The sequence below is a fragment of the Coxiella endosymbiont of Ornithodoros amblus genome (assembly GCF_019425495.1).
Taxonomy (GTDB): Bacteria; Pseudomonadota; Gammaproteobacteria; order Coxiellales; family Coxiellaceae; genus Coxiella.
This window is the reverse complement of the sequence record NZ_VFIV01000001.1, coordinates 57672-115342: the sequence shown is the minus strand read 5'-3', so window position 1 is coordinate 115342 and position 57671 is coordinate 57672. Positions and strand designations below refer to the sequence as shown.

The window sequence follows — 57671 nt, the reverse complement described above, 5'->3', positions numbered from 1 at the left end:
GACTCGAAAAACCAAAGCCTAGCTCTTTAATTAAGTAAAATTGAAGCACGACAAATAAAATAAAAAATTGTAGATTTAATGAAAATCCAAATCCTGCTAAAAGACAAACCCATACGATCAAAAAAGGAGGCAGCGATAAATCTTTGTGTTATGCTTGCGTGCCGATAGCTAATAAATAAGACATAATTAATACCATTAAAAAAGGATCGCGATGACTAAATTCAGAGACTGGTAAAATCAGGTAAACCACGGCAAGCGCCAGAAGTAGCATTCCGTGCATCAGCCGATCTTTAGTACCAAACAGTCGATCCGTGAACGAAAAACAAGTAAGAGGCGAAAGGAAGGATATTAAAAATAGATAAACATGAAGCTTAAAATAAGATTATCTTGAAATCAATACTGTATTATTAATAGCGGAGAAAGTAATAAATTAAGAAATTATAAGAGGACAACGTCTAAAAATCTTGGCTGTATGTGCCTTCCTTTAAAAGTCGTTCTGCGGCGAGTAAATGCCAGCCTACATCTCGACTCATGAAAATGTGTCATTGAATGATGGCAGAAAGAAAGCGTAAACACAGCCAAAACAATGAGACAAAAACAGCGTTTTCTGCCTGAAAATGCTCGGCTTTTATGACAACCTCAGTGCTAACGGAAATCGGCTTAGAGAATCGCTTAACGTGAGTTAATACTTTATGGATGGGTTTTTCATAACCCGATAAAGGATGATCGCGATAATATTCGTTAGTAGGGACCCGGTGGCAATCAGCCACTAGGAATGCGCAGGAGCAATGGTGAACTAATAATCCCCAATGATAAAAGCCATTACCAAAAATTGTAATAAATAAAAAGCTTAAGAAGCTTTGCCTAAAAGCTGCATCAGTCGTGTTGGCAGAAAGCGTGTAAGTGTATTTTTTTCGAGGATTAAACCGGCTAATAGTAACGGTACCGCTAGTGGCATACCCAGTTGGCTAACAGCATGCCTAATGGCGTATGGAAACCAAAGGTAAAGCGCCCTCCCTCTATTTTTAAATAAAAGCATTTGAATAAGAATAATGTTGAAGAATTCCACGTAGATTCTTGCTGGTAGTGGTAGGTGTTGTAACCAATGCCAGCACGAGAGGTTTAGCGCAAGCAACATCCCAAGAATAAATTCAAAAAGTCGGTCTAAAAAAGTATAAAACCAAAACAAATTCCAATCACCTAAAAAGTGGTGCCAACCGAGTCTTGCCGCGAGAGAAAATAATAATAAGCTAGTTACATATCCGATTATTATGCTTAACCACTGTATTTTTTGATGAAAGAAGATAAACAGTAGTGAAGCCGAAATATAAAAAGTAAATTCCGTAGCGAGAGATCAAGCTTTGGAAATGCCCGTAAAAAGAGAATTAGTAAAATAACCCTTGAGAAACGTGAGTTAAAGAAACCACTTTTTCCGAGGGTGAGAAAAGAATTGTGGATGCGCTTGCCTTAAATGAAAAACAACCAGCAGCAGCGCCGTTGCTAATAAGATTAATAAAAAACAGACAGGATAAATTCGCGCGAAACGCCGCCACAGAAGACGCCAACACCAGTGGAAGGAAGGGTTTAATGACGGTAACAATTAAATTATAAGCTAAGCGATTAAAAATCTGCTGAGCACATAGAATAGGCTGACGTCGATATAACCCTGCGAGAATATTCACTGTAAAAAGGGGCTAGTCTTTAATTTGAAAATGCAAAAAAACATCAAATGCCGCTAATGCTTGAAGTCCGATTAGCGGCTAAATGAGGTTACGGTTCACGGTAAAAGACGAGGGTTCAGGTAAGAGGGTTATTGCCCTCAGAGTACGTGTAGCTGCCGACAAAGGGAAAATTAGTTTTCCAAAACCCCTCACAGAGTTCATTGCGCCACCTGCGCAAGCTGTACCAAAGGTTTTAGCCGTTGCAGTGGTTAAAGTAGAAGGGTTTCCTTGAAAGTTAGATTTGTTCTTGCTGGTGCTAGCGCATTGGAGTATCACAATGTTATTACATTTAGGTTCATCAGAGGCGATGTCAAAAGTGAAGTTGGTTAACCTTGTATCAAGGTCACAGGCCTTTCCCACAGGAGAAAGCTCCCGTACAAGTACCGCAAGTGGTCGTACCATTGTATCCCATTACTCAATCCAAATGGGCAGTTCCTGCGTCTGGATAGTCAGTCGTTTCAATAGAATCGTAAGTGTTAATATACCAAAGAAAACGACAATGCAATCAAGAAAAAGTCAGCTAGTAATTTTTCATAAAAACTTACATATATTCAAATTGTTAAAAACATAAGCCCATATGTAGCGAAGCGGAATACGGAGGAACGATGCCAATTTCCGTATTTCTCTACGCTCTATACGGCGGGCCACCCCTCCTCCTAATTTTCAGGGGAGTAGCCCCGCCAATAAGCCAAAAACCTTAAGAAAAGATTAAATTATGTGCAACCTTAGCCACGTTTTTGGCGGTGTTCCCACGATCTAATCGGGGCCGTAGGCGGCCTAACTTTCCAATAATCGATCGACGATAATCGTGATTATTCAGCAATTGGAAAACTTCATCGGCGATAGCTTGAGGGGTAGCGTCCTGCTGCAACAATTCAACAGCAACAGGTTCTGGGGAGACTAAATTGCAAAGTCCGATAAAAGACAAACGGATTAATTTTTCCCCAAACCAAAAAGTCAGTGGGGCTACTTTATAAATTACAACCAACGGAACTTGCTGCAAAGCAATTTCTAACGTCACCGTTCCTGAAGCTGCAACGGCCGCATGAGTGATGGCTAATACGTGAGAAATATCGTTCTGGATCACCTTTATCTCAGGCGATAAAAAGGGACGAATTTTATTAAGCTCTAAATTCAATGCGAGAGGTAAGATAAACTGCACAGTGGAGATTTGCGCCTGAATGAATTTAGCGGCCTGAACCATGATGGGGAGCAGCTTATTAATTTCTTGCTTTCGGCTGCCAGGAAATAAAGCTACAATGGGCTTATAAGGATCGAGATTAAATTGCTTGCAAATTTCATTTCTGGGTAGCGATGGAGTTGGCACATTCGCCAAGGGGTGTCCCACAAAACTGACGGGAACATTTTCCTTTCGATATAGTTTTTCTTCAAAATCAAATAATACGGCCATATGATCGACGTATTTTTTAATTTTTTTAATCCGCCCATAACGCCAAGCCCAAATTTGAGGACTGACATAATAAAGCACTTTAATTTCCGCTTTTTTCGCTTGTTTTGCCATATATAAATTAAAGCCGGGGTAATCAATAAAAATCACCAAATCAGGTGGTGTTTTTTTAAAATACCTTTTCAAGGTTTGCATCGCGTGGCGAATATCCCTGAATTGCCCCAATATTTCAAGTAAACCGACCACTGCTAATTTTTCTGCATTAATAAAAACTTCAACGCCCGCTTCACGCATACACTTGCCGCCCATGCCCGCGAGTTTTAGGTTGGATTCAAGAGATTTTAATGATTGAGCCAGATGAGCGCCCAGTAAATCTCCCGAAGGTTCACCGGCGATGAGCAGAACGGATTTACTCGACATTTTCAGCACTGAGGGATGAAATCGGAAATTGTTCATTGGTACGTCGAACGATTAACGAAATCTCAAGCGCAGTGGCCAGGGCGCGTTTACCTTCTTCTCCGGAAATGACGGGAGGCTTGTTATGGATGATCGAATTTAGAAAAGCCGAAATTTGATCCATCAAGGCATCCCCTTTATGGAATCGCTCCACTTGGCGGGTGATTTCAGGAATGCCTGGAAACATCTCATGCGTTCCTTTACGATGAATAGCCATTTTTTTGTGATCGAGATCGATAGCGACATAATTGTCATGTTGAAAAATACGCAACTTACGCTCTATTTTCAGACTCACCCGGCTTGCTGTCACGTTAGCCACACAACCGTTTGTGAATTCAATACGCGCATTAGCGATATCAACGTATGGCGAGAGAACAGAAGCACCGCTCGCGGAAATATTCTGGATATCCGATTTCACAATGGATTGAATAATATCGATATCGTGAATCATTAAATCGAGCACGACATTAACGTCAGCACCGCGGAGCCGAAAGGGCGCCAGACGCAATGATTCAATAAAGCGCGGATTAGAGATAAGCGGCTCAACGGCCTTAACTGCGCTGTTAAAACGTTCCAAGTGACCGATTTGCAAAATCACACAGTTTTTTTTAGCAGCTGCAATAAGATCATCCGCTTCTTCCAGCGTCGTTGCGATGGGTTTTTCAAGCAGGACGTGGATGCCATTATCCAAAAAAAACCGCGCCACGGCGTGATGTAAGGGGGTAGGAACAGCAATACTAACCGCGTCAACTAGGCCAATTAGAGATTGATAGTTAATTACGGCCTCCGCATTCAATTCTTTAGCCTTTGCGTAACAGCGTTCGTGATGAATATCACAAACCGCCATCAGCTTAGATTGGGACAGCGCGGAATATTTCTCTGCATGATAGCTGCCCAAATAGCCTACGCCAACCACAGCGGTTCTAATTTTTTCCATTGTGTTTTCCACACCCTCTTATACTTTAGGATAAATCGTAATGGTGGCATTTTTTGTTCAGGGAATCAATACGAAAGCCTTGGCGACGCGCCCTGTCAATATTGACTATTTTGACGATAATAACTACGGTTCACATTATTTAGAGAATGAAAAATTATAACCTTGAGGAAAGCCTTAGCATTTTTAAGCATTAGATAATGATCGACGAATTATTTATGCACGAAGCTTTATTTTTAGCCAAAAAAGCTAATGAAAATAACGAAGTGCCAATAGGCGCGGTTTTGGTAAAAGAGAATGAAATCGTTGGCCACGGCTTTAACGAGCCTATTGCTCTAAACGATCCGACTGCCCACGCCGAAATTCTAGCCCTTCGCAATGCCGCCAAACAAGTCGGCAATTATCGTTTGGTAGAGGCTACGCTCTACGTCACCCTAGAACCCTGCGCCATGTGCGTAGGCGCCATGATCCAAGCTCGCATCAAACGCCTCGTCTTCGGCGCATTCAATCCCCGCGCCGGCGCAGTCGAAAGCGTTTTCCCATTACTGAACAAACCGCGCCTGAATCACCGTATTATGTGGACGGGCGGTGTGATAGCAGAGGCCTGCGCAGAACCGCTGAAGGCTTTTTTTCGGGCCCGACGCTAGAAAATTGATCCTTATAAGGTAAAAAAGACGAATTATATATGTACCCTCTAATGGCGGCAGTCTCGCGAAAAACATAATGAAATCATTGTTTGTCCTATCCCGGAGGTGTTAATGGAATCGCCCGATATTTTGAATAAAAGTTGACCTTTAAAGGCTAGAGCGAAGGCGGTGCACATCTAGTGCTTCATCAATATTAATTTTAGGATAAAGCAATTACTGATGCGTCATTCAATGGCTAAAATCACAGGATTTGTAGAATAGGTGAGTTTATCCAAAGATTAATTAACCTTTTAAAAAATCTTATACTATTTAAGAATTCCTTAATAAAATTTTTGGTAGACTGTGAGAAATTAAAAGGAACTTTGATAGCCATTGTTCACCAGCCTTCCCCTCTAGTTCGCTATAGGCACTTTTAATTCGATGATTTTCATCGAAATATGTTGATGGGATTTATTGTAGTAAATTTCCAATACCGGTGTTGGGCAATCCTTGTTTGGCATTTGTTAGGCTGTGTAAATCCGGATATACTATCATTCGTTTAGAAATAAGAATACCCAATTCCTCCTCGGTGGAGGGTGTTGTTGTAATCGTATCATTGCCACAAGTGGTAAAGACCAAAAAACTTAAAGCCTGTCATCCTGCGAAGTCGGGAACGACGAAGCTTAAAAAAATTAAGCTATGCTTTAAAAAGCGCTAGTAATTAAGGGGGACGTATGACATTTTTTGTTTCAGCCGGTAAAGGTATTGATGATTTTAATGTGATTATCGAAATATCCACCAACGGGGGAGAGGTTAAGTACGAATACAATAAAGAATTGGGATTTTTGACGGTGGATCGGTTTATGCCGACATCAATGCGTTATCCGTGTAATTACGGATTTGTGCCAAGTACGTTAGCGCAAGATGGGGATCCGTTAGATGTTTTAGTCCTAACGCCTGTGCCAGTTCAGCCGGGAGTGCTAGTGCGTGTTCGAGCGGTGGGAATGATGAAAATGGAAGATGAAGCTGGAGAAGATAGCAAGGTTTTAGGCGTACCCGTTGTTAAAGCTTGCCGAGCTTATGAAGCTATTCAGTCCTTAAAAGATATTTCCCCCTTATCACTAGACGCCATTTCTCACTTTTTTGAACGTTATAAAGATTTAGAGCTAAATAAATGGACTAAAGTGAAAGGTTGGGAAGATAAAGAGGCCGCGAAAAAAGAATTTGAGGAGAGTATTGTTCGTTTTAAAAGAAATAAGAAGTAGCCCGTATGAGCAAAGCGAAATGCGGGAGCAATACGTGCATTTCCCTGTATTTCGCTTTTCTCATGCGGGCTATGCCGCGAGAATCAAAATTAACTCCTTGATGAGGATATATGACTGATATTCACTTGCTTTTTTTTGAAAAAGCGATACCGCAAAATGCGATCCGACCGTCGTTAAATAAAACCTACCGAATGGATCAGACTACATGCGTTAAACACCTTCTGAAAACAATCGCTTTTACTCCCCGGTTGGAAGCAGCTGTTAGTCGTTTGGCCAAAGAGCTGGTAACGGCGGTGCGGGAACAAGAGAGTGAAAAGGGCGGTATCGAAGGTTTCATGATGCAATACGATTTATCTACTGAAGAAGGTATTTTATTAATGTGCTTAGCAGAAGCTTTGCTGCGCGTCCCGGATAAAGAAACCGAGAACCTTTTAATTCGGGATAAATTAACGAGCGCAAAATGGAATAAATACGTAGGCGCTAGCGAATCTTCGTTTGTGAATTTCGTGATATGGGGACTTGCATTATCGGGAAAAATTTTAAAGACAGGAAAAAATGGACAATTCAAGAATGTTTGGCGTAATCTCGTTCGCAGAAGTGGTGAACCGGTCATCCGAAAAGCAGTTCGTGAAGCGATGAAATTAATGAGTGAACATTTTGTTTTGGGAAGGACCATTGAAGAAGCTGTCAAACGTTCACAAAGCGCTATAAAAGAAGGCTTTCGTCATTCTTACGACATGTTAGGTGAAGTGGCGTGCACCCAAGAGGACGCCGATCGTTATTATGATTCCTATCATCGTGCTATTAGTGTTTTAGGAAAAAGTCATTCCACGAAATCCATTCATGAGGTGCCGGGCATTTCCGTTAAATTATCTGCTTTATACCCTCGGTACGATTTTAGAAAACGAGAATTAGCAGTGCCTTTTTTGATTGAGCGTGTAAAAGAATTGGCATTGCATGCCAAAGAACAAAAAATCGGTATGACCATTGACGCGGAAGAAGCGGATCGCTTAGATATTTCTCTCGATATTTTTGAAGCACTTTTTACAGATGAAGCGTTTAAAAATTGGCAAGGGTTAGGGATTGCTGTGCAAGCTTATCAAAAACGAGCCTTTTATTTAATCGATTGGTTAATTGATTTAGCCCAACGAAAAAAACGTCGCATTCCTGTTCGTTTAGTAAAAGGAGCTTATTGGGATAGCGAAATAAAATTAGCGCAAATGGAAGGACTCAGTGGCTACCCAGTTTTTACCCGGAAAGTAAATACAGATATTTCTTACATTGCGTGCGCTCAAAAAATATTAATCGCGCAAGACGCCATTTATCCGCAATTTGCAACGCACAATGCGTATTCCGTTGCGGTAATATTAAATCTTATGGATAACCGTTACGATAATTACGAATTTGAATTTCAGCAATTGCAGGGTATGGGTAAAGCGCTCCATCATTACATTGTTACTAAACTTAAATTACCGTGCCGAGTTTACGCACCTGTCGGCCATCACGAAGATTTATTGCCTTATTTAGTCCGACGATTACTTGAAAATGGTGCGAACAGTTCGTTTGTTAATCGCATTGCTAACAAAACCGTGCCCGTTGATCAGCTTATTGAAAGTCCAGTCAAGAAAATCGAAACCTTTGCTGATATTCACAATCCGAAAATTCCTTTACCTAAACGTATTTTTAAAACGCGGATTAATTCAAGTGGCATTGATTTAAGTAATTTTGCTGAATTAATGCCTTTAAATGAGGAAATTCGTCATGCTTTGGAAAAAGAATGGGAGGCAGCGCCGTTTTTACAGGAGATCAAAGATGGTAAACCTGTTTTTGATCCAACGGATAATCGTCGCCAAATTGGGGTAATTGAACTTGCGAATGAATCCGATGTAGAGAAAGCGATACAAGCGGGTCATTTAGCATTCCCAAACTGGGATCAAAAAGGGATTTCTGAACGGGTGACTATTTTAAGAAAAATGGCCGATTTATTAGAAAAACATAAAGCGGAATTAATGGCAGTGGTGGTTCGCGAAGGTGGAAGGACACTGCAAAATGCACTTTCAGAAGTTCGAGAAGCGACAGATTTTTGTCGTTACTATGCTGAGCAGGCGGAACAGCATTTAAGTGATAAGATTTTGCTGGGCTACACGGGTGAAAGTAATACCCTGCGGATGAATGGACGTGGAATTATTTTGTGTATCAGCCCTTGGAATTTTCCCATTGCTATTTTTACAGGCCAAATTGCCGCCGCTTTAGTGACTGGCAATGCTGTTATCGCAAAACCCTCGGGACAGACGCCTTTAGCTGGCGCGCTGGTGACGCGGTTGTTTCATGAGGCGGGTGTGCCAAAAGAGATTTTGCAGTTAATGCCGGGTTTGGGCAAAACCGTGGGTCAGGCGCTTATCGAGGATACCAAAATCAGTGGCGTGATATTCACGGGTTCAGATGCTACCGCGCGGCATATTCAAAAAACATTGGCCGCCCGCCCGGGCCCGATCGTGCCCTTTGTAGCAGAAACCTCCGGTATTAATGCCATGATCGCAGATTCGACCGCTTTACCCGAGCAGTTAGTTAATGACGTCATTGTTTCTGCCTTTGATAGTGCTGGACAGCGCTGTTCAGCACTTCGAATTTTGTATATTCAAGAAGATATTGCGGATGATGTTATTAGGATGCTAAAGGGCGCAATGGCCGAAATTAAAGTGGGCGACCCCCTGTTCCTATCCACGGATGTCGGTCCTGTTATTGATGCTAACGCGCAAAAAACGCTGCAAAAGCACCAAGCATTGATGCAAAAAGAAGCGAAATTAATTTATAAAGTGGGTTTGCCTCAGGAAACCGATTTTGGGACTTTCGTTGCGCCACAAGCCTACGAATTGCCTAATTTGGGACTGATTACTGAGGAAGTATTTGGACCTATTTTGCATGTTATTCGTTATAAGCGAGAAAATTTGACTAAAGTTATCGAAGAAATCAACGGGCTGGGTTACGGTTTAACCTTTGGCATCCAAAGCCGCATAGATGAAACAGTCGATTATATCCAGCAGCGTATTAACGCAGGAAATATTTACGTTAATCGGAATACGGTTGGCGCCATGGTAGGGATGCAACCTTTTGGGGGTAGTTGGTTGTCTGGTACAGGCCCAAAAGCGGGTGGTCCTCATTATCTTCCCCGTTTTTGCATAGAAAGCACACTGACTATCAACACGACAGCAGCCGGCGGAAATGCTTTGCTTATGGCGATGGAGGATTAGCAGAAAGATGAATCCTCAACCTTTCCTTGTTAAGATGGACGTCATTAAACTTAATAATTCAGGAGATCTCTGAATGGAACGATTGATTTTATCTTCTTAATTGTGGGCTTGCTTTTGGGACGACGGCGCACGCGGCTACTCCCTTAAAAAAACAGAACAAGATAAATTGAGCTATTCAATGGGTGTTATAACTGGAAAAGCTTTCAAAAAGAATGACATAAAGATCGACCCTCAAACGTTTTCGATAGGGTTAAGCAATGCTTATTTAGGCAAAGAAACCCAGATGACTGAAGCCGAAATGCGTCAAACCTTGTATCAATTCCAAAAACAATACATGCAAAAAATGCAACAGAAAATGAAACAAACAGCTCAACAGAATGCCGAAAAAAGCAGCGCTTTTTTAGCGGCTAATAAAAATAAACTGGGTGTGAAAACCTTACTGAATGGTCTGCAATACAAAGTCTTGCAAGCGGGTCAGGGACAAATCCCTACCCTGAACGATGAAGTCACTATTATATATAAATATTAAAGATCGTTTGATAAATGGGACTGTGTTTGACAGCTCCTATAAATATAAACGCGGGCAACCGGCGATGATCCCCTTAAAGGGGTTATTAAAGGTTGGCAAGAAGCATTAACTCGTATGAAGCCAAGGGGGGTCAGGCAATATGGGAAATTTACGTACCGCCCGCCGCAATTGGCTTATGGTGAACAAGGCGCGCCGGGCGTTATTGAGCCAAATGAAGTTTTAATTTTTAAAGTAAATTTAATTGCTGTAAAAAAGAAATAAAAATCTAGCAGCCTGTCTAGAGCGAAGCGGAATACGAGATCGCAATATTATTCTCCGTATTCCGCTTCGCTCTAGACAGGCTATTCCTATTTTTGTTAAAACACGATGTTTTGGAACACTTATGCTATTTTTTCAAGGCTCTCACGTTTATACTACCTTTCGACAGCAACAAATTCTTTCCCGTCTGAAACAAAAGCAAAATACAGTTCAATCCGTTGAAGCGACCTACGGTTATTTTGTTGATGCTGAAAAACCCTTAAGTCGCGTTGATCAAGAATGTCTAGAACACTTATTGCCGAAAGCTTATTTTTCCGATTATCCAGAGTCTCCTGAAAATTTTTCAGCTTGGGTGACGCCTCGGTTGGGCACGATCTCACTGTGGTCATCTAAAGCAACTGATATCGCTCATAATTGCGAAATTCCAATCAACCGAATTGAGCGCGGTATTTACTTTATTATTGAGGGCGTTACCAAACGCGATAAAAAAGCCATTGAGAAAGTTTCTTCTGAATTATACGATCCTTTGACGGAATCGCTTTTATTCGATGCGGAAGATTTAGCTCAATTATTTCAACATCCCACACCAAAAACTTTCAATGACATTCTAGTATTGGAAAAAGGAGAAGCGGCATTAAAAGAAGCCGATCAGAATTTGGGTCTCGCGTTAAGCGAGCATGACATCCATTATTTATTACGTGCTTTTCAGCAATTAAATCGTAATCCCACTGAAATCGAATTAATGATGTTTGCTCAAGTTAATTCTGAACATTGCCGGCACAAAATTTTTAACGCTCAGTGGATCATCGATGGAAAAGAAAAAAAAGAATCTTTATTTGACATGATTCGCTATACTTATAAAACTCATCCTGAAAAGATATTAGTCGCGTACAAAGATAATGCCGCTGTGATAAAGGGCTTTAACTGCGAATCCTTTTTTATTAATCCCAGCAATTATTCGTATCAAAAACAAAAAAGGTGCCTCCACACCGTTCTAAAAGTAGAAACACATAATCACCCCACCGCCATCTCACCTTTCGCAGGAGCTGCTACTGGTAGTGGCGGAGAAATTCGTGATGAAGCGGCCACTGGGCGTGGCGCTCAAAGCCTAGCGGGTTTAGCCGGTTTTTCGGTTTCTCATCTAAGAATTCCTGATTTTTTACAACCGTGGGAAGAAGAGTACTCAAAAAAATCCCTTCACTCGGACTCCAAGCCAAAAACATTGGCGTCGGCATTGGACATTATGCTCGAAGGACCAATTGGGGCTGCATCGTTTAATAATGAATTTGGACGCCCGAATATTTATGGTTATTTTCGAACGTTAGAGCATTTATCTTATAAAAATTTGAAATGGGGTTATCGCAAACCCATCATGATAGCGGGTGGCATCGGACATATTCGCGAGTCTCAAATTGAAAAACAACCTTTTACGGGAGGGGCTTTGTTGATCGTGTTGGGAGGCCCTGCGATGGCCATAGGTTTAGGTGGCGGTTCTGCCTCATCTCGTACAAGTGGAGAATCAACAGAGGCATTGGATTTTGCCTCCGTTCAACGGGCCAATCCTGAAATGCAGCGTCGAGCGCAAGAGGTTATCAACGCCTGTTTATCTCTAGACGATGATAATCCCATTTTGAGTATTCACGACGTCGGTGCCGGCGGATTATCCAACGCCTTTCCCGAATTGGTTCATGCGACGGAATGTGGGGGTGAATTTGAATTGCGTCATATCCCGAATGCGGAACCAGGGATGAGTCCTCTAGAAATATGGTGTAACGAAGCCCAAGAACGTTTTGTATTAGCCATCAAGCCTGAATCTTTGAAAGTTTTTAGTGGTATTGCTGAGCGAGAGCGCTGTCCTTTTGCAGTAGTAGGGTGGGCGAAAGAGGAAAAAAAATTAATCCTCAACGATGCATATTTTCATAATCGCCCTATCGAACTCCCACTTTCTTTTTTGTTTGAGGACATGCCGCCGATGAAGTGTGAAGATAAACTTGTTTTTTCGGGGGAAGCGGTGTGGAATATTTCAAAAATTAATTGGGCTGATGCGGTCAAACGCGTTTTGCAGTACCCGTGTGTTGCAGACAAAAGTTTTTTGATCACGATTGGTGATCGAACTGTTGGAGGCATGGTAGCGCGTGATCAAATGGTGGGGCCTTGGCAAATACCAGTTGCTGATGTTGCTGTCACTACTCACAGTTTTACGAGTTACGAAGGACAAGCATTGGCGATGGGGGAACGTTCGCCCATCGCGATTATCCATCCTGCTGCTTCTGCTCGAATGGCAGTAGGAGAAGCGATTACTAATATTGCAGCCGCCTCGATTAAAGCTATTTCAGATATTGTTTTATCGGCTAACTGGATGGCCGCCCCCGATCAACCGGGGGAAGGCGCGGGTTTATATGAGGCTGTGCAAACCGTGGCAAAAGAATTATGCCCCGCTTTAGGCATTTGTATTCCAGTAGGGAAAGATTCTTTGTCCATGCGGACCTCATTGGAAAAAGAAATTGTCACTGCGCCCTTATCATTAATTATTACTGCTACCGCGCCGGTTAGCGATGTCCGCCATGTGCTAACACCACAACTGCAAACAGATATTGGTGAAACAAGATTGTTATTAATCAGCTTAAGGCAAGGCGCTAATTTTCTTGGCGGCTCTTGTTTGGCCCAGACGCATAATTTATTAGGAAAACAACCACCGGATGTCGATGATCCTCTATTATTGCGCGGTTTTTTTGAAGCGATCCAATCACTCAACCAAAAAAATTTATTACTTGCTTATCACGATCGTTCCGATGGTGGATTATTAGCAACGCTTTGCGAAATGGCTTTTGCCGCTCATGTTGGCATAACTATAAAATTGGATTCTTTAGGTGATGACGCTTTAGCCAGTGTTTTTAATGAGGAATTGGGCGCGGTGATACAGGTTAAAGAACAAGATATCGATATCGTTTTTGAAATTTTAAAATCGCATAAATTACAAGCCCACAGCCATGTTATTGGTAAATTAAATCAATGGGATGAAATTATTTTTAATTTCCGGGGTCGAACGCTTTACCAAGAAACTCGCACAACCTTGCAACGATGGTGGAGCGAAACGAGCTATCGTTTGCAATCCCTTCGTGACAATCCCAAGTGTGCCAAACAACAATATGATGGTTTGCTAGATAAAAAAGACTCTGGATTATTTACAAAAATAACTTTTGATAATAACGAAGATATTACACTTCCTTCTTATATTAATATTAATAGCGGTAAACGACCGCGCGTTGCAATTTTACGAGAACAAGGCACGAATGGTCATCGAGAAATAGCAGCAGCATTTCATTTAGCTGGTTTTGAAAGCGTTGACGTTCATATGAGTGATTTATTAAATGAACGCGTTAATTTAATGGATTTTAAAGGAGCGATTGCCGGTGGGGGGTTTTCTTATGGAGATGTTTTAGGCGCCGGGCGTGGATGGGCACAAGTTATTTTAATGCATCCCAAAATACGCGATAAATTCAGCCTATTTTTTGAAAGCAAAGATCGTTTTGCGCTAGGGGTTTGCAATGGCTGCCAGCTCTTTTCTCATTTAAAATCACTTATTCCCGGTGCTGGACATTGGCCGGATTTCCAGCGAAACGCTTCGGAACAATTTGAGGCGCGATTGTCGATGGTAGAAATTCCGCAATCGCCTTCTCTTTTTTTTCAAGGGATGGCTGGGAGTCAGCTACCTGTTGCCGTGGCGCATGGGGAAGGCTGTGTTGTTTTTGAGAAAGGTACACAAGAATTTGAAAACGAAGAACTTGTTGCTTTGCGCTATGTGAATTATACTGGCCAGCCCACCGAAAATTATCCCGCTAATCCCAATGGCAGCCCAAAAGGCATTACCGGGCTTACTATTTCTGACGGGCGCATCACTATTTTAATGCCGCATCCCGAACGCGTTTTTCGGACCGTCCAATTTTCTTGGCACCCCAAAGAATGGTCCGAAATGAGTCCCTGGATGCGAATTTTCAAAAACGCGCGAAAGTGGGTGGGTTGAGAGCAGCACGGGATTTTGGTTTTCTATTCAACCCAGGTTGTTCTCACTGTTATCCGCGTTTATTCACCCGAATGGTGATCCACAACAGGCTTATCCGTAATAAAGATGTTTTCAGCTCTTTATCGAATACAGGGTCGTGGCGACGAATCCATTCTAGAACCATTGTGGCGTGTTCTTTTTCTTCATCACGATTGGGGGACAATATATGTTGACTAATTCCTTATCGTGGCAGGCATCAATACGTCGTCTATGCCAGTCCACTGCCTCCAATTCCTCGATAAGGGAAACAATTGCCTGGTGCATTTCGCGCGATTCATTGCTTAATTCATCTACTGGCTCATGATAATTTCGCTAGTCATATTTCTTTACTATATAAAAGTATAACCTTTGATTATAAAGTTCTCGTCGATGAGCGCAATAGATTTAATCTTTTCTTAAGGATAAAAAGTTAGGAAATTGAGGATAAATCCTTTAAATTTTAGTACCATAGAAAGATATTGAATAACGTAAGGCCAGGATGGATGGACCAAGGTTGGATGTTAATGGCCATGAATTCTATGAAAGAAAGCGTACGCAAAAAAATTAATGGAATCGCAGCAAGCGCAGTTCGAACATTTGATTGATCGATCGGACGATCTTGTTGTTACCGTAAACCCTGATTATTCCATCATTGACCTTAACAACGCCGCAGAGCAATTTTACCAGTGCAAACGCGAAGCGGTTATCGGATGAAATTTATTTGAAATAGCCGTAGAGGGGGAATGGCAACTGCCGGCTTCTTTACTTACCCATCGATGTAGTATTAAACGCATTAGTTGGAGCGTGGTATCTTTACCACCGCGGTACGAGCAGAAGGGCTATATGTTGATGGGGTTAAGTTATTTCTAAAAGCGTTAATGCTTCTCAGATTTTCTTAGAAAATATTCTCTACAACATTCCTCAATATATTTTGTGGAAAGATAGGAATTTTGTTTATCTTGGTTGTAATCATAACTTTGCAAAATTGGTGGGTTTTGAAACTCCTGAAAGTATTATTGGCAAAACCGATTTTGATTTATGGAGATCTCAAGGGGCAAATTCTATTTGCCCCACCGATGTGGAAGTTTTAGAAGGGAAACAGTTAGTTGATGTCGAGCAATATTTATCGTTGCCAAATGGTAAGGAAGGCGTTTTTTTAATAAGTAAAGTTCCCTTGCGGGATGAGCGGAATGAGATCATCGGTGTTCTCGTTGTAGGGACTGATATCACAGAAAGAAACAAAATGAGCAAAAACTCATTGAGGAAAAATTACAAGCTGAATTATCGGATCAAGCGAAGTCTGAATTTATTGCGAATATCAGTCACGATTTGCGAACTCCAATTAATGGAATTTTAGGAATCGCACAGATTTTCAATATGCATGAACATACAAAGAAGCAAGAACCACTTATTAATGATTTGAGTGCGTCAGGCCATTTTTACTACTAGGATCAATTGAAGATATTTTAGACTTCGCCCGACTTGAAGTGGGGAAATTGGCCTCAAAATATTCAACTTTTAATTTAAGGCAATTAGTTGCCTTTCTTGTAAAAACTTTTTCTTTCCAAACTCAACAAAAACAGATTAAAATTAATGTTTACTATGATACATCTTTGCCAGATTCTATTGTCAGTGAATCCAACTATATTCGGCGTATTTTTCTCAATTTGATTGGTAATGCAGTTAAATTTACTGAAAAAGGTCGGATTGATATCACCGTTAATTTAGAAGGAAATAAACCTGCGATTCTGAAAATACTTGTCAAAGATACAGGTATTGGAATACCAAAAGATAAACTTAATACTATTTTTGATCGTTTCAGTCGAGCAACGCCGGTATATAGTAGTCGATACGAAGGATTAGGCTTTAGTTTAAGCATCGTAAAATGGCTTGTGGACAATCTCGGCGGTGAAGTTCACGTAAGTAGTATTGAAAACAAAGGTTCAACATTTACTCTTACTATTCCTTGTGAAATAGCATCTTTACAATCCCCGCGCGAGAAGGAAAAAACTCAAACCCTTGATGAGTGGCAAAGGCTAAAAATATTGAAGGAACGAAAAGTCCGAGTTTTATTAATTGAAGACGATAAATTATCACAAAATATCGAAAAAATATTTTTAGAAAAGTTTGGCTGTAAAGTTGACACCGCCTTAAACGCCAAGGAAGCTTTAGTAAAGTTTAATGAAAGCTATGAATTAATTTATACGGATATTGGCTTGCCTGATAAAGACGGGTATGCTTTAGTTCGTGAAATTCGCCAAATAGCGAATAGCCAGAAACCGGTTCCAATTCTAGCAATGACGGCGCACGTATTTGATCGGGAGAAAAATAAATGCCTCAAGGCTGGCATGAATGTTTTATTACTAAGCCGGTAACCGTTGAAGAAATTAGAAGAGCACTTTTAGATTATCTATTTTAATTAGAGAAGGAGATAAATGTGCTAGAGGAAAAAGAGGAGGACGTTATGTACGTTGCCCTATACGAAAATGAAGAATGGTCGGACGCTCATTTCGATCCTTCGCTAGGTGTAATTGACCCTTATGTGGCTGCTTTTCTAAGTTGGATAAAAACGGCAGGAATTTTTGATCGATCTTCCTCGCAACCTGTGAGTGCAAAAATCATCCTGGCTCTTCTTTATATCGTTAGCTTTTCAGGGTCAGCCGTGACAATTGAATTAGGATGGAGTTTTGGTGATACAGCCTTTGGTTTATTAAATAAAGTGTTTAATGAAATATTTAAAACAGACGTTTCTTTTGCTGATTCTGAGGGCTGGCCCTGAAATTTTTAGGTGGTATTTTTCTGGTGCCTCTTACATTACCATATCCGGTTTAAGTGTATTTGGTTTCCATCGGCTTGTTTAGCATTGGAATTCCCGAACAATCGAAAAAACTGATGGAAGAGGATCATCGCGTTTTGAGGTCAATTTTAGGTAGTTTTAATAATTTTATTAACTCTCCGGCGAGTTCGTTGGCGCAAGTTTTATTCTCGCTGAAATATCTACCTTCTCCCTGATATGGTTTTTGCGTTCTCTGATTTTGTATCATTAACGGTTTTGAACCCGCGAGGCTTTTAACGAACTGATTAACCGTGCGCTGCGTTGGTGTTTTTCGGATGATCCTAAAATTAAGGAAGAACGCAACCAATTAAAGACTCGTTTAAAAGGGCGAGGGAATTGCAGTGGACGAGCGCGGAATGAAGCTCTTTTTTTGAGCCTCAAATACCTTTGCTAGAGAAATTAAAATACTTATTGGAAAAAGAAGCGGGTGAAGAATGGGAAACAATCGAATCTCTGCAAAGTGAGGTAGAGGAAGGATCTCCTTTATTGTCAAACGCTTCCGAAGGCTCGCGCGCTGCTGAATGGCTAAATTAAAGTTATTAAAGGGAGCATCGTGGCCATGAGTCCTTCGCCTGTCTTTTTTTATGCGCTCGTTTTTTATGAAGAATTAAACCATCGTTTTTGGAAAGGAATTTCGATTTCAGTAGCAACTTTAACTGGGACAGGGAGTTTTACATTATTTTCTGTTCAAATGCTAAAAGCTTTGTACGGTGAGAAATTAAAGGTCGATAAGAAAGTGGAATACGTATCAATTCTTATGGGTTTCTTTGCAACCAGTCTATTGCTTTATGTTCTGAATAATATGCATTGGGCTTTCCAGTACTATGGGTTTTTGTTCCGTTCTTAGGGATCGCTTCTACGGCAGTAAGAGGTTACGGTGCGAAACAATTGTTAGACGCAACAATTGCAATCTGGAGCGAGGTTAATGAAGAAGAACTTTTTAGGAAGAAAATTGGTCAACTTGCTGAAATTTTTCCTAAATTTTCTTCTATTGCTGTGAGAAAGATCCATTGTTTCTTTTTAACGTCAGTTGATAATGATATAGCCGAACCTTCTGATAACCGTTTAATGCCATTAGTTTAGAAGTGATGATTTAAAGGACAAATTTAAAACGAGGAAATTCAAATCGACACTGAGTCAGTAAGAAATCTTTGAATTGGCATTTTGATTTTAACGATTTCTTTTCTTATTGGCACTTTACAAAATATCCTGATTAAGTTTATTCGTGTCAATTATCCTGCTATTATTATTGTTTTTACTCAGTATGCTTTTTGTTTATTAATCCTTTTTCCTAGCCTTTTTAAACACGGTTTTGCAATGATGAAAAGTAAACACGGGAGTTTACTTATGCTGCGTTCTATGATGGGGGTTGGATATTTTTTTGGAATGTTTATGTGTTGAAAACGGTTCCCTTAGTTGATGTGATCTTGCTAGCGAATACAGGTCCTTTATGGGTGCCCTTAATTTGTTTTCTATGGGAAGGTGTTCTGATTAGTTGAAGACTTTATGGATGGATAATCGTTGGACTTATTGGTGTTTTCTTCGTGCTTATGAATAATAATCGAGTCTTTTCGCGAATCATTGTTTGCATTAGGTTCAGGCTTGTGTTTAGGGTTTGTTCAGGCTTGTGTTTAGGGTTTGTTATGGTAGAAATCCGACGGTTATCGCAAACAGAACAGCTCAACGCATATTAATTATTATTTTTTAAAAGCCACCTTAGCTACTCTACCATTCGCTATTATGAAATGGAAAAATCCTAACTTATTTCAATGGGTAATTTTAATTACAAATGCAATTTTGATGCTTATCCAGCAACGGTTAATTTATCTGGGATGTAGCAGAGGACCGGCGAGTCAATTGAGCATAATTACTTATAGTAGCGTTATTTTTTGGTTATTATAGGGTGAATATTGTGGAAAGAAAAACATTACTCTACTGACAATAATCGGAATTTTGTTGGTAATTATTGGCAGCTATCAAGTTATTCTAACTAAATCCTCGGAAAAAAGAATGCTTTTACGGAAAAAATTAATATAGTTCTATAATTGATGGGGATTAGAGAAGACTAAATTTTGTAAGCCACTAAAAAAATCACGTTGGGCTTTTGCTGATATTAAGGCACCCTTTCGTAATAATTCTCTATTTATCTTACTTTCTTTTAAGTTGGAGACTAAGATTTTTTTAAGTTGTTTCCATTCTCTTTATTTAGAACCGAATGTAATTTAAAGTGATAAAGTGATTCTTCAGTAAATCGGTGTTGATTTTGCAATCCTTTACAAATGTTGTAACTATAATGACTAGGGCATTTAAGCCGGCTGACATACACCCAATAGCTTCCATAAAAGGAGCGTGGATGAGTAAATTTTCGACCTTGTTGAAAATTTAGTGCGTATAATCATGAGGATAATAGTTTTTTTAAATCGGTTTCGTTGGGCCAAACAGCTTTAGTAAATTGAATAAAGATATTCATATGAGATTGTTCAGGGTCAATGTTTCCGAACTGATGATACCAAGTTCATCAATTAAATTACTAGCGACAGCGGATCGTATTTTATCATCGAACGATCGCCATATAATAATCCTTAAAAAACGGGGAAAATGGTAGCCGTAGTAATAGAATTGTTGGGAAAATATTTGTAGCTGTTTGTCATTAAGACGGTCAAATTGATAAATTAGAGGAGTTTCCATAATAATTTCTATGGTCTCTTTTCCAATTTTTCAAAAAAAATATCGGCGGTCGACGTTGTGTCTACCAGCGGCTCCGTTATTGATAGGAGAAGTAAAGTAATTAGTAATTTTTTGTTTCACAGGAAAACTCCTCCGCTTAGTTTTGACAGAGTTGCACGTACAACTGGATCTCAGATATTAAATTATGAATTAATTTTAAGAATTTTTAAAAAAATTTATAAAAGAGAAAGTTCTTATTTTATAATTTACAGAATTAAAAAATCAGAAAATTTTTTTCCTCATGGTTTTTTATAAACGTCTTCCCATTGAGATATTTAATATTATCTTTCTTTATTTCCAGAGAAATCTTTTGAAACTAAAACAGATTGTTTAAAACTTTCTCTTTTTTTAAACGCTTTAATTTTTTAGAAAGCTGGTGTCGCTGATATAGAAAATAGTTCATTCAGCGTTATGAATTTCCATCGCTGTAAAATCAGGAAGCTTTTTCAAGCGAATCAATTAGCTGCTTCAAAAACCGGGCGATTTCGCCTCCTGTAATTATTCGATGATCGCTTGTTACTGAAAGCGGCAATATCCGATGGACAGCGGGTTTTCCATCAACAGGAACGATTTCATCCCGGGTGCGGCCAACGCCGATAATGGTCACCATAGGTGGCAAAAGAATAGGATTGGCATAACGTCCCGCAAAAGCGCCAAAATTGGAAAGCATGATCGTAGCGTCGCGCAGATCTTCCGGTGGGAAGCTGCGGCTTTGAGCGAGTTCTTTGAAGCGATTGATTTGGTTGCGAAGCGCTGTATCATCCTGGTGGCTGACGTCTTTTGATACGGGAACATACAGTCCTTGAGGGGTATCCACAGCTATTCCAATATTAATCGCTTCATTCAGTTTATAACTCAGAGTCTCACCGTCGAAATGAGCGTTCATAATGGGCACTACTTGGCAAGCCGCTTCGATTGCGCGGATAATCCGCAGGGTGATATCTTGTTCGCTTTTCCAGGCAGACAAATCGGCGTCATCCACCAAGCTCACGGGAATGACCTCTCGATGGGATTGAGACATGCTTTTGGCCATGGCTCGCCGCACGGGGGGTAACGGAGTAAGTTCTCCTTCAATTTTAGGGTTCTTGACCGTTTTAGTAATTTTGGTGGCTTGCTTGACTTCTTCGGCAGAAATTAGTGAGCCTTTAGGTATGATCGTGGTAAGATCAACGCCCAATTGTTTGGCCAACATACGAACGGCGGGGGTGGCTTTAAAAATTTTTTTCCTGGCCGGTTTTTTAATGGGGATACCCGCGGCTGATTCCTCCAAAACAGTGTCGCCTGTTTCAATAGCTCCAACAACAGTGGCGGTATCTTTAGGTTCTTCGGTTTCAGCTTCGTCTTCAAATCCAATCAAGGGGCTTCCCGTTTCAATAACATCGTCAACTTCACCAAATAATTTTTCGATTTTGCCAGCAAGGGGAGAAGGGACGTCCACCAGTGCTTTTGCTGTTTCCATAGCCAATAAAGGCTGGTCGATCTTCACTTCATCCCCGGCGGCGATATACCATTCTCGAATGGTGGCATTAGGCAATCCTTCTCCAAGGTCAGGTAATTTAAAAATTTTCATTAAGAAAACTCCATTAATGATTGGACGGTTTTAATAATTCGATCTGAGTTCGGCATGTATTTTTTTTCGAGCTTAAAATAAGGCATTATCGTGTCATACCCAGCGACTCGCTTTACGGGAGCCATTAGAGATAGCAAGCCATGTTCAGCGATACCTGCAGCGATTTCGGCGCCCACTCCGCCGGTAAGCGGAGCTTCGTGAATGATAACGCAGCGGCCGGTTTTTTCGACGGATTGTAATATCGTATCCATATCAATTGGCTTGATTGTAGCGACATCGATGACTTCAGCCTCGATACCTTGCTCTTTCAATTTTTCGACCGCTTCTAATGTTTCTTTGATCATTGCTCCCCAAGTGATGAGGGTGATGTCGCCACCTTCACGTAATAAAAAGCATTGGTCTAACGGCAGCGCTTTCCCATCATTCGGAACTTCTTGTTTTACTAGTCGATAGATCCGTTTGGGTTCAAAGAAAAGGACAGGGTCGGGGTTGCGGATAGATGCCAATAGCAAACTATACGCCCGAGCGGGTGAAGAAGGAATGACAACTCGTATGCCGGGAATGTGCGCAAAAAGCGCTTCCATACTTTCCGAGTGATGCTCCGGAGCATGGATGCCACCGCCAAAAGGGGCGCGATACACAATAGGACAATGGAGCCGTCCACGGGTTCGGTTACGTAATCGGGCAGCGTGACTTAAGATATGATCGAGGGCCGAATAAATAAATCCCTCAAATTGAAATTCAGCGACGGGTTTTAAACCTTGAGCCGCCATCCCCACTGAAATACCGGCAATCATGCTTTCGGCTAATGGCGTGTCCAAAACGCGCTGTGGCCCGAATTTTTCCACCAAACCAACGGTGGCGCGGAAAACCCCACCATTAATCCCAACATCTTCCCCGAGAACGATAACAGAGTCGTCTTTAGCCATTTCGTAGAATAAGGCCTGATTGACGGCTTCGATCAGTGTGATTTTATCCACGGTGTGCCTCTCTGTTTCATATCATTACCCACGTGCTAAAGCCTTTCAATTTTAGCTTTGTCATAACAAGTCGGGAATCCGGCACGCTGTAGGTGCACTGCGCACAGGTACGCCCCATCCCCGCCTGCGGGAAGATGACGGAGTTTTTAAGTTTTTTGCCTTACTCTTTGTGGGTAATGATATGCTCTATTTAACCCCCTCTCACTAATCCTCTCTCCTGAGGGGAGAAGGAGCGGTTAATTAAATTCCCTTTCCCGCTTGCCAGAGGGGGCTAGGGAAAGGGTTTATTATCAGCCAATTCCTCCCGCTGTTTTTTTAACGATACCGGAAGTTCTGCATAAAGATAATCAAACATGTCCGTGGCTTTAGGCGGCGGTATAGTTAAAAATTCTTCTACCACCTGGTCAACTTCTCGCACAATTTCTTTTTGTAAAATAGCTTCTTTTTCTCGTGACCAAAGACCTTGGGACTCAAGATAATACCCCAACCTCGCGATAGGTTCTTTTTGCGAAGCAACTTTCCATTCTTCTTTTGAAATATACCGGGTGGCATCATCGGCAGTGGTGTGATCGCATAACCGATAAGATAGTGCTTCAATTAGGGTCGGCCCTCCCCCATCGCGGGCTTTTTCTAAAGCTTTGGAAACAGCATAGCGGACTGCAATTACGTCGTTCCCATCCACTTGCCAGCCTTCAAATCCCCCGGCGATTGCTTTTTGAGCTAATGTTTGGCAATGAGTTTGTTCACCGCGAGCCACTGAAATCGCCCATTGGTTGTTATTGATAATAAAGACTAAAGGCAAATGCCAACAACCGGCTAAATTGATGGCTTCGTAAAAATCGCCTTTGGAAGTACCGCCATCCCCGCAGATGGTCAGGACCGCGCGCACTTGTTTGCGGTATTTCACCGCGTAGGCTACTCCCGCAGCGTGAAGAAGTTGTCCAGCAATAGGGACACAGTTCGGAAAATTGTCTTTAACGTCGGGATTCGCGTACCGGCTACCCCGTTCATCCCCCCCCCAATAGGCTAGAATTTCGGATAATTTAACCCCACGTTCAAATAATGCTCCTTGGTCTCGGTAATAAGGGCAAAAAATATCTTCCTTTTGCATGGCGCTCCCCATCCCGATGCCTACCGCTTCCTGTCCGCGGGAGGAAGGGTAGGTCCCCATCTTTCCGGTTCGCTGTAAATTAATCGCTTTGTTGTCCAATTGACGAATCAACGCCATTCGTCGATATAAATAAAGCAGCGTATCAGAATTAGCGAAGTCGGGAAAGGGTTGGGTAGGGTTGCTGTTAGCATCAAGAAATTGTAAATGCTGAATGGTGAAATTGGCGACGGTCGTAGTTTTTGGAGTCATACAGTCTCCAAGTAATCAGTCGTGGTGGCCAATTTTTCTTTTGCAATTAAATCAACTACCTCGGTTGTCGGCTTATTCTCTTTGGCAGCACGTTCAAATAATTCTAAAAGACGATCGTACAGTTTTTCGATGAGTTGATTAGCGATCTTGATGTTATGGTAGTCGTGGATGGAGGCTGCTTGAATCAATCCCCCGGAATTGACGACGTAATCAGGCGCGTAGAGAAATCCCCGCTGTTGCGCGATAGCACCATATTTGCGATGCGCGAGTTGATTATTGGCGGGACCCGCAATGATAGAGGCTTTAATTCGATTTAAAGTATTTAAATTAATAACGCCGCCCATCGCGCAAGGCGAAAAAATATCGCATTGGACGTCGTAAATATTTTCTAGTTCCACTACGGTTGCCTGAAATTCTTTTACAAAGAGTTCGGTGGCTTCGGGTTTAGGGTCGCAAATGGAGATAGTAGCGCCGTGTTCATGCAACAATTGTGCGAGATAATAAGCAGTTTTTCCCGCTCCTTGTAGAGCGACATGCAGGCCTTCAACATCATCACGTCCCCATTTAAATTTAACCGCTGCTTTAATGCCCTGAAAAACGCCGCGAGAAGTGAAAGGGGAGGGATCGCTTTGCAGCTCATCAATTCCTGCGGCACCGATTACATGAGGGGTGCATTCCGCAATAATATCCATGTCATCGGTGGTTGTTCCAACATCCATCGCAGTGATGTAGCGGCCGTTCATGTTATGAACGAAATCACCAAAAGAACGAAAAAGAGCCTCTCGATCGGGAATAACACGAGGTTTTAAAATCACGGCTTTAGCTCCGCCGTGAGGCAGGTCGGAAACGGCTGCCTTTAAGGTCATCATGTAAGAAAGACGGATAACGTCTTTTAACGCTAACCCGAGGGAAGAATATTCAAAAAAGCGACAACCGCCGATAGCAGGTCCGCGTTTGGTGCTATGGATAGCGATAATGGCTTGTAAACCCGTTTGGGAATCATTTTTAACGTGGATGTCACCAAAACCCAGCATTCGAGCGTAGCGCATAAGCCCTTCATGCGAGTAATGATGAGCCAATGTTTTAGGCATAAAATAAAATCCTTCTAGAAAAACCCCTAGGGGAAAAATTGGCACAATAGTAGCAAGGATTTTGATGATATGTAAGAGTTAGGTTTGTTGTATGCCATTACATGTTAAAATGAAAACCACCCAACTTAATTTACAAAAAGTAATTGCTCATCGAGGTTCGCCATTGAGTGCCCCTGAAAACACGGTGGCAGCTTTCGAGAAGCTAAGCGATTGGGCTCTCGATGGGTTCAGTTCGATGTGCGTTTAACGCGCAATGGGCAAGCGATTATTTTTATGATTCCCTGGTAGGCCGCACGACCAACGGCCGATGAATGGTTTCTAAAGCGCGTTATGCTCATATTGCTGAACTTGATGCGGGAAGCTGCTTTAACCCCTAATTTGCCAATGAACGAGTACCTATTTTTGCGGAATATTTAAAAGAAGCGGCTTCGTTAAATTTGGGAGTTAACATAGAACTAAAAGCCACACTTTCTCACGCATCTGATTTGGCCAAACAAGTGTTTCAAGAATTAAAAGAGCACCGGCTTGTTTGCGTGCAATGTGAGAATAAAGTGACGATTTTTTGTTAGGGTATCTTCCTAACCGATGGCAAGATAATTGGGGAGGTGTTTTTGGCCGCTAATCAATGTATGTCAATTCATCTGAATTGTAAACAATTGACGACTGAGAGAATTAATAATGATTAAACAAACGTCTTACTTTTATTAGCTTACACAGTGAATGACAGCCAATTAGCAACCGATTTATTATCTTAAGGATTTGATGCCGTTTTTAGCGATAATCTAGAGTTACTGAAATGAATGATTCTTCACTTAATTATTTAAAAAAAGCGCTTTCATTAGCAGAAATAAGGCGGGGTTTTTGTGCGCCCAATCCTTCGGTGGGTGCTGTGGTGGTTAAAGATGATCAAATCCTTTCAACGGGTTTTCACAAACGCAGTGGACTCCCTCACGCTGAAGTAGAAGCAATAAAACCCCTGGGTGATAAGACTCGTGGGGCTACTTTATATGTCACCCTAGAACCTTGCTGTCATTTTGGGAAAACGCCTCCGTGTACGGATTTAATTATCCGGTCAGGGATTAAAGCCGTTTATTACGGTTTGCATGATCCTAATTTAGCTGTTTGTGGCAGAGGTATTGAGCAGTTGCAACGCGCAGGAGTGAATTGTTTTTTAATAGAATTGCCTGAAATTACCGCGTTTTATGAAAGTTATCGTTATTGGATAAAACATAAACGCCCGTGGGTGGCGGCCAAATTGGCGCTGAGTTTGGATGGGAAAATTGCAGGTAACGAGGGTAAGCCAGTTCGTTTGACTGGAAAAGAATTAAAACAATACACTCACGAGCGGCGAAAGAAAAGCGATGCGTTATTAACAACGATTAATACAATTTTAACAGATGATCCCAAACTCAATATCCTTCTCCAGGGTGAAGAAATAAAAAAACCTATTTATATTTTGGATACGCGTTTACGTTTGCCGCTCAATGCGCTAATTCATCAAACTACTGAATCGATAATTGTATTTCATGGAAATGAAGCTGATAAAAAACGGGAGCAAAGGCTAATGCAGAAAAATATTCGGTGCATAGAAATCGCTCACAGGTCTGAAGGATTAGACTTAAATGAGGTGCTTGATGTCGTCGGAAATGATGGTATTCAGGATTTATGGATTGAAGCGGGTGGAATATGTTTTCAATCTTTTTTAAAGAGAAATCTGATTAACCGTGCTTTAATTTATATCGCCCCCAAAATTCTTGGTTCAACCGCTATTCCTGCTTTCCAACTACCATTTTCTTTTTCCGGATATCCAGTGGAGTGGCGTCAATTTGGAGAAGATGTTATGGTAGAGATTTGCCTCTAAAAAGTCGCCAGAGAAGAAAATTTTTTATATCCTTGTAACGTTCGTTGCAAATAATATGAATATAGACAATGCTTTCTTTTAATTCATATCATAAATAAAAATATTATTCTATTCGGTTTTTGCGAGAAATAGCTTGACGATATTGACTTAGATTTAAATTTCCTAGCTCCGGCGGAATGCTACCAGCATCCGGAAATAGCTTTAGCATATGAATAATTTTTTATTTTTTCATAACTGGTGCCACAGGCTCGTTTCGAAAAATTATTAATCATATAATTTTTGAGTTCTTTAAAGATCGAACTGTGCTTGTTGGAGAAAGATAACTTTTATAGTTTATTAAATTTAATCTTTATCCAAATCGGCAAATACATCGTTAGTAGAACGAAATTGACTCTTTTCAATTTCTTTCTCTCCTAAGGATAGGATCTTAAAGAAGAGACAAAGTTTCTTCATATTTTTCATAGGATGTTACGTCTAAAATAACGAGTTCCGCTTTACCGTTTTGAGTAATCAGCATCGGTTCTCGAGTTTTAGAAATATCGCGGACGATTTCAGCGGTATTGCTTTTAGTAAGATAAGAAATTGGTTTTACGCGGCAGGAAATTTTTATGGCCAGTCCCCTTGTATGAGACTAAAATATAGTCCTGCATTTAGTCCGATGTCTATATTTGCCTGAAGAACCTAATTCTGCTACATTAAAGTCACAAAAGCGCCTTCAGGGCGGAGTGCAAGTCCCCACCGGCGGTGAGTTTCTTTGAAATAAGCCCGCGAGTTTCTACTTTTAAGAGGCAGATCTGGTTGAATTCCAGAGCCGACGGTTAAAGTCCGGATGAGAGAAGGTATGCCGAGATTTTATTTGTTCCTTCCAAAAATTAATCTCTGAAGTGCGTCTAACCATAGCTTGTATGAGCGAAGCGAAATACAGGGTTTCCTCTATCCCGCTTACTTCATATGGCCTACGGAATCGGATTGAGGAGAATTAGACTGTTTACAGGTATTATTGATCATTGTGGTGAAATACGGTCGATAGAGGCATTGCCGGATCATACCGTGCTGTCCGTTGACACTCAATTTTCAGATTTTCGGCTTGGTGAGAGCATTGCCATCGATGGCGTTTGTGTAACAGTCACTCAGAAAAAACTCGGCTCCTTTTCTTGTGATTTATCGCCAGAAACATTAGCGTGTACCAAAGCACGTGATTATAAGATCGGCGGTCGGATCAATTTGGAGCGTGCCCTACGATTAACGGATCGAATGGGTGGGCATTTTGTATCGGGTCATGTGGACCAAACAGGCATTCTCGAGAGTCAAAAAAAACACGCCGAATTTATTCAGATGGATTTCAAGAATAGCTTAGGGGAGTGGTGGAATTACCTCATTCCAAAAGGCAGCGTGGCTGTGAATGGCGTGAGTTTAACTGTTAATAGCGTAGCAGATGATTGTTTTTCGGTGATGTTAATTCCACATACACTCGAGCGAACGAATTTAAGCGATTTGAAAGAAGGTCAAATCGTCAATATCGAATTTGATTTAATTACTAAAATTATTGTCCAAAAAAAAAGGGAGGCATTATCCCATGCAAAAACCATTTGATAATATCAAAACGGCGATTGACGCTTTACGCCAAGGTAAAATGATTATTTTGGTCGACGATGAATCGCGTGAAAATGAAGGCGATTTAATCATTGCCGGGGAACATGCCACGCCAGAACACATTAATTTCATGACCCTTTATGGACGGGGCCTTATTTGTTTACCAATGTGCTCTAGCGATTTTGAGCGGTTAAATATTCCCATGATGACAAACCGAAATGAGTCGCGTTATGATACCCCTTTTGGCGTATCCATTGAAGCTGCTTATGATGTTACGACGGGTATTTCAGCCCACGACCGCGCGCGCACCATTCAAGTGGCCATTGATGAGAAAAGTACAGCTGAAGACATCGTAATGCCCGGACATATGTTCCCATTAAAAGCCAACGACGGAGGTGTGCTCTCGCGAGTCGGCCATACGGAAGGCAGTGTGGATTTATGCCGTCTGGCAGGACTAAAACCCGCAGCTGTTTTATGTGAAATTTTAAATAAAGACGGAAGCATGGCGCGGTTGCCCGATTTACAACTTCTGTCTAAACAATTCCGTTTACCGTTAGTGAGTATTCAGGATCTTATTACTTATCGGATTAACTATGAAACACTCATTGATGAGGTTTCAGAATCCCTCCTGCCAATTAAAAATCGCGGCCGATTTACTATTAAAGCTTTTCGCAGTCGGGTGGATCACTTAGAACATGTTGCTTTGGTTAATCAGAAAATCGAGGAAAATAAACCCTGTTTAGTGCGTGTTCATTCTGAATGTTTAACAGGCGATGTATTTGGTTCCGCGCGGTGTGATTGCGGCGATCAGTTGGAAGCAGCCTTGGACGAAATTGCAACGCAAGGGGGCGTTTTGCTTTACTTGCGCCAAGAGGGACGAGGCATTGGTTTAGCAAATAAAATAAAAGCCTATGCTTTACAGGAAGCCGGTTTAGACACGGTGGAAGCCAATCACCATCTTGGCTTTGGAGCTGATTTAAGGAATTATGGTTTAGCCGCTCAAATGTTGCGAGTTTTAGGGATTCGGGAAATTCGATTGTTAACGAATAATCCGAATAAAGTAGAAAGCTTAACGCAGTGTGGCATTTCTGTCGCTGAGCGGGTCGCGTTGGAAACCGTGCCCACATGCGATAATATTGATTATCTGAAAGCAAAGCGGGAAAAGCTGGGCCATTTATTGAACCTCATAGGGGAAACAAAATGACAGAATCATCTTTTAAACTTGCCATTGTGATCAGTCAATTTAATCGTACCGTTACGGAAAAGTTGCTGAATGGCGTTTCGCAGCGGTTGACTGAATTAGGCGTGCAAGCGAATCAAGTTAAAACCGTGCGGGTGCCGGGTGCTGTGGAAATTCCCTTGGTTGCAAAGCGCTTAGCAAAATCGAGGCATTATGAGGCGTTAGTTTGTTTGGGGTCGGTTATTCGCGGCGAAACCGATCATTATAACTACGTGTGTCAGCAAGTCAGTTTTGGCTGTCAGCAAGTGGCGTTGGAATACGAGGTCCCGATTATTTTCGGTGTGTTAACCACAACCACTAAGGAACAAGCTTTCGCCCGCGCAGGCGGCCAGCGAGGCAATAAAGGAGCTGATTGGGCGGATGCTGCAGTGTCAATGATAAAGTTAATGAAAGAAATCGAGATCACTGATGAGTAATACGAAAAATCCAATATTACAGGACATTTCCAATTGGTTTGTGCGGCATTTTTCAGATCCAGAAGCATTAGCCTTGTTTTTCACTTTGCTTTTTATATTCTTATTAATTGAGTTTTTTGGTAAATATTTGCTCCCCGTCGTTATTAGTGTTGTTCTCGCTTATTTATTCGCTTCTCCAGTGCGATGGTTAGAGCGCTGGCGCTTCCCTCATTGGACGGCAGTTACTATAGTTTATCTTTTTTTCTTAGGTATTTTTCTGCTGGCCTTATTTGGATTGTTACCGTTAATGTGGAAGCAGCTCGCGAGTATGGTTCATGAATTTCCAAAAGCCATTACGAAAGGTCAGGCGTGGATGACGGATTATATGCATCATTATCCCAAACTATTTCCGACCGATCCAATCGCTAATTTAGCTGGTTATTTGCACCAACAATCGGCTCGCATTGGGCAATTCATTTTATCTTTTTCATTAGCCTCAATTCCTGGAATTATCGAAGCAATTCTTTATTTAGTTTTAGTGCCGTTGTTGGTTTTTTTCTTCTTAAAAGACGGGGAAAGCATCAGCAATTGGCTCAGTCGTTTTCTGCCAGAACGGCGGGGGCTTATTCGTATTGTCTGGCATGAGATGAATCAAAAAATTGGTGCTTACGTTCGCGGTCGGGTTATCGAAATTATCATCGTGAGCATTGTCGCCGTTATTGCATTTGCGTTACTCGGATTGCAATACGCGTTTTTGTTAGGGGTTTTACTGGGATTATCGGTGATTGTTCCTTACATCGGAGCGATAGTGGTCACCATCCCCATCGCTATCGTTGGATTAATGCAGTGGGGCTTATCCGCGCATTTTGTGTATTTAATGATTTTTTACGCCATAATTATCACTTTGGATGGGAATTTATTAGTGCCTTTGTTATTTTCAGAAGCGATGGATTTACATCCCATTGTGATTATCCTGTCCATATTAGTTTTTGGCGGGATCTGGGGTTTTTGGGGAATTTTTTTCGCCATTCCCTTGGCGACCCTAATTAAAACAGTTTTAAATGCTTGGCCAAAATCGCGAATCTATCAAAACGAGACGAAATAACGGCTCAATTCACCTTAAAACTAGATTAATTCGCATTGAACCTTATTTTTCAGTACCCTTTTTCAAAGGATAAAATAATGTTTACTGGATTAGAATTACTCCTTCCATAGCTTCGTCATTCCAACGCAAGTGGGAATGACGAAATCAAAATTATTTGTTAGGGATAAGGAGAGAGTTGAATGCAAGGTGATAGAGCTAGATTAGCTCCCGAGAATTTTTCAGGTGTTTTTGGAAAGTTTAGCCCACAAGATTCACCGTCACCCCTTCTCTACCCAGCAGTCAACCTGGATGTCAAGTGTCAGTCCTTGCTCTCCCTCATCACAAGTGATGCTGTAGAATCAGCTAAACCAAATAATGAAATCCTACAGGAAATATATGCTTGACTAGCTGAGATTAAATTCTGTAATCACATTGCTCTTCGCATACATGGAGGTGATCTTCGAAATAGTTCGTTGTGGAACTATGTGAGAGGAATTACCGACGAAGAACTGGATCTTTTGGATTTAACACCTACGCGAAGAACTTTTGCTTGTATTATTGAAGAAATAGGAAACGAGAATAAAGATAATTTGATTTTGGAAGAAAAAAAGAAGAAGAGTCAGACAGCCTTTAGACAGAGTCTGAAAGACTTTTACAATGAAGCTGAATTGGAGGTATGTTTCTTTTTACATGTGCTCATTTTATGAGGCAAGAGGTGAGGTTGAATTGCTTAAAAAAATTCGGGCTGCTGCCCCAAGAATTCTTTTGTCCCACTCCACCATTGAACAGAGGCCCGTTAATTGCTATTAGTGGAATTTTTCTAAATAAAATCAGAGAGTTTTCCATTTTACCCGCGGCTCAGGAAAATATTTTGATTCATATTTTCTGTACAAGCCTTTTGGAGAGGGGGATTCAGATGAACTCTTCTGAGTCTTTTATTAAGGATTTTATGATGGCAATGGGTTGAAAGAAAAGAGATGAAGGGTTTGAGAAAAGCATTAGAGGGAGAGAAAATTAATTCAACTTTGTTTCATTATCTGAATAGATATAGCCGAAATGGAAGTAAACTGATTGGAAGTTTTTAGTTTGGAGTTTTATAAATTTTTGTACCACCATGCTTCAACGGATGATAGGGAGAACGTTGATGATAAAGATAGCGTTATTGATTTTTTTCGAAGTTTGTTTTATTATAGAGATTGGATTCCTCAATCGAAGAAACGAAATAAGAAATGGAAAGTCAAGATGATGAAGTTGAGAGTCCTAATTCTCTTATTTTGCGTCTCATCAACCAAAGAAGACGAAAACTATCAAATTTCTAAATTGATAGGCTTAGAATTTCATTGAATAAAAAAATGAATAAATCATAGGAGCACCGCGATGGCAAGAAGACCACATAATCATCCTGAGTAGAAGGATTCTCCTGTACCAAGGCAAATTCATGAGGTTGTTGAGGCAAGAAGGAGAGACAACCCATTTATCCTCCTTGGGATCGAGAGATAGCGGATTTAGAAGGGAATTTAGAGGATATAGTACATTAGGAGATCTTATATAGTAACACCAGAAAGGCCGCTGGCTTTTGTGAGAGGGCTGGAATGAGGAGCGTCACCAGAAAAGGATAGCAACAGTTCCAAACCTTAGTGATTAACTCCAAAGATCCTGCTCAAAATATTATGAACAATGTGATTACCGTTATAGCTAATCATGGAGAGACCGCTATTCGACAGCTACCCACTTCTATTGCTAATTTTGTTAATGGTCAGCCACAAAATATTCTGAGTCAAATGTAAACCGTTTGTAAGTGGCTTGAAGGTGTCGGCTGATTGGCGATAAGGAATAATTATTCTACTTTTGAAAGTTTTAATAGAACGCTCCTTAAGAAAAAGATTAGGTGGCGAAGTGTAGGAAAAAAGTTTGAGGAAGGAAAAAGGAGGTTCAAAATTCTAGCCTTTTGTTTACTAGGCGGCCCAATGAAATTTTAATATCGGTATTGCTTGAGATTAACAACTGGTCAGCGCAGAATGACGGAATTGAGAAATTGCTTCCTCCCATTCTAACTTTAGAACGTATCACAGCGGAAAGCACGTTACCACAACTGGGAGAGACAGTACATACTGCCTTAAGAAAAATAAGTTAAATGCGTATCATGATGAGCATCTAAGATGTTGGATTCCGTTTTCACTGAAGAAGTATGATTCTTACCACCAAGGCGGTAATTTTGTCCCTCCATCAACTTCTGTTAAGTCTTGAAATAGAGGGAATCATTATGCGTAAACGAAAACAACCGCTGGTATCCCTACCATCAAGATTATGGATGTTATTAAACGGATTGAGAATGGTAGAAATATAAATTTCGTGACAACTTCGGCCATTTTAATACAGATTCTCCGTACGAATCTTACGCATACCTTGGAAAATGGGATTCCCGATTTTCCTATCGATAGAGCTATTGAAGAGTCCGAGCTGTTGAAATTGTATTCTTTTTGTGAATCAGTTGAACCATCGCCTCTCGCCATTCGAATAATTAAAAAATATATAGATACTTACATCTATTCTGAGGAAGGGAAAGAGAAATTTTTAAATGCTTATTTGCCGTCACGTGATGAGATCCAAACTTTCATGGAGGACCAAATCCGTAAGGACCGCTGAAAGGAGGGTAGAAATCATTTTTATATCCTGATTCAGTATTTGATGAAGAAAAAAATTCATCCAATAACTTCCTGGAAGAGATTGAATCATTAATTAGAGATGCAGTGGATATGGAGGAGAATGAGAGAAAAATTTTTTTAGAAATTCTATTTTAAAGAAAAGTCGATACTCACTATTGTTTGGTTTAATTATCGATTTGGTGGTGCGTTTAATGAGGAGACTCAGGAAATCTTAGAAGATCAATTGTTTAATTTTGAGGTAGATGATTCAAAAATAAACGAGATTTTAGAGAAGAGCTTTGGGCAATGGGAGTTAGAGTAGGGCGGAGCCGTTCTGCAATTATTGACTCCATTTGAGGTACTCTACGGCGGTAAAAAATTGTTTGTGAAGCGATTAAAAAGTTTTCCTTTCTACTGAGAGGAAAAAATTCAGTCTCTTCATATGAGCAAAAAGAAGAAAAAAATCACAACTCGCGATTATGGAGGGTGGACAAAAATCGATAGATAAAGAAATAGCTGATGCTATTGGGCAGATTCGGCAGTTGAAAATAGATAGTAATTCTCTGAAAAAAGAAAAACTCTCTCGTAAAGATTTAATGGAAGAATCTATCAAAGCTTGTAAAGAAGAAAAAAGCAACGAGACAATAATCAATAATATTCTCAATACTGAGGGCGTAAAATGATTACAAAATTTTTGATGAATTGGCTAATCGGTGCTTTTCGAACTTTATTTTAGACAATCATGAAGGAAAAATCGTATTTTTGTTGGGATTGTTGATTCGCCAGAAATTATTCAAAGGTAAATTTTAATAAAACATTAACGTTGAGTTGAAATTGAGAACAAATTCGTTACTTATGCGCCTCATCAGCTCAATTTATGCAATTGCTAATTCTCCTGCGGCATTTATAGACATATTAGCCGCTTATTTAACAGAATTGGACAAACTTCTTTCGGAAAATATTTGCCGAGACGATGTATTACTGGATGAATTTCATGCAGCAGGAAGCTCTCAATGTCCTCTTTATGTTCTTAGTAATACATTCTCAACCCGCTTTTATAATGAACGAAGTCCTAAGGATGAGCAGGATGCTGTTTTTTCACCCTTGTTGATAGGATTCCAGGTTAATTCATGTTTCTTCGTTGTCGCTCTCATTGCCGACAAATAAACTGCCTGCAGACATCATTTTTTCTTGGGTGATTTTTAGGATTTTTTGGTTGGTGTCGTTGAGCGCAGCTTTGATAAGATCTTCAATCACTTCTTTAGATTCTTTGAGGAGTTCATCGTCCAGGTTCATTTCGACAACTTGGTGTTGTGCCGTCATGGTTAATTTTACCATCCCAGCACCGGATTCACCCGTGATCCGTATTTTAGCAAGTTCGTCCTGGGCTTTTTGCATCATTTCTTGAATTTTTTTGGCATTCTTCATCAAAGTGCCAAGGTTAAATTTACCACCGATCATTGTTACCTCTCTTTTAGTTATCTTCGACTGGAATTCGGGAGTGCAAAGCGTGGATTAACGTGCCGCCATCGAGATATTCCAATTCGCCACCCATCGGCACCCCGTGAGCGATGCGCGAACATTTTATTTTAGTGTGATCGATGTGATTTGCAACATAGTGGGCTGTCGCTTTGCCTTCCATGGTGGCATTGGTTGCAATGATCAGCTCTTTAATTGTTTCATTGCGCAAGCGATCGAGCAAAGCCGGAATTCCTATTTCTTGGGGCCCGATGCCGTCTAACGGCGAAAGATGTCCATGGAGGACAAAATAACGCCCCGAATAAATTTGAGTTTGCTCAATGGCCACAACGTCGGCAGGGTTTTCTACGACACAAAGCAACGTGGAATCTCTTTTAGGATTATTGCAGATGTTGCAAAGGAGCTGCTCCGTGTAAATTTGACATAATTTACATTCACCTACCTGACGAATGGCTGATTGGAGGGCGTCGGACAGTGCCAATCCTTTGGGTTGTCCTGATTTTCCAAGAAGATGGAAAGCCATTCGTTGCGCGGATTTTGGGCCTATCCCCGGCAAGCATTGTAATGCTTCGATGAGTTGTTTTGTCAGCGGGCTGAACAACGCATCAACCCTTAACCGTCCTCGCAATGGGATTGCCAATCACGCCTCGCGTTCCTTGGCCCCATTCTTCCCCTTCTTCTACAGAAAGATTTCGGATATCTTCAGGAATACGCATGCTTCGCAGCAATTCAATGGTCTTGGATTGAGTTGTTTTTTGAATAATTTCGCACAGGTTTTTCCAGGCTTCGCGTATGCGCCATTTGAATTCTTTGACACCGCCTTGTAGGGCGCGTTCATCAAATTCAATATCTTCGAAATTATAAGTGGCTATCATTGTAATTCTGACAGTTTTATCATGGGGCTCACCGAGGAGTTTCAAATCAGCCAAATTGGAGTAGGTGGCTTGCATTTGTTGTTGCATATCAGTGATGCTTTCTTTAACGTCCGGCAGCAACCGACGATCGGCTTCTGTTGGTAAAATAGCTGACATATTAGTACCTCCTCAATATTTTCTCTAAAATATCTACGTTCATCATTCCCCAAGATCAATGACGTATAGGGAATAAAGCCGGTAGTTAAATTTATGTTTCCTTCTTTACTTTACGCTCCTTCAGCATGCGGAACAATGCTCTCTTTGACGAGCGTGGCGTCGAAAGTTTGCATTATCCGCTGAACCTGACGATCGTTCATTACTTTTTTCTCGGCTTCTGTTTGACGGTCTTGTGCTTTCTTTTGAGCGAGCGCGGCGGGCGTTTCGGTTTGATGATTGCTAATATCAATTTTAACCCTAATTGTTCGATTAAAATGTTCGTTCAATGCCTTGCTTATTCGTTCAATGTGTTTTTGTTGCAATAATGGTTTTTGTTTGGGATTTAACATTAAATGTAACCGACTGTCAGTCAATTCTTTTAAACTGCATTGCTGGGCCAGCGCGAGAGTGGCACCGGTTAACTTTAATTGAGATAGTAATTGAGGCCATGATGTTTCTGAACTTTTGTGGGTTGGAGTGACAACGGCTTTTTTTAATTCTGTTTCTGAGATTGCGTTAGCGGCAGATGGATAGAAAGCCAGCATGCGCAGCAGTGTCATTTCAAACCCCGTTTGAGGCGTTGGTGAATAAGCTAAATCACGCTGTCCGATTAAACCGATTTGATAAAAAAGCTGGACATCTTCACGGTCCAGTACTTTAGCTAAGTGGCGTAATTGCTCGCTGTCATTTTCAATAAGGGCCTCAGGCACGTTTTGGATAATAGCAATTTGGTGTAATAAAGAGAGTATATCCGCCAGCGCATTTGAGAAATCAACGCTTTGTTCCACGAGCCGAGCGACACATCCAATAAGACGATCACCTGATTTTTCAGCTAGTGCTTCGAGAATATCAAATAAAAGCAGCGGCTCGATGGTACCGAGCATTGTTTTTACATCGGTAATTAATACCTTTCCGTTGCCATACGCGATGCTTTGGTCTAATAAGCTTAAAGCATCCCGTACGCTGCCGTTTGCCGCTCGCGCAAGTAAATCTAGCGCCGCGTTTTCAAATTCGACCTTTTCTTCTTTTAGTAAATGCTGGCAATGGGCGGCAATTTGCAATGGTGGCAGTTGAGCGAGGTGAAATTGCAAACAGCGCGAGAGCACGGTGACGGGCAGTTTATGATAATCCGTGGTTGCTAAGATGAATTTAACGTGAGAAGGGGGCTCTTCTAAGGTCTTTAATAAGGCGTTAAAACTGTGGCCGGAAAGCATGTGGACTTCGTCAATCAAATAGACTTTAAAGCGACCTTTTGTTGAAGTGTATGGAATATTGTCTAATAATTCACGCGTGTCTTCTACTTTCGTGCGCGAAGCCGCATCGACTTCAAAAAGATCCGGGAATCGGCCTTCATCAATCTCACGGCAGTTTTCGCAGTCGTTGCAAGGATTGGCACTGACGCCTTTCTCACAATTCAAACACTTGGCAAGGATTCGGCTAATGGTCGTTTTTCCTACGCCGCGTGTGCCGGTGAAAAGATAGGCATGATGGAGATACTGCTGATTAAGCGCGTTACTTAAAGCTCGTACGACAGGCGCTTGACCGATGACTTCTTGGAAACATCGGGGACGCCATTTTCGTGCTAAGACTTGGTGAGGCATCGATCACAATCCTTCTTTAAAGTAAAAAGGCAACCACAGAAGCCGCATCTCGGCACCGAAATCCGCCGCTACCGCTGCTCCCTTCCGGGCCTGGCGGGGTTCACAGCAATTCGTCGCGAGGGGACCCCTGCGGCTGCCAGTACTCAGTTAAATGTTTGCAATTAATCATACTACGAACAACTGCTTCAGAGGACAAAGTCGCGTTACTGGCGGAGAGGGAGGGATTCGAACCCTCGGTACGTGATTAACGCACACACAATTTCCAGTCGTGCCTCTTCAACCACTCGAGCACCTCTCCTCCTAGCCCGTATTCCACTTCGCTCCATACGGGCTACTCACTTGTTTTTACACGAAGTGCCAAAGATTAAACTAGAATCCCCATCGGTGCAAACTAAGACGTGGGATTAATTGGTATTTCTAGCCTCATTTTTGGATAAGCATTAAGAGGACCTGTTACTCCCTTATTTGTTAGTTAAGTTAAGTATACTGAATGAAGATTAACAAAAGATTAATTTGTTAAATTGATATCCTTTCCTGTTTATTGACTATCTTAGGATAATAAACTAGAATAGTCAATTCTTTGGATTTAAAGAGATTTTGGCCATTTTGGGGCTAAGGTTAAGAAGAGTTCGGTCCTTCTCCTTCAAGATATTGCAGGGACCGAGACAAGGTTAGATCATTTGGGACTCATCAGCTATTCTTTTTGATGAACTCGGCGTTCGTCAACTGGCAAATAGCAATCCAGAGCTCTTTTTGGCCAATTTCGCAGTCCGTTAATCTTAGACGAAGTTACTTTAGCCCCTAAAAATTTTTTCGGGAATTAAGAAATGGGTGGATGAATAACAACGTTTATCGCGCGCCCAAAATACACACATTACTCCGGATTTGTGGATTACTGGTTCTAAAAAACCTTGCTTTACCGATCGGTGCGAGAGTCGCTGGTGGGGAAAATCTTAATATTTTACTTTAAACCTTGTCGCTTCACGAAATTGGCCAGTAATTGAAAGATCTCTTTTATTAATCTTCATTTTCCTGCATTTTCATGTGAGGAGGGTGATCTTAATTGTATGTCACGCCGGAAATAAAGCCAGTAAATTATCTTAATAATTTTATTGCGACTTTTGTTGAAAAAGATATTTTTTCTGCAGTATAGATCGAAAAAGCGGTGTTTGCTACGGCGTTGCAATTAGCGGCGGGCAGAGTGGGGTAATTGCTTAATTATTTTGATATCGCAAAAAATATTGGTATCGACGTCACCACGTTGCAATTGTGGATAGCCTTATTTAGAAGAAAACAGAATTTTGCGCATAATCTATCCTTTTTTTAACAATATTTAAATCAAAGACTAATCAAGACACACAAGTTATATTTTGAAGGCGTTGCTTTGGCTATTCGCCTTCAAGGATGGATGCAAGTGAAGCACTGCTGCTAAGTCCTTACGGATGGCTACTAGAAAACTTGCATTAACGAAAATAACACGGTTTTTCACTAATCCTGCGCAATTACCCCAGATTTATTTTATCCGGTCCAAGGAAAAAGAAGAAATCTATTTTCTCATTCGTCCTTCCAATGATTGGTGCATTGCCATTGAAGTTAAATCTACCCCTATCTATATGAGTCCTCGTCATCGTCAATTACGATTATTAGCGTCTTTGGAGCTGAATGTGATTGATTGATGGATTGTTTCACCCACGCGTTCTGTTAATTTCCCAATGCGCGTGTGATTTGTATAGATACTCTGTTGAGAATTTATCTGCCGTCTTTCAACTGCCTGTTAATAGCTGAAAAATCCGAAAATAAATATCAGTCAGTTTTTCTAAATCCTCGATTTGGGTGTTTTCATTGACGTGGTGGACCGTTTTATTAACGGGGCCGAGTTCGATGACTTCGCAGCCGGTGGTAGCGATAAAGCGGCCGTCAGAGGTCCCACCGTAGGTGTTGGGTTTGGTATCGAGATGGCAGACTTCTTGAATGGCTTGACGAGCGAGTGCGGCTAACTGGCTATTGCCGCTAAAAAACGGTTGGCTTGAGAGGTTCCATTGGATGTCATAGTTTAATTGGTAGTGATTTAAAATGTGTTCGGCTTTTTGTTGTAATTGTTGAGGCGTGTGAATGGGAGCAAAGCGAAAATTAAATTTTGCCTTTAATGTCGCAGGAATAACATTGGCATCGCCCGCGCCTGCTTCAACATTATAAAACTGAAATGAAGTAGGGGTAAAATGCTCATTGCCTTCATCCCATTTTGTTTTTGCTAATGTTTCGAAGGCTTGGAAACTGCGGTGAATAGGATTATCTGCCAGATGGGGGTAAGCAATGTGCCCTTGTTTGCCGATGACGGTTAGTTCCCCGTGCATCGAACCGCGCCGTCCAATTTTGATGGCGTCGCCCAATTTTTCGTTGCTGCTGGCTTCGCCCATGATGCAATAATCTAATTTAATATTTTTTTGTTGTAAATATTCCACGACTTTTTTCGTACCATTTTTGGCGGGGCCCTCTTCATCACTAGTAACGATAAATCCGATTGTGCCATTGTGGTTGGAATTCTGTTTAACGAAATTTTCCGCCGCGATGACCATGGCGGCTAACCCGCTTTTCATATCAGCAGCGCCGCGGCCGTAAATATAGCCATTTTTTTCTGTGGGGGTGAAGGGGGGTGACTGCCATTTTTCTTCATCGCCGGGCGGAACTACATCTGTGTGTCCTGCAAAAATAATAAAGGGCGATTGATGGCCATGCCAGGCCCAAAAATTATGAACATCGCCGAAAGGTAAACGTTCGCATTGAAAGCCTACGGATTTTAAACGATCGATTAAAATCGTTTGGCAACCTGCGTCGTTAGGTGTAATGGAAGGGCGCTCGATTAATTGCTTAAGAAGATTCAGCGTTTCCCTCATAATTTTTATTTTTCGCGTAATAATTCATTGAGAGAGACCTTGCTTCGTGTTTTTTCGTCTACTTGTTTAACGATGATTGCGCTGTAACGATTGTAGTGGCCATCTTTAGACGGGAGGCTGCCCGGAATGACGACGGAGCCTGCTGGAATGCGGCCGTAAGTAATTTCTTGGGTTTGGCGATTGTAAATCGGCGTGCTTTGACTGATGAAAACGCCCATTGAAATCACAGAACCTTTTTCAACAATAACGCCTTCGACAATTTCCGAGCGTGCGCCAATAAAGCAGTCATCTTCAATAATCGTCGGGTGCGCTTGTAATGGTTCGAGCACGCCGCCGATACCAGCACCGCCAGAAAGGTGAACGTTTTTTCCAATTTGGGCGCAGGAGCCGACAGTTGCCCAAGTATCAATTAGAGTTCCTGAATCGACATACGTACCGATATTAATGTAGCTTGGCATCAAGACAGTATTTGGAGCTAAGTAAGCTCCCTTACGAACGATAGCGTGTGGAACGACGCGAACGCCAGATTGAGGTTGTGAAGCGTTATTGCTGTATTTTAAAGGTATTTTATCGTAAAAAAAGGTGTAACCTGCGTCAAACGTTTTGAGAGGCTCTGTTTTAAAGTACAGCAAGATAGCCATTTTCGCCCATTCATTGGTGTTCCACTGACCGTTTTTTTTTTCGGCGATGCGGAGTTCTCCATTATCAAGGAGTTCAATGGTTTGGTGAATCGCTTGATGTATTTTTTTAGGCACCGTGTCAGTAGTAAAATTACCTTTGTTTTGGTAAGCCTCTTCAATTATGGCCTTAAGATCTGTCATGAATTACCTCGTTTGTCCAGAGGAAATTTTTCCAGTAAATAGAGAATATAATTGCGTAACTTGCCATCTTGTTTTAGATTTATCAAGTTTTGGCAGTTTGAAAACGTCGGATTATATTTACCGCCGTATACCGATAAATTTTTATTTTTGCCTGAGAGAACTGCCTTAACTTCCAATAGCTGAACGATTCTTTCGATGAGTATTCATAAAGATAATATACCCAAAGATTGCTTTAATGTCCAAATTATTTATATCAAGAACCTAATTTTTATCACATTTTCTATATGAAAAATGTGATTTATTTCACAATGTTTAGAGGAATCTCTGACGTTTGCGGCCGAGGTTTTTTTAAATTGACGCATTCAGATACCGGCAGTATGATGCCTTTCTATGGTAGGCAGCGGGGTATAGCGCAGTCTGGTAGCGCGCCTGCTTTGGGAGCAGGATGTCGGGGGTTCAAATCCCTCTACCCCGATATTTTCGCTTTTTAGTTCTTTTTCTGTTATGATCTGACCACGCTTTTGCACCATCGATCAGTCGTTAGCTTACAATTCTGTTTTTAGTCTTATTTTCCAGCCTAGATCGACTCAACACTTGTGGTTTGTGTGGCCGGTTTAGGAGTTATTTATGTCATTTGAAGTTCTCGGCTTATCGGCTGAGTTATTACGTGCTATTCGTGAACAAGGTTACGTTGAGCCCACACCTGTTCAGCGACAGGCGATCCCGGTTATCTTGCAAGCGCGGGATGTTATGCTTACTGCTCAGACAGGCACTGGCAAAACCGCAGCATTTACCTTGCCTTTGTTGCAACAGTTATTTGTTTCTCGCATCCCCTTACAGAGCCCTGCTAAACCTGTGATTCGGGCATTGATTTTGACGCCCACGCGGGAATTAGCTGTGCAAGTCTTTGAGTGCGTTCGGGCCTACGGTAAATATCTTCCATTGAAAGCTACTGTAGTTCACGGGGGCGTGAGCATCAAGCCGCAGATCAATCATTTGCGACGAGGCGTCGATATCCTGGTTGCCACGTCAGGGCGTCTTCTTGATTTAGTAAATCAAGGTGTTTTAAATCTATCGCGAGTTGGATTCTTCATTTTAGATGAAGCCGATCGCATGCTTGATATGGGTTTTTTACCTGATATTCGCCGAATTTTGAAGCTGTTGCCGGAATCTTGTCAGAATCTCTTATTTTCAGCGACTTTTTCAAAAGAGATTAAAGAACTCACGGATAAATTATTACGTTCACCGATACTGATTGAAGTGGCGCGCCGTAACACGGCTGCAGCACGTATCACCCACGTTGTTCATCCTGTTGATCGTCAGCGCAAGCGTGAATTGCTTTCGTTTATGATTGGCTCCAAGAACTGGCGTCAAGTATTGGTGTTTACGCGAACCAAGCACGGGGCAAACCGTTTGTCACAACAATTGGAGACCGATGGATTGTCCTCAGCGGCGATTCATAGCAATAAAAGCCAAGCGGCACGAATGCGCGCGCTCACTCAGTTTAAGCAAGGAAAAATTCGGGTGTTAGTGGCCACCGATGTAGCTGCGCGAGGGTTGGATATCGATAAACTTCCCTATGTAATTAATTTTGAGCTTCCGGATGCGGCGAAGGATTACGTCCATCGTGTGGGGCGAACTGGTCGGGCCAGTAATGACGGCATTGCTATTTCGTTAGTTTCTGGGGATGAAATTAGATTATTGAGAGATATTGAAAAACTGTTGCAATCTAAAATGCCACAGGAAGTGATTCCTGGGTATGAACCTAACCCTTTTAAAAAGAAGGCAGCCCCCCCTGTTCAAGCGGTGCGGCGTGCTCGGAGTAATCAGCGCGGAAAAATAATGGGAAAAGGACCGCAGGCGCGGTGGGACTGATGGAGAAGTTTCATGTCTTTTAAGAGATTGACGATCTATAAAGTGCTCAGTATGATTTGCTTCGCACTTCAGATACTCAGACGTATTATATAGTAGTAGCGACTTGACCCGGCGACGTGCTTACGTGATTATAGCAACAGTGCGCCCGTAGCTCACTGGGATAGAGCATCGGCCTTCTAAGCCGAGGGTAGCAGGTTCGAATCCTGCCGGGCGCATTTTCAGAGGTTGGAAGGCAGTGGACAGAAGACTGATGACAGAAGGTTGTGCAGCTTCGCTGTAATATAAGTTGTCTCAAAGGCACAAAAGAACTGTGCTCTGTCTTGATGGTGGGCGTAGCTCAGTTGGTAGAGCCCCGGATTGTGATTCCGGTTGTCGTGGGTTCAAGTCCCATCGTCCACCCCATTTAGGTTATTTAGATAGGAGGATCTGGTGGGAAAGCGAATAATACCAGTTTTGTTGGCAGGCGGGATTGGGAGTCGGTTGTGGCCTGTTTCTAGAAAAAGCTATCCCAAACAATTCTGTAAATTATTTGATGAATTTTCCTTATTGCAAAAAACAGCGGAAAGGGCCAAGTTCGTTTCCGAAGATTCTGATTTAATTGTCGTTACCAATGATAATTATTATTTTTTTTGTAAAGATCAGCTAGAAGCAATCGACCTTTATAATGTCCATTATGTTTTGGAATCATGTTCCCGAAATACGGCGCCAGCAATTGCGTTAGCGGCTCAGTACGCTTGCGAATATATCCATCCTGATTCTGTTTTGTTGACGCTGCCTACTGACCATTATTTAAATGATCATGCTTATTTCAAAAGCACTGTAAGAGCAGCCATGAATTTTGTTGAACGAAATAAATTGGTGGTATTTGGTGTTGAGCCACAGTCTCCTAAGGCAGGCTATGGATATATTGAAAAGGGTGATGCAGTTGATGAAGGTTTTGAAGTGAAAAGCTTTATTGAAAAGCCATCACTGTCCTTGATAAAAGAGTTTCTTTTGCAGGGAAATTTTTTTTGGAATAGTGGTTTATTTTTATTTAAAGCTAAAGATTATTTAAATGAATTAGAGAAATTAGCGAATGACATTTATATCCAAAGCACAAAGGCTTTTCAAGCGACGCAATCAAATCTTGAGTTTTTTCGAGTGAATAGAATATTCGATTCTTGCCGAGCAGGCTCTATTGATTACGAAGTAATGGAAAAGACAAACAGAGCAGTGATACTTCCACTAAGAACGAATTGGAGCGATTTAGGTTGTTGGTTATCGGTTGGGGAAATGGTGGAAGGCGACGGAGCCGGTAATGTGTGTTATGGCGATGTTATGGTGGATAAGTGCCAGAATTGTTTAATTAGTTCAGAAGGGCGGCGTGTAGTTGCTATCGGCGTTAAAGATCAGGTGATCGTGAGCACCCCGGATGCGCTTTTAGTGATTGATAAAGCCTGCTCGCAAGAAGTCAAAAGGGTGGTCGAACAAATGAAATTGCAGCACGACGTTGCAGCCACGGAGCACCAGAGAATGTATCGCCCCTGGGGATTTTATGAAAAATTGGCAGCAGGAGCTGATTATCAAGTGAAATGTTTAATGGTGAATCCTGGGTCATCGCTTTCCTTACAATTGCATCGTTATCGTTCGGAGCATTGGGTAGTGGTCAGTGGTGAAGCTGAGGTTGTGAAAGGTAAGAGTGTTTTTCGTTTACATTCTAATCAATCGACCTTTATTGAAAAAGGGATGAAACATCGGTTAAGCAACCCAGGCGATGAACCCCTTTTGATTATTGAAGTGCAAAGTGGGAAATATTTGGGCGAGGATGATATTGTGCGATTGGATGATACTTATGGCCGTGTAGTTGAATCAGCGTCGTTGTGAAGGGACGACCGGGCTTATTAAAAATCTTTGTAGGATTCTACAAAACGTTTATAGGAATCTGAATTTATGAATGCTGGCGTGAGAAATTGCTCGTAAAATTCCACCAGCGTTTGAATGGAATTGAACCACGATTTAAACAAACTGCCGGAAATAATGTGACTCATTACTACGGCGCATTCTTCTAATGAGTGACGGCCTCGATAGGCGGCCAAATCGCATAGAAACCCATTAAGTATTGATTCATGAGCGGTCAGCAAACCGCTTTCTATAGAAGGTGGGCTAGCATATATGAAATGGCGTCCCAAGGTTCCGCTAAGGCCGCCAATAGTGGAGCCGCCTAACCGCTTTAGTTCTCGTGCGATTTCTTGCTCGAGGTTGAGCGAAAAGCATTTTTCGCGGCAAAATAAGGAGTAGCCTGTCGAAGTTCGATTTAACTTCGTCATTATGGAATTCTTTTTTCTTCTTCTTGATTATTTTTTTAATTTCATCAACCTGAAAAAAAATGGTTCCGAAGGCTCAGGACCGTAATGCGATTTGAGCCAGATTTCATAATAAAATTGCGAAACCGCTGACATGTCAAAATTTCTTGAAAATAGTTACGCCAATGCTTTTCGTAATTTTTTTGTATTCGGGTTGCTATCAGGTTCAATTAATCTAAATTTCTTAAGGAAAATTTCAATTTTTAATGTTTATTTGGCTTTTTTTTAGCTCAAAATCAGCTAAAAATAATTGATTGAGTTTATTATGGTAGCCATTTTACCAATAAGCTCGACCATCCTAACAAATCAATTTGGCTAATTCAGATTCATAGAGACTTCGTTTTTTAAATTACCATTTTCATCGCAGTCATCAACGAGGGCGGCTTCACCCGTTTTGAGAACCCCATTTTACAATGCCTTGACCTTCTACAAGCTCGTATAAACTCGGATAAATAGGATTAATATTATCAAAAGCAATCGTTTGCGCAGTTAAAATATTTTCGTTAGCGAGCTTCTCCAGGCAATCTGAAGCCGAAATGTATTTAATTGCATGCATGCCAAGTTTTTCAGCCATCCTGATGTCATCTTAACGATTGTCAATAAAAATACAGTTACTAGATTTCTTATTTCGTTCATGACATATACGTAAAAATATTTCAATTGATTTCGTCGTTTTCAGATTAGTTGCACTGTAAATATCAGCCTCTGAAAATAAGTGAGTATTTTTCGGTAATATTCTAAATATGTTGGGAATCTAAGCTTGGATGATTTATTAATGCGATTATTTGATAACCAGTCACAAATGAAAGTCGCATTAGTTTGCATACTTTTTCATTTAGTCGCCAGAATTATCAACTAACAATACCAATAGAAATAATAATAAGCTTGCTATGTATTCCCTTCTCTTAGGATGATTTCAACCTCCTGCGAGAGATCTTGACAGATATAATCTGGATTCACAGTAATAGGCTTTTCATAATGGTGATCAATAAAAATGGTTTTTAAGTTTAATTTTCTTCCTGCCTCAATGTCACTGGGTCGATCGCCAATAATGAAACTTTTTTGAATGATGACATTAAATTTTTTTAATGAGTTTAATAACATTCCTGCTTTTTGTTTACAGCAATGACAGTTATCTTTTTGAGAGTGATAACAAACTTCAATGTGATCGATAGGTAGTTCTTGGCGTATTTTATATGCATGTTTTCAATAGTGGCTAGGGAAGTAATTTCATTCCCTACATCAGGTTGATTAGTGACGACAATTAGTAAATAACCTGCTGTTTTTAGACGTACTAATATCCTTTTTGTATCCGAAAAATAAGAAAAATCTTCTAAGGTTTTCGGTGAAAAAGGCCGACCATTACAAAACTCGGGAACAACAATAACCCCATCGCGATCAAGAAAAATACAGGGTTTTGAACTGATTACCACTTAGTTGCTTGAATCTGTAGTTGAGGGTGCGATACCAAACAGTGCCAAATGACGGCTTGGAAGGCTTCCGCATGTGGAGTAATATGTTTATCATCAACAGACGGGATAATAATGAATTCGTCCGCCATTTTCGCAGTATATCCTCCGTCTCGGCTTACAATACCATAAATTTTAGCATTGCATTCTTTTGCATAATCGAGCGCCCGAATTAAATTGACACTCACTTTTTTTTCTTTATTGCCTCCGCCGACGGATAATACCAAGACAGCATCACTTTCTTTGAGTCTGCTCGTTTTTAGCCAACTAGAGAAGACTGTTTCCCATCCTTCGTCATTGGCACGTGCTGTTAATTCGGAAATATTGTCAGCAGGAGAGTAAGTTTCGATGCCGCAAAGTTTTCGGAAATCATTCACCGCATGGCTAGCATTTGCGGCGCTTCCGCCGACACCAAGAATAAATAATCGACCATTGCGATTGCGAATATCTGCAAAATGTGTTGCGAGATTTTCTATTTTTTGATAATTGATTTGATTGGCGACTTCCTTAACTTGATCAAAGAACAACTTAGCGTGACTCATACAAACCTCCTTATAACACGGTCGAACTACAATGAATTGAATAACAAGAGGCTTGCGCATCTCGTGCAAACATTTGAACGGTTTCCAATGAATATTGTGTTAGATCCTTTCCGAGCAAAGGTAATTTCGCTAGGATGTTGTGTGCAACTGTTATAATGTGACAACCGATACGATTGGCTTGAATAATGTTAAACAATTCACGCGGACTAGCCCAAAGCAGTTCGAGACTTGGTTTTTGAGCTACTATTTCTAGTGCTTTTCGCATGTGATCCTCTGGGTCTCGCCCACTGTCCGCAACTCTGCCTGCGAATACAGAAACGATACCAGGGGTATTATCAGCAAAGCTTTGGCAAACCTTTTCGACTTGCAAGTGAGTAGTAAGGGCTGTGATGTTGAGAATAATGCCATCCTCCGATAAACGTCGGATGATAGGGCCTGTGAATTGGCCTTTAGTATTAGTAACAGGGATTTTAATATTGACGTTATTTCCCCAGCTAGCTATATGGCGTGCTTGATCTTCCATTTCATCGAGCTCATCGGCGAATACTTCTAAAGAGACAGGGAGTTTGGTGATTTGAGTGAGCGCTTGGTGCCCAAAAGCTTCGTAATCAACGATCCCTGCTTGGCGCATAAGTGTGGGATTGGTTGTAAGCCCTTTAATATATGGATGTGTTGAAAATTTTATCATCTCCTCTAAGTTTGCACCGTCGGCGAATATTTTGACTTTTAACTCATGTAAGCGGTTATTTTCCATCTTGCGTCCTTTCAGTTGAGAATTAAATTTTGGGTAGTATACTGCAGGAATTAATTTGTGCCAACTTAATGAAGTTCATATGAGTGCGGGGATGCGATTAAATTGCGTTATTTAATTTAATTGATTTTTTTTTTTATGCGACATAGAATTGCTGCATTTCTTTTAAAGGCTAATATAAAGGCTAAAAAGGATTATTTATGACCAAACGATTTGATCGGATATTAGTTACAGGAGGAGCGGGTTATGTGGGCAGCGAGTTAGTTCCTCAGTTACTTGAATTAGGTTATAGAGTGACGGTTTATGATACTTTATTTTTTGGTGACGATTTCTTACCTAAAGAAAACCCCTATTTAAACATTGTTGAAGGCGACATCCGGGACACAGAGCATCTTAAACAATGTTTCAAAGATGCCGACGCCGTAATTTCATTAGCTTGCATATCCAATGATGCTAGTTTTGAATTAGACGAAACATTAAGTACGTCCATTAATTTAGAAGCCTTTGAGCCGATGGTAAAAGCGGCTAAGGCTGCGGGCGTTAAACGTTTTATTTATGCTTCTTCCAGTTCTGTTTATGGTATATCTGAAATAAAAGATGTCACTGAAGAACATCCCTTGGTACCTTTAACGCTTTACAATAAATACAAAGGGATGTGTGAACCGTTATTGTTTAAACATCAAAGTCCTGCATTCGTTTGCGTAACGATTCGCCCTGCAACGCTTTGTGGCTATGCGCCGCGACAACGTTTGGATTTGTCGGTTAATATTTTGACAAATCACGCAGTCAATAATAATAAGATTACTGTTTTTGGGGGGAGTCAGTTACGCCCGAATTTACATGTTCAAGATATGTGTGATTTATATAAATTGTTATTAGTTGTTCCTGATGAAAAAATTGCAGGAGAGACTTTTAACGTGGGTTATGAAAACAAATCGATAATGGAAATCGCGCATATTGTTAAAAACATTGTGGAAGAAGAATTTCCTGAAAAAGCGCCCATTGACATTGTAACGGCTCCGACGGACGATATCCGTTCTTATCATATTAATTCTGATAAAATTAAGTGCTGTTTGAGCTTCGCAGCAAAGTACAGCATAGAGGACGCTGTCCGTGATTTATGTAAAGCCTTTCAAGCGGGTAAATTGCCTGATAGCATGACCAACAATCGTTATTTCAACGTGCGTTGTATTAAAGCATTGGAAGTGGTTTAATGAGGAAACCTATTGCTATAGTGACCGGAGGAGCCGGTTTTATTGGCAGCCATATGGTTGATCTGTTGTTGGATTGTGGTTTTCAGGTGCGCGTGATCGACAATTTAAGGGGCGGTCATCGACGTAGCTTAGAACATCGGGCGAATCATCCTGATTTAACTTTCGAAATTAAGGATATTTGTGAGTTGTCAGCGCCACATCCCCTGTTTGAAAATGTTGATTATGTTTTCCACTTCGCCGGCATTGGTGATATCGTTCCTTCTATTGAGAATCCCATTGATTATTTACAAACTAATGTGATGGGTACCGTTCGCGTCTTAGAATGCGCGCGCATGGCGAATGTCAAAAAATTGGTTTACGCAGCTTCTTCGTCTTGTTATGGTTTGGCCGATGTGCCTACACGAGAAGATCATCTCATTGCTCCCCAATATCCTTATGCTTTATCTAAATACCTTGGAGAGGAAGCAGCTTTTCACTGGTTTCAGGTTTACGGTTTACCTGTGAATTCTATTCGTATTTTTAATGCTTACGGGACTCGTGTGCGAACAACAGGTGTCTATGGTGCTGTATTTGGTGTATTTTTTAAACAAAAATTAGCCGATAAACCATTCACTGTGGTGGGCGATGGGACCCAACGGCGTGATTTCCTTTATATCACCGATGTTGTACTAGCCTTTTTGAAAGCAGCAGAAACCAGGAAAGTCGGAGAGACTTGGAATTTAGGTTCTGGTAATCCGCAGTCTATCAATCGGCTGGTGGAGCTAATTGGTGGTAAGGTTGAATATATGCCAAAACGACCCAGGGAACCGGATTGTACATGGGCTGATATCACTAAAATTAAACGCGATTTAGACTGGGAACCGACAATAACCTTTTCTGAGGGTGTTAGTCGTATGATGAGTGAAATTAATGTCTGGCATGACGCACCTCTTTGGGATAAAGAATCCATTGCTGATGCAACGGTGGCATGGTTTAAATATTTAGGGAAAAATAAAAAGGATAAACCTGATGTTGCTGAAACGATACCGTCATAAAATAAAAACACTTGAGGAATTATGTGAAATAGTGGGTCGATTCCCGCGAGAGAAAACTGTCGTAATGTGTCATGGCGTATTTGATGTCGTTCATCCGGGGCACCTGCGTCATTTGCTTTATGCTAAAAGTAAAGCGGATATTTTGGTGACTAGTTTAACGTCCGATCGGCACATTGTTAAGGGACATTATCGTCCTCACATTCCGCAAGATTTGCGTGCTGCTAATTTAGCGGCTTTTGAAATGGTCGATTATGTGCTTATTGATAAATATCCTACCCCTTTGGAGACCATTCAAGCATTGCAGCCCGATCTTTTTGCAAAAGGTTTTGAATATATTTTGGATGGTCTTCATCCCAAAACAGCTGAGGAAGAGGAATTACTTAAATCCTACGGCGGGAAAATGTTATTTACGCCTGGCGATATCATTTATTCATCTTCAGCGTTCATTAATATGAACGAACCCGATGTTCGGTATGAAAAACTAGCTACCTTATTAGAATATCACCAGGTTTCTTTTGCTGATATCGAACGCGCGTTGGGTGAAATGAAAGAAATTCGCGTTCATGTGGTCGGAGATACGATCATTGATGGATTTAACTATACGTCAATGATTGGTGGCCAAACGAAAACACCAACGATTAGCGTACGTCATGAATCACAAAAAGATTATGTGGGCGGTGCTGCCATCGTCGCGCAACATTTGCGGGCGGCTGGCGCGCAAGTGACACTTACAACGTTGTTAGGCGCTGATGATCGTAAAGATTTTACCCTGGACGTGTTGTCCAAAAATGAAATCAAAGTTAACGCTATTCTCGATGAGAATCGTCCCACCACTTACAAAAACGCAATTATTACTGATGGTTATCGGTTAATTAAAGTTGATACTTTAGATAATTCCAGCATCAATGACGATTGTTTAGCGCAATTTGAAAAGGCGATTGACAAGACCGATTGCGATGTTGTTATTTGCAGTGATTTTCGTCACGGCATATTTAATCGTCGTACGATCGATCGTCTGTTAAGTGTGATTCCACCTCAGGTGTTCAAAGTGGCGGATAGTCAGGTGGCAAGTCGGTGGGGAAATATAACTGAATTTAGAAATTTCGATTTAATTGCGCCAAATGAGCGGGAAGCGAGATTTGCACTGGCTGATCAAGATTCAGGGATAAGACCATTAGCATCGAAATTGTACGATATTACCAATTGTAAAACTTTGATCTTAAAGTTGGGTGAAAAGGGTATTTTGACTTATTATAACAGTGATCATGAAGCCCTCGATTCATTTTTTGTGGTTTCGAGTTTTGTGGATCGTGTTGTTGACTGTGTGGGTGCTGGTGATGCACTTTTGGCTTATGCAACGCTTGCTTTATTGAAAGGAGCAAGTCCTGTTATTGGAAGCATTCTGGGAGCTGTCGCGGCGGCTTGTGAATGTGAAATGGAAGGCAATCAGCCAGTGACGCCTGATAATGTACGGGAAAAATTATTAAAATTGAAAACGTATTTGGATTCGTCGGATTTCCAATCGATAAAAGAAAATGAGACGCTGGTAACTTAAAAATGAAAACCCTTGTTGTCGGTTTAGGTGTACAAGGAAAAAAACGGCGATTTTTTGCGGGAAATGATTATGTTGGCTCTGTTGATCCTATTAATCACGAAGCTAATTACGCTGGTATTCATGAGGCGCCCCTACCAGATTACGAGGCGGCGTTAGTTTGCCTGCCAGACGAACCTAAATATGAAGTCATTCACTATCTTTTATCACACGATAAGCACGTTTTGGTGGAAAAACCCCTGTGGATGCCAGAACGAAAGCAATTATTTGAATTGCAAACATTAGCACAAGAACATAACGTCGTTCTATACACCGCTTACAATCATCGCTTTGAGCCACATATCAAGAGTATTTCCAAGTTGCTAAAGGAAAATGTATTGGGTGAGGTTTACCGATGCCGTTTGTTTTATGGGAATGGTACAGCTAAATTAGTTCGCGATTCAGGGTGGCGGGATGCCGGCGGTGGTGTGTTAACGGATCTTTGTTGTCATTTGCTTGATTTTGTCGATTATTGGTTTGAATTGCGTGATACTAATTACGTTTGTGTCGATGCGCAATGTCATGAGAATAATGCACCGGATCATGTTGTCATATTGAATCGTGTCGCTAAAATAAAAATTGAATTTGAAATGTCGTTGTTGTCTTGGCGTAATTCATTTTATTGCGATATTTTTGGTGAAAAGGGCTCGCTGCATATTGATTCGTTGTGTAAATGGGGCCCTAGCCAGTTGATTTATAGACAGCGTGTTTTGCCGAGCGGAAGGCCGATAGAGAATACGACTACATTGATTCAAAGCGATCCAACATGGGAATTAGAATATCGCTATTTTAAATCACTGATTGAGGCAAAACAAACGACGAATTTGGAAAAGGACATTTGGATATATGATCAATTAAATGGCTTGATGCAAGCGGCACTAAAGGAAGTTGATTTATGCACAGTACAGTAGTTGGTTTTTATGGAATGACACATTTGGGTTTAGTGTCAGCTGTTGCTGCAGCTAGTAAAGGCCATCAAGTCATCGGTTATGATCCGAATGAAACGTTGATCGCTGAGCTTAAGCAAAAAAAATACCCTATCGAAGAACCTCAGTTTCCTGAGTTAATGGTGGATAATGTGGATCGTTTCCGTTTTACGGTGGAGTTAGATCAGTTGCTAGCAGCGGAACTTATTTATGTGGCGATCGATGTGCTAACGGATGCTGAAAATCACAGTGACTTACAACCCATTCGTTATGCGTTGGAGCAACTTCAGCAACGGCTATGTCCTGAACAGATTGTGGTTGTCCTGTCTCAGGTTCATCCGGGATTTATTCGGGCATCGGAGTTTCCGGCGGAACAATTGTTTTATCAAGTGGAAACGCTTATTTTTGGTCGTGCGATAGAACGTGCGACTAAACCTGAACGATTCATTGTGGGTTGTTCAGATCCTACAAAAAATTTACCTTCTTGTTATCATACCTTTCTGAAAAGTTTTCATTGCCCTATATTAACAATGCGTTATGAGAGCGCTGAACTGGCTAAAATTTCTATTAATATGTATTTGGTTGCTACCGTAATGACCAGTAATTTGCTGGCTGATTTAGCATCCGCGGTGGGCGCAGATTGGCAAGAGGTGGTGCTGGCTTTACGTTTAGATAAACGTATTGGTCAGTATGCGTATTTAGAACCGGGATTGGGAATTTCGGGTGGTAATCTTGAGCGAGACATGGTGGTAATTAAACAATTGGCGCAACAATATAGCACACACGCTGAGCTTGTAAAAAGGTGGTTGGCGGACAGTGATTATTACAAAAATTGGGTTTGGCGTTACTTACAAACTGAAATATTTTCAAAAATAGATGTGCCGATCGTCGCTGTTTTGGGATTGGCTTATAAAGCGAATACACATAGCATTAAAAATTCACCGTCAATGGCATTGATCAATTTATTGAAAACAACAAAATCGCAGATACAGGTGCATGATCCTGCTGTGAAAAAAGAGAATATAGAAGACACCGCTACTTACTGCGATTCTGCTTTGAAAGCGTTGCAGTCGGCTGATGTGCTTGTTATTATGACGCCCTGGTTAGATTACTCGAAATTAACAGCTAGCAATTTTTTAGCGCACATGAGAGGTCGAGTTATTATTGATCCGTATCGAGTTTTAAACCATGAAGCGCTTATCCAGGCAGGATTTTACGTTCATACGTTGGGAGTTAATTTAAACGCCCTAAAGGAAAAAGAGGCTACTTATGCTTGAACATTTACAAGACGCACGTACCCCATCACGTGTAGCGGTTTTAGGAGCAAATGGTTTTGTGGGACGAGCGTTGTGTCAGCGTTTAAAGCAAGAGGCAGTCAATATGCTTGAACTGACTCGACAGCAAGTTGATTTATTAAATCCAGGTGCGACAGAGCAATTATTAAAGCAATTACAAGCAGGCGATACGTTAGTCATAACAGCAGCAGAAGTGCCTTCTAAAAATGCAGCTATGCTTTATCGCAATGTCCGTATGATGAATGTTGTTTGTGAGGTCTTGCAAAAACAAGCCATTCAACAAGTCATTTATATTAGTTCTGATGCGGTGTATGCTGACAGTGATCAACCCTTGACTGAAACCTCGGTGACTGTACCGACTTCCCTCCATGGTGTCATGCACTTGACGCGTGAAGTGATGCTGCAATCTGTTTGTTCTGAAAATAATATTTCATTAGCCATTCTGCGTCCTTCTTTGCTTTATGGTGCTGAGGATCCGCATAATGGTTATGGTCCCAATCGATTTCGTCGTTTGGCGGATAATCACGAATCGATTATTTTATTTGGTGAGGGCGAAGAACAACGTGATCATGTTTATGTTGACGACGTTGCTGAAATAATTACTCGGGTGATTCAGCGATGCAGTCGTGGTCTGCTTAATATCGCGACGGGACAGGTTATTTCTTTTAAACAGCTTGCTGAAAAAGTAGTTCAGCTTTCTAATAATGAAGTGGCTATCCAATCTTCACCGCGTCAAGATTCAATGCCGCATAATGGTTATCGCCCTTTTGACATCACCGATTGTCAAAAAGCTTTTCCTGATTTTTTTTACACAGGCATTGAGGATGGTTTGCGGTATTCACAGTTGAAAATGAAGGTTTTCAAGAAGGAGAAGACGCTATAGCCATGCCAGAAATTAATTTGTTAAGCTCACTACAAAAAGTGGAACGCAATGTTCAGGCGCGTTTAAATTTGAAAGATCCAGAAGTAGTTCGCATTTCAAAACAATATGGTGATATGTATTTTGATGGACCACGTTGTTACGGCTATGGTGGTTATCGATATGATGGGCGTTGGATTCCAGTCGCCAAAGACATGGTGGATCACTTTGGATTAAAAGCGGGTGATCGTGTGTTAGACATTGGTTGTGCAAAGGGATTTTTAGTTAAAGATTTCATGAAGGTCTGCCCGGGCTTGGAAGCTTATGGTATTGATATATCCGAATACGCACTAATGAACTGCGAACCAGAGATCGTCGGTCGTTTACATTTGGGAAACGCGGATCATTTACCTTTTCCCGACGAGAGTTTTAATGCGGTTATTTCTTTAAACACGGTACACAATTTGCCGCGTGAAAGGGTAATCATTGCCCTGCGAGAAATTCAGCGTGTTTCTGGTGGTAAGGCGTATATTCAAGTAGATAGTTACCACATGGTAGAGCAAAAAGCGATTTTTGAAAATTGGGTGTTAACGGCGGAGTTTCATGATTACCCAGAAGGGTGGATTAAGGTGTTTGAGGAAGCGGGTTATACGGGGGATTACAATTGGACGCTAGTTTAAAAAGTCAATGGCGCTACTTTAAGTTAAAGCATTTTTTAAATTCTCCTTTTAATTTTTCTCGCCAACGTTTTGTGTCTCAATTTTGCGTGCTGGGTTTAGTGATGGGAAAGATTTTCGTCGCCGTTTAACGGCACGTGGCTCAATTCGGCCAGTCCTATTCCCAATTTTATTTTACACGATTAATTTTAGCATTAATGAATCGATATGTTGCACCGTACATTGTACCTTTAAAACTTATTTTGGATCGAGTTGATCCATGTGCCTCGTAAAGCTTCGGCTATTATAATTCGGATAAAGTTGTAGGCGAGAAAATGAATACCAATTTCTTTCTAATCATTTCGGGTGTTTTACAAGATAAGAAATTCATGCCCATGATCTCTTTGATGCTTTTTAGATTAATCTCTACTGCCCATCTTTGTTCATATATTTTAGCCATTCTCTCTTATGATATTTTTTAGCATTTAGCAAGGTTGTTACATAAATGTTGCCGTTTACCTTAAACTCTTGTACCTAAACGGATGGATATAAATTATATTATCCTTTCGTCGTCCATGCTGATTTATTCGATTTTTTCGAATTAACAACGTGATCATTTTTACCCATCTTGACGCCAGTTAGAAAATCATAGTGACGTTGCGCATGACCACGAAAAATACCATCACTGCCAACGGTTAACGACATGATCACTACAAAATATGTTTGGAAAACTCCAAACCCATTTCTCTGATTTTTAACGCAGATATTCACTTACCCCTAGAGATAGATAAAAAGACTCAAAGTATTCACATTTATGTTGGCGGAACCAGTGCTTGTAGCGCTAATTATCACAACAAAGGATGGAGTTGTGAACGTATTAGGGGTCTTTGATTCCTTCTTCTTCCGTAAGGTAGTGCCATTGGTTTAAAAAGTAAGATTTTCATTGACCTCCTTTTTAACTAATTCAAGTTCGTTTGCTAAATCTAGAAAACACTTAGCTTCAAAGAATCTGTTCGTTTTAACCGTTGCCGCGACCTCATAAAGCCCATATTTTTTTAATAGTTCCTCAAGCTGAGAATCCGCACTTTTATGCAGTTCAGTTATTATTGGTAATATATCAGCAGTTATCTGATTTCTAATGGTCTCTTTTATTTCGTCTTTTAGATTAGTAGTATTTTGTTTCTGATAATATTCTCGGAACATTTTATTTGAAAAGAGTTGGGATATCGAGGGCAATCTATAATTTTTAAATTGTTCGTACAAATCCCATATTTCAATTAAACATTTTTTATATAATTTTACCGGATTGTGTTCACGTCCATTCATTTCAATGGCTTTTGTTAAAAACTTAACACATAAGCCTACCTTTTTGTAAAGGAG

The 57671-nt window shown here is 41.0% G+C and carries 44 protein-coding genes, 4 tRNA genes, 1 other RNA gene, 18 pseudogenes and 1 riboswitch (2 of these 68 cut by a window edge); of the genes and pseudogenes, 38 read left to right on the top strand and 29 right to left on the bottom strand.

Annotated features, from left to right (window positions below):
- The 3 genes and pseudogenes from FIV31_RS00555 to FIV31_RS00545 form a co-directional block, all read right to left on the bottom strand.
- Window positions 1-588 (bottom strand): annotated as a pseudogene (locus FIV31_RS00555) (hypothetical protein); its annotated part reaches 672 nt to the left of the window's first position; the annotation flags it as partial.
- Between the two features lie 262 nt (window positions 589-850).
- Window positions 851-1138, bottom strand: a complete 288-nt coding sequence (locus FIV31_RS00550) for a hypothetical protein (protein WP_280123442.1) — start codon at window positions 1136-1138, stop codon at window positions 851-853.
- Window positions 1139-1385: 247 nt separating this feature from the next.
- Window positions 1386-1682 (bottom strand): hypothetical protein, encoded by a 297-nt coding sequence (locus tag FIV31_RS00545; RefSeq protein WP_280123441.1) that lies wholly within the window; start codon window positions 1680-1682, stop codon window positions 1386-1388.
- Between the two features lie 82 nt (window positions 1683-1764).
- Here FIV31_RS00545 and FIV31_RS00540 point away from each other — a divergent pair, with 82 nt between their 5' ends.
- Window positions 1765-1953 (top strand): hypothetical protein, encoded by a 189-nt coding sequence (locus tag FIV31_RS00540; protein WP_280123440.1) that lies wholly within the window; start codon window positions 1765-1767, stop codon window positions 1951-1953.
- A gap of 465 nt (window positions 1954-2418) precedes the next feature.
- On the opposite strand, the gene lpxB is transcribed toward FIV31_RS00540, so the two are convergent.
- Both lpxB and FIV31_RS00530 read right to left on the bottom strand, forming a co-directional pair.
- Window positions 2419-3549: a lipid-A-disaccharide synthase gene (lpxB, locus tag FIV31_RS00535; RefSeq protein WP_280123455.1), complete on the bottom strand. Its 1131-nt coding sequence runs from the start codon at window positions 3547-3549 to the stop codon at window positions 2419-2421.
- Complete coding sequence (locus FIV31_RS00530) at window positions 3539-4522, bottom strand: Gfo/Idh/MocA family protein (RefSeq protein ID WP_280123439.1); 984 nt, start codon at window positions 4520-4522, stop codon at window positions 3539-3541. Before FIV31_RS00530 ends, lpxB begins: the two co-directional genes overlap by 11 nt.
- Before the next feature lie 197 nt (window positions 4523-4719).
- Here FIV31_RS00530 and tadA point away from each other — a divergent pair, with 197 nt between their 5' ends.
- Complete coding sequence (gene tadA / locus FIV31_RS00525; RefSeq protein ID WP_280123438.1) at window positions 4720-5166, top strand: tRNA adenosine(34) deaminase TadA; 447 nt, start codon at window positions 4720-4722, stop codon at window positions 5164-5166.
- A 60-nt stretch (window positions 5167-5226) separates the two neighbouring features.
- Window positions 5227-5310, top strand: a pseudogene (locus FIV31_RS00520) (hypothetical protein); the annotation flags it as partial.
- A gap of 394 nt (window positions 5311-5704) precedes the next feature.
- Here FIV31_RS00520 and FIV31_RS00515 read toward each other — a convergent pair.
- A pseudogene (locus FIV31_RS00515) lies at window positions 5705-5796 on the bottom strand (hypothetical protein); the annotation flags it as partial.
- An 83-nt stretch (window positions 5797-5879) separates the two neighbouring features.
- Between FIV31_RS00515 and ppa the strand changes: the two are divergent.
- The 5 genes from ppa (at window position 5880) to purL (ending at window position 14472) form a co-directional block, all read left to right on the top strand.
- The gene (gene ppa / locus FIV31_RS00510; RefSeq protein WP_280123437.1) at window positions 5880-6410 is read left to right on the top strand and encodes an inorganic diphosphatase; all 531 of its coding nucleotides are present in this window, start codon (window positions 5880-5882) and stop codon (window positions 6408-6410) included.
- 110 nt (window positions 6411-6520) lie between these two features.
- Window positions 6521-9661 (top strand): bifunctional proline dehydrogenase/L-glutamate gamma-semialdehyde dehydrogenase PutA, encoded by a 3141-nt coding sequence (gene putA / locus FIV31_RS00505; RefSeq protein ID WP_280123436.1) that lies wholly within the window; start codon window positions 6521-6523, stop codon window positions 9659-9661.
- Between the two features lie 100 nt (window positions 9662-9761).
- Window positions 9762-10190: an FKBP-type peptidyl-prolyl cis-trans isomerase N-terminal domain-containing protein gene (locus FIV31_RS08250; protein WP_425278240.1), complete on the top strand. Its 429-nt coding sequence runs from the start codon at window positions 9762-9764 to the stop codon at window positions 10188-10190.
- A 114-nt stretch (window positions 10191-10304) separates the two neighbouring features.
- Window positions 10305-10451: an FKBP-type peptidyl-prolyl cis-trans isomerase gene (locus FIV31_RS08245; protein ID WP_425278239.1), complete on the top strand. Its 147-nt coding sequence runs from the start codon at window positions 10305-10307 to the stop codon at window positions 10449-10451.
- 121 nt (window positions 10452-10572) lie between these two features.
- Window positions 10573-14472, top strand: coding sequence for a phosphoribosylformylglycinamidine synthase (purL, locus tag FIV31_RS00495; protein ID WP_280123435.1), 3900 nt, complete (start codon window positions 10573-10575; stop codon window positions 14470-14472).
- Window positions 14473-14531: 59 nt separating this feature from the next.
- Here purL and FIV31_RS00490 read toward each other — a convergent pair.
- Window positions 14532-14775 (bottom strand): annotated as a pseudogene (locus FIV31_RS00490) (ferritin family protein).
- A gap of 239 nt (window positions 14776-15014) precedes the next feature.
- Between FIV31_RS00490 and FIV31_RS00485 the strand changes: the two are divergent.
- The 3 pseudogenes from FIV31_RS00485 to FIV31_RS00475 all read left to right on the top strand — a co-directional run bounded on the left by FIV31_RS00485 (window position 15015) and on the right by FIV31_RS00475 (window position 19363).
- Window positions 15015-16909 (top strand): annotated as a pseudogene (locus FIV31_RS00485) (PAS domain-containing protein).
- 18 nt (window positions 16910-16927) lie between these two features.
- Window positions 16928-18409 (top strand): annotated as a pseudogene (locus FIV31_RS00480) (CBU_0635 family Dot/Icm T4SS effector).
- 72 nt (window positions 18410-18481) lie between these two features.
- Window positions 18482-19363 (top strand): annotated as a pseudogene (locus FIV31_RS00475) (DMT family transporter).
- A 2-nt stretch (window positions 19364-19365) separates the two neighbouring features.
- Here the strand turns inward: FIV31_RS00475 and FIV31_RS00470 are convergent.
- From FIV31_RS00470 to FIV31_RS00450, 5 genes and pseudogenes are all read right to left on the bottom strand, one after another.
- Window positions 19366-20134: pseudogene (locus FIV31_RS00470) on the bottom strand (iron-containing redox enzyme family protein).
- Window positions 20135-20486: 352 nt separating this feature from the next.
- Window positions 20487-21623: a dihydrolipoamide acetyltransferase family protein gene (locus FIV31_RS00465; RefSeq protein WP_280123434.1), complete on the bottom strand. Its 1137-nt coding sequence runs from the start codon at window positions 21621-21623 to the stop codon at window positions 20487-20489.
- On the bottom strand, window positions 21623-22603 hold the full coding sequence (locus tag FIV31_RS00460; protein ID WP_280123433.1) for an alpha-ketoacid dehydrogenase subunit beta: 981 nt from the start codon (window positions 22601-22603) through the stop codon (window positions 21623-21625). Before FIV31_RS00460 ends, FIV31_RS00465 begins: the two co-directional genes overlap by 1 nt.
- A 271-nt stretch (window positions 22604-22874) precedes the next feature.
- Complete coding sequence (pdhA, locus tag FIV31_RS00455; protein ID WP_280123432.1) at window positions 22875-23963, bottom strand: pyruvate dehydrogenase (acetyl-transferring) E1 component subunit alpha; 1089 nt, start codon at window positions 23961-23963, stop codon at window positions 22875-22877.
- Window positions 23960-25110 (bottom strand): annotated as a pseudogene (locus FIV31_RS00450) (Leu/Phe/Val dehydrogenase). The gene pdhA and the pseudogene FIV31_RS00450 overlap by 4 nt, the downstream one beginning before the upstream one ends.
- A gap of 35 nt (window positions 25111-25145) precedes the next feature.
- On the opposite strand from FIV31_RS00450, the pseudogene FIV31_RS08240 reads away from it, so the two are divergent.
- The 3 genes and pseudogenes from FIV31_RS08240 to ribD form a co-directional block, all read left to right on the top strand.
- Window positions 25146-25575 (top strand): annotated as a pseudogene (locus tag FIV31_RS08240) (glycerophosphodiester phosphodiesterase family protein); the annotation flags it as partial.
- Between the two features lie 29 nt (window positions 25576-25604).
- Window positions 25605-25809: pseudogene (locus FIV31_RS08235) on the top strand (glycerophosphoryl diester phosphodiesterase); the annotation flags it as partial.
- Window positions 25810-25850: 41 nt separating this feature from the next.
- Window positions 25851-26915, top strand: a complete 1065-nt coding sequence (gene ribD / locus FIV31_RS00440) for a bifunctional diaminohydroxyphosphoribosylaminopyrimidine deaminase/5-amino-6-(5-phosphoribosylamino)uracil reductase RibD (RefSeq protein ID WP_280123431.1) — start codon at window positions 25851-25853, stop codon at window positions 26913-26915.
- On the opposite strand, the pseudogene FIV31_RS00435 reads toward ribD, so the two are convergent.
- Both FIV31_RS00435 and FIV31_RS00430 read right to left on the bottom strand, forming a co-directional pair.
- A pseudogene (locus tag FIV31_RS00435) lies at window positions 26893-27245 on the bottom strand (type II toxin-antitoxin system RelE/ParE family toxin). The gene ribD and the pseudogene FIV31_RS00435 sit on opposite strands and share 23 nt — an antisense overlap.
- Before the next feature lie 12 nt (window positions 27246-27257).
- Window positions 27258-27525: pseudogene (locus FIV31_RS00430) on the bottom strand (type II toxin-antitoxin system Phd/YefM family antitoxin).
- A 97-nt stretch (window positions 27526-27622) separates the two neighbouring features.
- Window positions 27623-27760, top strand: a riboswitch (FMN riboswitch).
- Window positions 27761-27884: 124 nt separating this feature from the next.
- On the opposite strand from FIV31_RS00430, the gene FIV31_RS00425 reads away from it, so the two are divergent.
- The 9 genes from FIV31_RS00425 to FIV31_RS00385 all read left to right on the top strand — a co-directional run bounded on the left by FIV31_RS00425 (window position 27885) and on the right by FIV31_RS00385 (window position 35039).
- Window positions 27885-28508 carry a riboflavin synthase gene (locus FIV31_RS00425; RefSeq protein WP_280123454.1) on the top strand — a complete coding sequence of 208 codons (624 nt, stop codon included), beginning with the start codon at window positions 27885-27887 and terminating at the stop codon, window positions 28506-28508.
- Window positions 28492-29712: a 3,4-dihydroxy-2-butanone-4-phosphate synthase gene (gene ribB, locus FIV31_RS00420; protein WP_280123430.1), complete on the top strand. Its 1221-nt coding sequence runs from the start codon at window positions 28492-28494 to the stop codon at window positions 29710-29712. Before FIV31_RS00425 ends, ribB begins: the two co-directional genes overlap by 17 nt.
- Window positions 29709-30164: a 6,7-dimethyl-8-ribityllumazine synthase gene (gene ribH / locus FIV31_RS00415; RefSeq protein WP_280123429.1), complete on the top strand. Its 456-nt coding sequence runs from the start codon at window positions 29709-29711 to the stop codon at window positions 30162-30164. Before ribB ends, ribH begins: the two co-directional genes overlap by 4 nt.
- A complete protein-coding gene (locus FIV31_RS00410) occupies window positions 30157-31248 on the top strand; it encodes an AI-2E family transporter (protein WP_280123428.1) in 1092 nt (363 codons plus the stop codon). The genes ribH and FIV31_RS00410 overlap by 8 nt, the downstream gene beginning before the upstream one ends.
- A 464-nt stretch (window positions 31249-31712) precedes the next feature.
- Entirely contained in the window at window positions 31713-31934 is a 222-nt protein-coding gene (locus FIV31_RS00405) for a hypothetical protein (RefSeq protein WP_280123427.1), read from the top strand.
- A 930-nt stretch (window positions 31935-32864) separates the two neighbouring features.
- Window positions 32865-33014 carry a hypothetical protein gene (locus FIV31_RS00400; RefSeq protein WP_280123426.1) on the top strand — a complete coding sequence of 50 codons (150 nt, stop codon included), beginning with the start codon at window positions 32865-32867 and terminating at the stop codon, window positions 33012-33014.
- A 619-nt stretch (window positions 33015-33633) separates the two neighbouring features.
- Entirely contained in the window at window positions 33634-33873 is a 240-nt protein-coding gene (locus FIV31_RS00395; protein WP_280123425.1) for a hypothetical protein, read from the top strand.
- Window positions 33874-34351: 478 nt separating this feature from the next.
- Window positions 34352-34555, top strand: a complete 204-nt coding sequence (locus tag FIV31_RS00390) for a hypothetical protein (protein ID WP_280123424.1) — start codon at window positions 34352-34354, stop codon at window positions 34553-34555.
- A 172-nt stretch (window positions 34556-34727) separates the two neighbouring features.
- Window positions 34728-35039, top strand: a complete 312-nt coding sequence (locus tag FIV31_RS00385) for a hypothetical protein (RefSeq protein WP_280123423.1) — start codon at window positions 34728-34730, stop codon at window positions 35037-35039.
- Here FIV31_RS00385 and FIV31_RS00380 read toward each other — a convergent pair.
- The 6 genes from FIV31_RS00380 to FIV31_RS00355 all read right to left on the bottom strand — a co-directional run bounded on the left by FIV31_RS00380 (window position 35001) and on the right by FIV31_RS00355 (window position 38320).
- On the bottom strand, window positions 35001-35333 hold the full coding sequence (locus FIV31_RS00380) for a YbaB/EbfC family nucleoid-associated protein (protein ID WP_280123422.1): 333 nt from the start codon (window positions 35331-35333) through the stop codon (window positions 35001-35003). The genes FIV31_RS00385 and FIV31_RS00380 overlap by 39 nt on opposite strands.
- Before the next feature lie 13 nt (window positions 35334-35346).
- Window positions 35347-35952: a recombination mediator RecR gene (gene recR, locus FIV31_RS00375; RefSeq protein WP_280123453.1), complete on the bottom strand. Its 606-nt coding sequence runs from the start codon at window positions 35950-35952 to the stop codon at window positions 35347-35349.
- Between the two features lie 4 nt (window positions 35953-35956).
- The gene (locus FIV31_RS00370; RefSeq protein ID WP_280123421.1) at window positions 35957-36382 is read right to left on the bottom strand and encodes a YbaB/EbfC family nucleoid-associated protein; all 426 of its coding nucleotides are present in this window, start codon (window positions 36380-36382) and stop codon (window positions 35957-35959) included.
- Window positions 36383-36492: 110 nt separating this feature from the next.
- Window positions 36493-38022 carry a DNA polymerase III subunit gamma/tau gene (gene dnaX / locus FIV31_RS00365; RefSeq protein ID WP_280123420.1) on the bottom strand — a complete coding sequence of 510 codons (1530 nt, stop codon included), beginning with the start codon at window positions 38020-38022 and terminating at the stop codon, window positions 36493-36495.
- A 33-nt stretch (window positions 38023-38055) separates the two neighbouring features.
- An RNA gene (ffs, locus tag FIV31_RS00360) (signal recognition particle sRNA small type) lies at window positions 38056-38152 on the bottom strand.
- 77 nt (window positions 38153-38229) lie between these two features.
- Window positions 38230-38320: transfer RNA gene (locus tag FIV31_RS00355), tRNA-Ser, on the bottom strand.
- 384 nt (window positions 38321-38704) lie between these two features.
- Here FIV31_RS00355 and FIV31_RS00350 point away from each other — a divergent pair.
- From FIV31_RS00350 to FIV31_RS08230, 3 genes and pseudogenes are all read left to right on the top strand, one after another.
- Window positions 38705-39022, top strand: a pseudogene (locus FIV31_RS00350) (AAA family ATPase); the annotation flags it as partial.
- A 442-nt stretch (window positions 39023-39464) separates the two neighbouring features.
- Window positions 39465-39698: a hypothetical protein gene (locus tag FIV31_RS00345; protein WP_280123419.1), complete on the top strand. Its 234-nt coding sequence runs from the start codon at window positions 39465-39467 to the stop codon at window positions 39696-39698.
- A gap of 3 nt (window positions 39699-39701) precedes the next feature.
- Window positions 39702-39807 (top strand): annotated as a pseudogene (locus FIV31_RS08230) (hypothetical protein).
- Here the strand turns inward: FIV31_RS08230 and dapE are convergent.
- Genes dapE through FIV31_RS00325 form a run of 3 tightly spaced genes read right to left on the bottom strand, consistent with a single transcriptional unit; the run spans window position 39786 to window position 41913 of the window.
- Window positions 39786-40916: a succinyl-diaminopimelate desuccinylase gene (gene dapE, locus FIV31_RS00335; RefSeq protein WP_280123418.1), complete on the bottom strand. Its 1131-nt coding sequence runs from the start codon at window positions 40914-40916 to the stop codon at window positions 39786-39788. The pseudogene FIV31_RS08230 and the gene dapE sit on opposite strands and share 22 nt — an antisense overlap.
- 5 nt (window positions 40917-40921) lie before the next feature.
- Window positions 40922-41737, bottom strand: coding sequence for a 2,3,4,5-tetrahydropyridine-2,6-dicarboxylate N-succinyltransferase (gene dapD / locus FIV31_RS00330; protein ID WP_280123417.1), 816 nt, complete (start codon window positions 41735-41737; stop codon window positions 40922-40924).
- Window positions 41734-41913, bottom strand: a complete 180-nt coding sequence (locus tag FIV31_RS00325; RefSeq protein ID WP_280123416.1) for a hypothetical protein — start codon at window positions 41911-41913, stop codon at window positions 41734-41736. The genes dapD and FIV31_RS00325 overlap by 4 nt, the downstream gene beginning before the upstream one ends.
- 225 nt (window positions 41914-42138) lie before the next feature.
- On the opposite strand from FIV31_RS00325, the gene FIV31_RS00320 reads away from it, so the two are divergent.
- The 5 genes from FIV31_RS00320 (at window position 42139) to FIV31_RS00300 (ending at window position 45475) form a co-directional block, all read left to right on the top strand.
- A tRNA-Pro gene (locus tag FIV31_RS00320) sits at window positions 42139-42212 on the top strand.
- Between the two features lie 152 nt (window positions 42213-42364).
- Window positions 42365-43612: a DEAD/DEAH box helicase gene (locus FIV31_RS00315; RefSeq protein ID WP_482765870.1), complete on the top strand. Its 1248-nt coding sequence runs from the start codon at window positions 42365-42367 to the stop codon at window positions 43610-43612.
- 141 nt (window positions 43613-43753) lie between these two features.
- A tRNA-Arg gene (locus FIV31_RS00310) sits at window positions 43754-43827 on the top strand.
- A gap of 111 nt (window positions 43828-43938) precedes the next feature.
- A tRNA-His gene (locus FIV31_RS00305) sits at window positions 43939-44014 on the top strand.
- 27 nt (window positions 44015-44041) lie between these two features.
- Window positions 44042-45475 (top strand): mannose-1-phosphate guanylyltransferase/mannose-6-phosphate isomerase, encoded by a 1434-nt coding sequence (locus FIV31_RS00300; RefSeq protein ID WP_280123415.1) that lies wholly within the window; start codon window positions 44042-44044, stop codon window positions 45473-45475.
- Here the strand turns inward: FIV31_RS00300 and FIV31_RS00295 are convergent.
- From FIV31_RS00295 to FIV31_RS00280, 4 genes and pseudogenes are all read right to left on the bottom strand, one after another.
- Window positions 45461-46850 (bottom strand): annotated as a pseudogene (locus FIV31_RS00295) (HAD family hydrolase). The gene FIV31_RS00300 and the pseudogene FIV31_RS00295 overlap by 15 nt on opposite strands.
- Window positions 46843-47387, bottom strand: a pseudogene (locus FIV31_RS00290) (HAD-IIIA family hydrolase). The pseudogenes FIV31_RS00295 and FIV31_RS00290 overlap by 8 nt, the downstream one beginning before the upstream one ends.
- Complete coding sequence (locus tag FIV31_RS00285; protein ID WP_280123414.1) at window positions 47381-48025, bottom strand: SIS domain-containing protein; 645 nt, start codon at window positions 48023-48025, stop codon at window positions 47381-47383. The pseudogene FIV31_RS00290 and the gene FIV31_RS00285 overlap by 7 nt, the downstream one beginning before the upstream one ends.
- Window positions 47976-48719 (bottom strand): transaldolase, encoded by a 744-nt coding sequence (locus tag FIV31_RS00280; protein ID WP_280123413.1) that lies wholly within the window; start codon window positions 48717-48719, stop codon window positions 47976-47978. Before FIV31_RS00280 ends, FIV31_RS00285 begins: the two co-directional genes overlap by 50 nt.
- A 197-nt stretch (window positions 48720-48916) precedes the next feature.
- Here FIV31_RS00280 and FIV31_RS00275 point away from each other — a divergent pair, with 197 nt between their 5' ends.
- Genes FIV31_RS00275 through FIV31_RS00245 form a run of 7 tightly spaced genes read left to right on the top strand, consistent with a single transcriptional unit; the run spans window position 48917 to window position 56315 of the window.
- Complete coding sequence (locus FIV31_RS00275) at window positions 48917-49930, top strand: NAD-dependent epimerase/dehydratase family protein (RefSeq protein ID WP_280123412.1); 1014 nt, start codon at window positions 48917-48919, stop codon at window positions 49928-49930.
- Window positions 49930-50964, top strand: coding sequence for a GDP-mannose 4,6-dehydratase (locus FIV31_RS00270; protein ID WP_280123411.1), 1035 nt, complete (start codon window positions 49930-49932; stop codon window positions 50962-50964). The genes FIV31_RS00275 and FIV31_RS00270 overlap by 1 nt, the downstream gene beginning before the upstream one ends.
- Window positions 50939-52519, top strand: a complete 1581-nt coding sequence (locus tag FIV31_RS00265; protein WP_280123410.1) for a PfkB family carbohydrate kinase — start codon at window positions 50939-50941, stop codon at window positions 52517-52519. The genes FIV31_RS00270 and FIV31_RS00265 overlap by 26 nt, the downstream gene beginning before the upstream one ends.
- 2 nt (window positions 52520-52521) lie before the next feature.
- Complete coding sequence (locus FIV31_RS00260; RefSeq protein WP_280123409.1) at window positions 52522-53466, top strand: Gfo/Idh/MocA family protein; 945 nt, start codon at window positions 52522-52524, stop codon at window positions 53464-53466.
- A complete protein-coding gene (locus FIV31_RS00255) occupies window positions 53451-54758 on the top strand; it encodes a nucleotide sugar dehydrogenase (RefSeq protein ID WP_280123408.1) in 1308 nt (435 codons plus the stop codon). Before FIV31_RS00260 ends, FIV31_RS00255 begins: the two co-directional genes overlap by 16 nt.
- Window positions 54751-55659: an NAD-dependent epimerase/dehydratase family protein gene (locus FIV31_RS00250; protein ID WP_280123407.1), complete on the top strand. Its 909-nt coding sequence runs from the start codon at window positions 54751-54753 to the stop codon at window positions 55657-55659. Before FIV31_RS00255 ends, FIV31_RS00250 begins: the two co-directional genes overlap by 8 nt.
- Before the next feature lie 2 nt (window positions 55660-55661).
- On the top strand, window positions 55662-56315 hold the full coding sequence (locus FIV31_RS00245; protein ID WP_280123406.1) for a class I SAM-dependent methyltransferase: 654 nt from the start codon (window positions 55662-55664) through the stop codon (window positions 56313-56315).
- Between the two features lie 534 nt (window positions 56316-56849).
- On the opposite strand, the gene FIV31_RS00240 is transcribed toward FIV31_RS00245, so the two are convergent.
- Window positions 56850-57062, bottom strand: a complete 213-nt coding sequence (locus tag FIV31_RS00240) for a hypothetical protein (protein WP_280123405.1) — start codon at window positions 57060-57062, stop codon at window positions 56850-56852.
- Window positions 57063-57215: 153 nt separating this feature from the next.
- A pseudogene (locus FIV31_RS00235) lies at window positions 57216-57671 on the bottom strand (FkbM family methyltransferase) (it continues 838 nt past the right edge of the window).

Coding starts and splice junctions, on each gene's coding strand:
- tadA (WP_280123438.1), top strand. CDS start 4,720: ATGATCGACGAATTATTTATGCACGAAGCTTTATTTTTAGCCAAAAAA.
- FIV31_RS00285 (WP_280123414.1), bottom strand. CDS start 48,025: ATGCGCAAGCCTCTTGTTATTCAATTCATTGTAGTTCGACCGTGTTAT.
- FIV31_RS00265 (WP_280123410.1), top strand. CDS start 50,939: ATGTTGCTGAAACGATACCGTCATAAAATAAAAACACTTGAGGAATTA.
- FIV31_RS00245 (WP_280123406.1), top strand. CDS start 55,662: ATGCCAGAAATTAATTTGTTAAGCTCACTACAAAAAGTGGAACGCAAT.
- ribB (WP_280123430.1), top strand. CDS start 28,492: ATGCAAAAACCATTTGATAATATCAAAACGGCGATTGACGCTTTACGC.
- FIV31_RS00370 (WP_280123421.1), bottom strand. CDS start 36,382: ATGTCAGCTATTTTACCAACAGAAGCCGATCGTCGGTTGCTGCCGGAC.
- FIV31_RS08245 (WP_425278239.1), top strand. CDS start 10,305: ATGAAGCCAAGGGGGGTCAGGCAATATGGGAAATTTACGTACCGCCCG.
- FIV31_RS00280 (WP_280123413.1), bottom strand. CDS start 48,719: ATGGAAAATAACCGCTTACATGAGTTAAAAGTCAAAATATTCGCCGAC.
- FIV31_RS00530 (WP_280123439.1), bottom strand. CDS start 4,522: ATGGAAAAAATTAGAACCGCTGTGGTTGGCGTAGGCTATTTGGGCAGC.
- ppa (WP_280123437.1), top strand. CDS start 5,880: ATGACATTTTTTGTTTCAGCCGGTAAAGGTATTGATGATTTTAATGTG.
- FIV31_RS00385 (WP_280123423.1), top strand. CDS start 34,728: ATGCGCCTCATCAGCTCAATTTATGCAATTGCTAATTCTCCTGCGGCA.
- FIV31_RS00390 (WP_280123424.1), top strand. CDS start 34,352: ATGGAGGGTGGACAAAAATCGATAGATAAAGAAATAGCTGATGCTATT.
- dnaX (WP_280123420.1), bottom strand. CDS start 38,022: ATGCCTCACCAAGTCTTAGCACGAAAATGGCGTCCCCGATGTTTCCAA.
- pdhA (WP_280123432.1), bottom strand. CDS start 23,963: ATGACTCCAAAAACTACGACCGTCGCCAATTTCACCATTCAGCATTTA.
- dapD (WP_280123417.1), bottom strand. CDS start 41,737: ATGACAGATCTTAAGGCCATAATTGAAGAGGCTTACCAAAACAAAGGT.
- FIV31_RS00540 (WP_280123440.1), top strand. CDS start 1,765: ATGAGGTTACGGTTCACGGTAAAAGACGAGGGTTCAGGTAAGAGGGTT.
- ribD (WP_280123431.1), top strand. CDS start 25,851: ATGAATGATTCTTCACTTAATTATTTAAAAAAAGCGCTTTCATTAGCA.
- dapE (WP_280123418.1), bottom strand. CDS start 40,916: ATGAGGGAAACGCTGAATCTTCTTAAGCAATTAATCGAGCGCCCTTCC.
- FIV31_RS00345 (WP_280123419.1), top strand. CDS start 39,465: ATGGCTACTAGAAAACTTGCATTAACGAAAATAACACGGTTTTTCACT.
- FIV31_RS00270 (WP_280123411.1), top strand. CDS start 49,930: ATGAGGAAACCTATTGCTATAGTGACCGGAGGAGCCGGTTTTATTGGC.
- FIV31_RS00250 (WP_280123407.1), top strand. CDS start 54,751: ATGCTTGAACATTTACAAGACGCACGTACCCCATCACGTGTAGCGGTT.
- FIV31_RS00255 (WP_280123408.1), top strand. CDS start 53,451: ATGCACAGTACAGTAGTTGGTTTTTATGGAATGACACATTTGGGTTTA.
- lpxB (WP_280123455.1), bottom strand. CDS start 3,549: ATGTCGAGTAAATCCGTTCTGCTCATCGCCGGTGAACCTTCGGGAGAT.
- ribH (WP_280123429.1), top strand. CDS start 29,709: ATGACAGAATCATCTTTTAAACTTGCCATTGTGATCAGTCAATTTAAT.
- FIV31_RS00275 (WP_280123412.1), top strand. CDS start 48,917: ATGACCAAACGATTTGATCGGATATTAGTTACAGGAGGAGCGGGTTAT.
- FIV31_RS00410 (WP_280123428.1), top strand. CDS start 30,157: ATGAGTAATACGAAAAATCCAATATTACAGGACATTTCCAATTGGTTT.
- FIV31_RS00380 (WP_280123422.1), bottom strand. CDS start 35,333: ATGATCGGTGGTAAATTTAACCTTGGCACTTTGATGAAGAATGCCAAA.
- FIV31_RS00550 (WP_280123442.1), bottom strand. CDS start 1,138: ATGTTGCTTGCGCTAAACCTCTCGTGCTGGCATTGGTTACAACACCTA.
- putA (WP_280123436.1), top strand. CDS start 6,521: ATGACTGATATTCACTTGCTTTTTTTTGAAAAAGCGATACCGCAAAAT.
- FIV31_RS00465 (WP_280123434.1), bottom strand. CDS start 21,623: ATGAAAATTTTTAAATTACCTGACCTTGGAGAAGGATTGCCTAATGCC.
- FIV31_RS00315 (WP_482765870.1), top strand. CDS start 42,365: ATGTCATTTGAAGTTCTCGGCTTATCGGCTGAGTTATTACGTGCTATT.
- purL (WP_280123435.1), top strand. CDS start 10,573: ATGCTATTTTTTCAAGGCTCTCACGTTTATACTACCTTTCGACAGCAA.
- FIV31_RS00260 (WP_280123409.1), top strand. CDS start 52,522: ATGAAAACCCTTGTTGTCGGTTTAGGTGTACAAGGAAAAAAACGGCGA.